Origin of the sequence: Rhodococcoides kyotonense, assembly GCF_900188125.1 — a bacterium.
Taxonomy (GTDB): domain Bacteria; phylum Actinomycetota; class Actinomycetes; order Mycobacteriales; family Mycobacteriaceae; genus Rhodococcoides; species Rhodococcoides kyotonense.
The window spans coordinates 1-56,264 of record NZ_FZOW01000022.1 but is presented as its reverse complement, the minus strand read 5'-3'; the positions used below and the strand labels follow the sequence as shown (position 1 = coordinate 56,264).

The 56,264-nt window shown below is 64.8% G+C and carries 57 protein-coding genes (1 of these 57 running past the window's edge); 26 read left to right on the top strand and 31 right to left on the bottom strand.

Annotated elements, in window-relative coordinates; translation table 11 throughout:
- The 4 genes in view from CHB96_RS25895 to sdhC are tightly spaced (at most 16 nt apart) and all read right to left on the bottom strand, a layout consistent with a single transcriptional unit that may run on beyond the window.
- A protein-coding gene (locus CHB96_RS25895) for a succinate dehydrogenase iron-sulfur subunit (protein WP_089251737.1) crosses the window boundary here: on the bottom strand, window positions 1–53 show its start. Its footprint begins 727 nt before the window's first position; the window shows 53 of its 780 coding nt (coding positions 1–53); the start codon lies at window positions 51–53; the stop codon falls past the left edge of the window.
- Between the two features lies 1 nt (window position 54).
- On the bottom strand, window positions 55–1,806 hold the full coding sequence (gene sdhA / locus CHB96_RS25890; RefSeq protein WP_089251735.1) for a succinate dehydrogenase flavoprotein subunit: 1,752 nt from the start codon (window positions 1,804–1,806) through the stop codon (window positions 55–57).
- Between the two features lie 16 nt (window positions 1,807–1,822).
- Complete coding sequence (locus CHB96_RS25885) at window positions 1,823–2,278, bottom strand: succinate dehydrogenase hydrophobic membrane anchor subunit (RefSeq protein WP_089251733.1); 456 nt, start codon at window positions 2,276–2,278, stop codon at window positions 1,823–1,825.
- Complete coding sequence (gene sdhC, locus CHB96_RS25880) at window positions 2,278–2,688, bottom strand: succinate dehydrogenase, cytochrome b556 subunit (RefSeq protein ID WP_217899992.1); 411 nt, start codon at window positions 2,686–2,688, stop codon at window positions 2,278–2,280. The genes CHB96_RS25885 and sdhC overlap by 1 nt, the downstream gene beginning before the upstream one ends.
- A 264-nt stretch (window positions 2,689–2,952) precedes the next feature.
- Here sdhC and CHB96_RS25875 point away from each other — a divergent pair, with 264 nt between their 5' ends.
- From CHB96_RS25875 to CHB96_RS25865, 3 genes are read left to right on the top strand one after another with little or no spacing between them, the layout of a single operon-like run.
- Complete coding sequence (locus CHB96_RS25875; RefSeq protein WP_089251783.1) at window positions 2,953–3,366, top strand: cytidine deaminase; 414 nt, start codon at window positions 2,953–2,955, stop codon at window positions 3,364–3,366.
- Window positions 3,359–4,645, top strand: a complete 1,287-nt coding sequence (locus CHB96_RS25870; protein ID WP_089251729.1) for a thymidine phosphorylase — start codon at window positions 3,359–3,361, stop codon at window positions 4,643–4,645. The genes CHB96_RS25875 and CHB96_RS25870 overlap by 8 nt, the downstream gene beginning before the upstream one ends.
- A gap of 38 nt (window positions 4,646–4,683) precedes the next feature.
- Window positions 4,684–5,808 carry an adenosine deaminase gene (locus CHB96_RS25865; RefSeq protein WP_089251727.1) on the top strand — a complete coding sequence of 375 codons (1,125 nt, stop codon included), beginning with the start codon at window positions 4,684–4,686 and terminating at the stop codon, window positions 5,806–5,808.
- 4 nt (window positions 5,809–5,812) lie between these two features.
- On the opposite strand, the gene CHB96_RS25860 is transcribed toward CHB96_RS25865, so the two are convergent.
- From CHB96_RS25860 to CHB96_RS25840, 5 genes are read right to left on the bottom strand one after another with little or no spacing between them, the layout of a single operon-like run.
- On the bottom strand, window positions 5,813–7,093 hold the full coding sequence (locus CHB96_RS25860; protein WP_089251725.1) for a SatS C-terminal domain-containing protein: 1,281 nt from the start codon (window positions 7,091–7,093) through the stop codon (window positions 5,813–5,815).
- Between the two features lie 15 nt (window positions 7,094–7,108).
- Entirely contained in the window at window positions 7,109–7,411 is a 303-nt protein-coding gene (locus CHB96_RS25855) for a YbaB/EbfC family nucleoid-associated protein (protein WP_245866196.1), read from the bottom strand.
- Window positions 7,408–7,737 carry a hypothetical protein gene (locus tag CHB96_RS25850; RefSeq protein ID WP_089251723.1) on the bottom strand — a complete coding sequence of 110 codons (330 nt, stop codon included), beginning with the start codon at window positions 7,735–7,737 and terminating at the stop codon, window positions 7,408–7,410. The genes CHB96_RS25855 and CHB96_RS25850 overlap by 4 nt, the downstream gene beginning before the upstream one ends.
- Window positions 7,734–8,852 (bottom strand): C40 family peptidase, encoded by a 1,119-nt coding sequence (locus CHB96_RS25845; RefSeq protein ID WP_089251721.1) that lies wholly within the window; start codon window positions 8,850–8,852, stop codon window positions 7,734–7,736. The genes CHB96_RS25850 and CHB96_RS25845 overlap by 4 nt, the downstream gene beginning before the upstream one ends.
- Window positions 8,849–9,148 (bottom strand): type VII secretion target, encoded by a 300-nt coding sequence (locus CHB96_RS25840; protein WP_245866194.1) that lies wholly within the window; start codon window positions 9,146–9,148, stop codon window positions 8,849–8,851. Before CHB96_RS25840 ends, CHB96_RS25845 begins: the two co-directional genes overlap by 4 nt.
- A gap of 87 nt (window positions 9,149–9,235) precedes the next feature.
- On the opposite strand from CHB96_RS25840, the gene upp reads away from it, so the two are divergent.
- Window positions 9,236–9,859: a uracil phosphoribosyltransferase gene (gene upp / locus CHB96_RS25835; protein WP_089251719.1), complete on the top strand. Its 624-nt coding sequence runs from the start codon at window positions 9,236–9,238 to the stop codon at window positions 9,857–9,859.
- Between the two features lie 83 nt (window positions 9,860–9,942).
- A complete protein-coding gene (locus CHB96_RS25830) occupies window positions 9,943–10,749 on the top strand; it encodes a DUF2797 domain-containing protein (RefSeq protein WP_245866192.1) in 807 nt (268 codons plus the stop codon).
- A gap of 27 nt (window positions 10,750–10,776) precedes the next feature.
- Here the strand turns inward: CHB96_RS25830 and CHB96_RS25825 are convergent, their stop codons facing one another.
- The 3 genes from CHB96_RS25825 to CHB96_RS25815 are packed head-to-tail and all read right to left on the bottom strand — an operon-like array spanning window position 10,777 to window position 13,386.
- A complete protein-coding gene (locus tag CHB96_RS25825; protein ID WP_371829055.1) occupies window positions 10,777–12,381 on the bottom strand; it encodes a phospho-sugar mutase in 1,605 nt (534 codons plus the stop codon).
- Entirely contained in the window at window positions 12,378–13,205 is an 828-nt protein-coding gene (locus CHB96_RS25820) for a purine-nucleoside phosphorylase (protein ID WP_089251717.1), read from the bottom strand. The genes CHB96_RS25825 and CHB96_RS25820 overlap by 4 nt, the downstream gene beginning before the upstream one ends.
- A 10-nt stretch (window positions 13,206–13,215) precedes the next feature.
- Window positions 13,216–13,386 (bottom strand): hypothetical protein, encoded by a 171-nt coding sequence (locus tag CHB96_RS25815; RefSeq protein ID WP_176444504.1) that lies wholly within the window; start codon window positions 13,384–13,386, stop codon window positions 13,216–13,218.
- Between the two features lie 65 nt (window positions 13,387–13,451).
- On the opposite strand from CHB96_RS25815, the gene CHB96_RS25810 reads away from it, so the two are divergent.
- From CHB96_RS25810 to CHB96_RS25795, 4 genes are read left to right on the top strand one after another with little or no spacing between them, the layout of a single operon-like run.
- Complete coding sequence (locus CHB96_RS25810) at window positions 13,452–14,405, top strand: NAD-dependent epimerase/dehydratase family protein (protein ID WP_089251715.1); 954 nt, start codon at window positions 13,452–13,454, stop codon at window positions 14,403–14,405.
- Window positions 14,406–14,419: 14 nt separating this feature from the next.
- Window positions 14,420–15,127 (top strand): enoyl-CoA hydratase-related protein, encoded by a 708-nt coding sequence (locus tag CHB96_RS25805; RefSeq protein WP_089251713.1) that lies wholly within the window; start codon window positions 14,420–14,422, stop codon window positions 15,125–15,127.
- 15 nt (window positions 15,128–15,142) lie between these two features.
- Window positions 15,143–16,315 (top strand): M20 family metallopeptidase, encoded by a 1,173-nt coding sequence (locus CHB96_RS25800; RefSeq protein WP_089251711.1) that lies wholly within the window; start codon window positions 15,143–15,145, stop codon window positions 16,313–16,315.
- Window positions 16,312–17,475, top strand: coding sequence for a M20 family metallopeptidase (locus CHB96_RS25795; RefSeq protein ID WP_089251709.1), 1,164 nt, complete (start codon window positions 16,312–16,314; stop codon window positions 17,473–17,475). The genes CHB96_RS25800 and CHB96_RS25795 overlap by 4 nt, the downstream gene beginning before the upstream one ends.
- 55 nt (window positions 17,476–17,530) lie before the next feature.
- Here CHB96_RS25795 and CHB96_RS25790 read toward each other — a convergent pair whose 3' ends face one another.
- Window positions 17,531–17,992, bottom strand: a complete 462-nt coding sequence (locus CHB96_RS25790) for a gamma-glutamylcyclotransferase family protein (RefSeq protein WP_089251707.1) — start codon at window positions 17,990–17,992, stop codon at window positions 17,531–17,533.
- Window positions 17,993–18,163: 171 nt separating this feature from the next.
- Between CHB96_RS25790 and CHB96_RS25785 the strand changes: the two genes are divergently transcribed.
- Together CHB96_RS25785 and CHB96_RS25780 are read left to right on the top strand one after the other, a co-directional pair.
- Window positions 18,164–19,567 (top strand): NAD(P)H-quinone dehydrogenase, encoded by a 1,404-nt coding sequence (locus CHB96_RS25785; RefSeq protein WP_089251705.1) that lies wholly within the window; start codon window positions 18,164–18,166, stop codon window positions 19,565–19,567.
- 151 nt (window positions 19,568–19,718) lie between these two features.
- Window positions 19,719–20,900: an aminotransferase-like domain-containing protein gene (locus CHB96_RS25780; RefSeq protein WP_089251703.1), complete on the top strand. Its 1,182-nt coding sequence runs from the start codon at window positions 19,719–19,721 to the stop codon at window positions 20,898–20,900.
- Here the strand turns inward: CHB96_RS25780 and glpK are convergent.
- Window positions 20,885–22,390, bottom strand: coding sequence for a glycerol kinase GlpK (glpK, locus tag CHB96_RS25775; protein WP_089251701.1), 1,506 nt, complete (start codon window positions 22,388–22,390; stop codon window positions 20,885–20,887). The genes CHB96_RS25780 and glpK overlap by 16 nt on opposite strands.
- Before the next feature lie 150 nt (window positions 22,391–22,540).
- Between glpK and CHB96_RS25770 the strand changes: the two genes are divergently transcribed.
- Complete coding sequence (locus CHB96_RS25770; RefSeq protein ID WP_089251699.1) at window positions 22,541–24,277, top strand: glycerol-3-phosphate dehydrogenase/oxidase; 1,737 nt, start codon at window positions 22,541–22,543, stop codon at window positions 24,275–24,277.
- 4 nt (window positions 24,278–24,281) lie between these two features.
- On the opposite strand, the gene CHB96_RS25765 is transcribed toward CHB96_RS25770, so the two are convergent.
- On the bottom strand, window positions 24,282–24,824 hold the full coding sequence (locus CHB96_RS25765; protein WP_089251697.1) for a hypothetical protein: 543 nt from the start codon (window positions 24,822–24,824) through the stop codon (window positions 24,282–24,284).
- An 85-nt stretch (window positions 24,825–24,909) separates the two neighbouring features.
- Here CHB96_RS25765 and CHB96_RS25760 point away from each other — a divergent pair, with 85 nt between their 5' ends.
- Window positions 24,910–25,899: an FUSC family protein gene (locus CHB96_RS25760; RefSeq protein WP_089251695.1), complete on the top strand. Its 990-nt coding sequence runs from the start codon at window positions 24,910–24,912 to the stop codon at window positions 25,897–25,899.
- 48 nt (window positions 25,900–25,947) lie between these two features.
- Here the strand turns inward: CHB96_RS25760 and CHB96_RS25755 are convergent, their stop codons facing one another.
- Both CHB96_RS25755 and CHB96_RS25750 read right to left on the bottom strand, forming a co-directional pair.
- Window positions 25,948–26,730, bottom strand: coding sequence for a DNA-formamidopyrimidine glycosylase family protein (locus CHB96_RS25755; protein ID WP_089251693.1), 783 nt, complete (start codon window positions 26,728–26,730; stop codon window positions 25,948–25,950).
- A 3-nt stretch (window positions 26,731–26,733) separates the two neighbouring features.
- Entirely contained in the window at window positions 26,734–31,275 is a 4,542-nt protein-coding gene (locus CHB96_RS25750) for an ATP-dependent helicase (protein ID WP_089251692.1), read from the bottom strand.
- Between the two features lie 75 nt (window positions 31,276–31,350).
- Between CHB96_RS25750 and CHB96_RS25745 the strand changes: the two genes are divergently transcribed.
- The 3 genes from CHB96_RS25745 (at window position 31,351) to CHB96_RS25735 (ending at window position 33,844) form a co-directional block, all read left to right on the top strand.
- A complete protein-coding gene (locus CHB96_RS25745) occupies window positions 31,351–31,596 on the top strand; it encodes a modification methylase HgiDII (protein WP_089251691.1) in 246 nt (81 codons plus the stop codon).
- A gap of 167 nt (window positions 31,597–31,763) precedes the next feature.
- Window positions 31,764–32,297 (top strand): NfeD family protein, encoded by a 534-nt coding sequence (locus tag CHB96_RS25740; RefSeq protein ID WP_089251690.1) that lies wholly within the window; start codon window positions 31,764–31,766, stop codon window positions 32,295–32,297.
- Window positions 32,291–33,844 carry a flotillin family protein gene (locus CHB96_RS25735; protein WP_089251688.1) on the top strand — a complete coding sequence of 518 codons (1,554 nt, stop codon included), beginning with the start codon at window positions 32,291–32,293 and terminating at the stop codon, window positions 33,842–33,844. The genes CHB96_RS25740 and CHB96_RS25735 overlap by 7 nt, the downstream gene beginning before the upstream one ends.
- Window positions 33,845–33,903: 59 nt before the next feature.
- Here the strand turns inward: CHB96_RS25735 and CHB96_RS25730 are convergent, their stop codons facing one another.
- Window positions 33,904–34,542 (bottom strand): DUF8020 domain-containing protein, encoded by a 639-nt coding sequence (locus tag CHB96_RS25730; protein ID WP_089251686.1) that lies wholly within the window; start codon window positions 34,540–34,542, stop codon window positions 33,904–33,906.
- Between the two features lie 87 nt (window positions 34,543–34,629).
- On the opposite strand from CHB96_RS25730, the gene CHB96_RS25725 reads away from it, so the two are divergent.
- The gene (locus CHB96_RS25725) at window positions 34,630–35,139 is read left to right on the top strand and encodes a DnaJ family domain-containing protein (RefSeq protein ID WP_089251684.1); all 510 of its coding nucleotides are present in this window, start codon (window positions 34,630–34,632) and stop codon (window positions 35,137–35,139) included.
- Here the strand turns inward: CHB96_RS25725 and CHB96_RS25720 are convergent.
- Complete coding sequence (locus CHB96_RS25720) at window positions 35,066–36,556, bottom strand: NAD-dependent epimerase/dehydratase family protein (protein ID WP_089251682.1); 1,491 nt, start codon at window positions 36,554–36,556, stop codon at window positions 35,066–35,068. The genes CHB96_RS25725 and CHB96_RS25720 overlap by 74 nt on opposite strands.
- Window positions 36,553–37,782 carry an aminotransferase class I/II-fold pyridoxal phosphate-dependent enzyme gene (locus tag CHB96_RS25715; protein WP_089251680.1) on the bottom strand — a complete coding sequence of 410 codons (1,230 nt, stop codon included), beginning with the start codon at window positions 37,780–37,782 and terminating at the stop codon, window positions 36,553–36,555. Before CHB96_RS25715 ends, CHB96_RS25720 begins: the two co-directional genes overlap by 4 nt.
- Window positions 37,783–38,107: 325 nt before the next feature.
- On the opposite strand from CHB96_RS25715, the gene CHB96_RS25710 reads away from it, so the two are divergent.
- Window positions 38,108–39,238 carry an acyl-CoA dehydrogenase family protein gene (locus tag CHB96_RS25710; protein WP_089251678.1) on the top strand — a complete coding sequence of 377 codons (1,131 nt, stop codon included), beginning with the start codon at window positions 38,108–38,110 and terminating at the stop codon, window positions 39,236–39,238.
- A 6-nt stretch (window positions 39,239–39,244) separates the two neighbouring features.
- Here the strand turns inward: CHB96_RS25710 and CHB96_RS25705 are convergent, their stop codons facing one another.
- Complete coding sequence (locus CHB96_RS25705) at window positions 39,245–39,862, bottom strand: ribulose-1,5-bisphosphate carboxylase/oxygenase large subunit (RefSeq protein WP_089251676.1); 618 nt, start codon at window positions 39,860–39,862, stop codon at window positions 39,245–39,247.
- 81 nt (window positions 39,863–39,943) lie between these two features.
- On the opposite strand from CHB96_RS25705, the gene CHB96_RS25700 reads away from it, so the two are divergent.
- Both CHB96_RS25700 and CHB96_RS25695 read left to right on the top strand, forming a co-directional pair.
- Complete coding sequence (locus CHB96_RS25700) at window positions 39,944–41,143, top strand: NAD(P)H-binding protein (protein WP_089251674.1); 1,200 nt, start codon at window positions 39,944–39,946, stop codon at window positions 41,141–41,143.
- Window positions 41,143–41,853: a CPBP family intramembrane glutamic endopeptidase gene (locus CHB96_RS25695; protein WP_089251672.1), complete on the top strand. Its 711-nt coding sequence runs from the start codon at window positions 41,143–41,145 to the stop codon at window positions 41,851–41,853. Before CHB96_RS25700 ends, CHB96_RS25695 begins: the two co-directional genes overlap by 1 nt.
- Here CHB96_RS25695 and CHB96_RS25690 read toward each other — a convergent pair.
- Window positions 41,833–42,867, bottom strand: coding sequence for an acyl-CoA dehydrogenase family protein (locus CHB96_RS25690; RefSeq protein ID WP_245866190.1), 1,035 nt, complete (start codon window positions 42,865–42,867; stop codon window positions 41,833–41,835). The two genes, CHB96_RS25695 and CHB96_RS25690, sit on opposite strands and share 21 nt — an antisense overlap.
- A gap of 48 nt (window positions 42,868–42,915) precedes the next feature.
- Between CHB96_RS25690 and CHB96_RS25685 the strand changes: the two genes are divergently transcribed.
- Together CHB96_RS25685 and CHB96_RS25680 are read left to right on the top strand one after the other, a co-directional pair.
- Window positions 42,916–43,353 carry an Lrp/AsnC family transcriptional regulator gene (locus CHB96_RS25685; protein WP_089251668.1) on the top strand — a complete coding sequence of 146 codons (438 nt, stop codon included), beginning with the start codon at window positions 42,916–42,918 and terminating at the stop codon, window positions 43,351–43,353.
- Window positions 43,350–44,444 (top strand): lysylphosphatidylglycerol synthase transmembrane domain-containing protein, encoded by a 1,095-nt coding sequence (locus CHB96_RS25680; RefSeq protein WP_089251666.1) that lies wholly within the window; start codon window positions 43,350–43,352, stop codon window positions 44,442–44,444. The genes CHB96_RS25685 and CHB96_RS25680 overlap by 4 nt, the downstream gene beginning before the upstream one ends.
- Here CHB96_RS25680 and CHB96_RS25675 read toward each other — a convergent pair.
- Window positions 44,393–47,089, bottom strand: a complete 2,697-nt coding sequence (locus CHB96_RS25675; protein ID WP_089251664.1) for a molybdopterin-dependent oxidoreductase — start codon at window positions 47,087–47,089, stop codon at window positions 44,393–44,395. The genes CHB96_RS25680 and CHB96_RS25675 overlap by 52 nt on opposite strands.
- Window positions 47,086–47,895 carry an FAD binding domain-containing protein gene (locus CHB96_RS25670; RefSeq protein ID WP_089251662.1) on the bottom strand — a complete coding sequence of 270 codons (810 nt, stop codon included), beginning with the start codon at window positions 47,893–47,895 and terminating at the stop codon, window positions 47,086–47,088. Before CHB96_RS25670 ends, CHB96_RS25675 begins: the two co-directional genes overlap by 4 nt.
- A 169-nt stretch (window positions 47,896–48,064) precedes the next feature.
- Between CHB96_RS25670 and CHB96_RS25665 the strand changes: the two genes are divergently transcribed.
- On the top strand, window positions 48,065–48,694 hold the full coding sequence (locus tag CHB96_RS25665) for a DUF2461 domain-containing protein (protein WP_089251660.1): 630 nt from the start codon (window positions 48,065–48,067) through the stop codon (window positions 48,692–48,694).
- Window positions 48,695–48,698: 4 nt separating this feature from the next.
- Here the strand turns inward: CHB96_RS25665 and pucL are convergent, their stop codons facing one another.
- Genes pucL through CHB96_RS25645 form a run of 4 tightly spaced genes read right to left on the bottom strand, consistent with a single transcriptional unit; the run spans window position 48,699 to window position 52,359 of the window.
- Window positions 48,699–49,619: a factor-independent urate hydroxylase gene (gene pucL, locus CHB96_RS25660; protein WP_089251658.1), complete on the bottom strand. Its 921-nt coding sequence runs from the start codon at window positions 49,617–49,619 to the stop codon at window positions 48,699–48,701.
- 2 nt (window positions 49,620–49,621) lie between these two features.
- Window positions 49,622–49,945 carry a hydroxyisourate hydrolase gene (gene uraH, locus CHB96_RS25655; protein WP_089251656.1) on the bottom strand — a complete coding sequence of 108 codons (324 nt, stop codon included), beginning with the start codon at window positions 49,943–49,945 and terminating at the stop codon, window positions 49,622–49,624.
- On the bottom strand, window positions 49,942–50,445 hold the full coding sequence (uraD, locus tag CHB96_RS25650; protein ID WP_089251654.1) for a 2-oxo-4-hydroxy-4-carboxy-5-ureidoimidazoline decarboxylase: 504 nt from the start codon (window positions 50,443–50,445) through the stop codon (window positions 49,942–49,944). Before uraD ends, uraH begins: the two co-directional genes overlap by 4 nt.
- Window positions 50,446–50,454: 9 nt before the next feature.
- The gene (locus tag CHB96_RS25645; RefSeq protein WP_089251773.1) at window positions 50,455–52,359 is read right to left on the bottom strand and encodes a solute carrier family 23 protein; all 1,905 of its coding nucleotides are present in this window, start codon (window positions 52,357–52,359) and stop codon (window positions 50,455–50,457) included.
- A 70-nt stretch (window positions 52,360–52,429) separates the two neighbouring features.
- On the opposite strand from CHB96_RS25645, the gene CHB96_RS25640 reads away from it, so the two are divergent.
- The 3 genes from CHB96_RS25640 to CHB96_RS25630 all read left to right on the top strand — a co-directional run bounded on the left by CHB96_RS25640 (window position 52,430) and on the right by CHB96_RS25630 (window position 54,181).
- Window positions 52,430–53,017, top strand: coding sequence for a nucleotidyltransferase family protein (locus CHB96_RS25640; protein ID WP_371829054.1), 588 nt, complete (start codon window positions 52,430–52,432; stop codon window positions 53,015–53,017).
- Window positions 53,018–53,129: 112 nt separating this feature from the next.
- Complete coding sequence (locus CHB96_RS25635; RefSeq protein WP_089251650.1) at window positions 53,130–53,510, top strand: VOC family protein; 381 nt, start codon at window positions 53,130–53,132, stop codon at window positions 53,508–53,510.
- A gap of 95 nt (window positions 53,511–53,605) precedes the next feature.
- Window positions 53,606–54,181 carry a P-loop NTPase family protein gene (locus CHB96_RS25630; protein ID WP_089251648.1) on the top strand — a complete coding sequence of 192 codons (576 nt, stop codon included), beginning with the start codon at window positions 53,606–53,608 and terminating at the stop codon, window positions 54,179–54,181.
- 1 nt (window position 54,182) lies between these two features.
- Here CHB96_RS25630 and CHB96_RS25625 read toward each other — a convergent pair whose 3' ends face one another.
- The 3 genes from CHB96_RS25625 to CHB96_RS25615 form a co-directional block, all read right to left on the bottom strand.
- A complete protein-coding gene (locus CHB96_RS25625) occupies window positions 54,183–54,911 on the bottom strand; it encodes a haloacid dehalogenase type II (RefSeq protein WP_371829053.1) in 729 nt (242 codons plus the stop codon).
- Window positions 54,880–55,308, bottom strand: coding sequence for a DUF1707 SHOCT-like domain-containing protein (locus tag CHB96_RS25620; RefSeq protein WP_089251646.1), 429 nt, complete (start codon window positions 55,306–55,308; stop codon window positions 54,880–54,882). Before CHB96_RS25620 ends, CHB96_RS25625 begins: the two co-directional genes overlap by 32 nt.
- 41 nt (window positions 55,309–55,349) lie before the next feature.
- The coding region (locus CHB96_RS25615; protein ID WP_141136558.1) for a biotin/lipoyl-containing protein at window positions 55,350–56,264 on the bottom strand (915 nt) is incomplete at its 5' end.

The window sequence follows — 56,264 nt, the reverse complement described above, 5'->3', positions numbered from 1 at the left end:
GGCACGGGCGGCTCGGAGGCCTGGTTCGGCTTGTCGAGAGTGGGGGCGCTCATGTCAGTACTTCCGCTCCATCGGCTCGTAACGGGTCTGGATTACCGGCTTGTAGTCCAGACGGATGTCGGTGAGCAGGCCAGTGCCTTCCTTGTAGGCCATGGTGTGCTTCATGTACTCGGCGTCGTTGCGGTTCGGGTAGTCCTCGCGTGCGTGGCCGCCGCGCGATTCCTTCCGGTTGAGTGCTCCGACGACGGTGACCTCGGCCATCTCGAGCAGGAAGCCGAGTTCGACGGCTTCGAGGAGGTCGCTGTTGTAGCGAGTTCCCTTGTCCTGCACGGTGATGTGGTTGTACCGCTCCTTGAGGGCGCGAACGTCCTTCAGTGCGGTTTCGAGGCGCTCCTCGGTGCGGAACACCGACGCGTTGTTGTCCATCGACTGCTGCAGCTCGGTGCGGATGTCGGCGACGCGCTCGTGTCCGTGATCGGACAGGACGAGTGCGAGCCACTCCTCGACCATCTTCGCCGGCTCCTCGGGGAGCGGGGTGAAGTCGACCGAGTTGGCGTACTTGGCTGCCGCGATGCCCGAGCGACGTCCGAAGACGTTGATGTCGAGCAGCGAGTTGGTGCCGAGACGGTTGGCGCCGTGCACCGAGACGCATGCGCACTCGCCTGCGGCGTACAGGCCGGGGACGATGTCGTCGTTGTTGCGCAGGACCTCACCGTTGATCTTGGTGGGGATGCCGCCCATGACGTAGTGGCACGTCGGGTAGACGGGCACCGGTTCCTTGACCGGGTCGACACCGAGGTACGTACGGGAGAACTCCATGATGTCCGGGAGCTTCTCGTCGAGAACTTCCTCGGGGATGTGCGTCACGTCGATGTAGACGTAGTCCTTGTTCGGACCGCCGCCGCGTCCCTCCAGTACCTCGAGGACCATCGAACGCGCGACGATGTCGCGAGGCGCGAGATCCTTGATGGTGGGGGCGTAGCGCTCCATGAAGCGTTCACCGGACTCGTTGCGGAGGATACCGCCCTCGCCACGGACCGCCTCGGAGATGAGGATGCCCAGGCCCGCGAGGCCTGTCGGGTGGAACTGGTGGAACTCCATGTCCTCCAAGGGAAGTCCCTTGCGGAACACGATGCCCATGCCGTCACCGGTGAGGGTGTGCGCATTGGACGTCGTCTTGTACATGCGTCCCGAGCCGCCGGTCGCGAAGACGATCGACTTGGCGTGGAAGACGTGCAGTTCGCCGGTCGCGAGCTCGTAGGCGACGATGCCGGTCGCGACGGGGCCGTTGTCGGTCTCGGTAAGGCAGAGATCGAGTGCGTAGAACTCGTTGTAGAACTCGACGTCGTGCTTGACGCAGTTCTGGTAGAGCGTCTGCAGGATCATGTGGCCGGTGCGGTCGGCGGCGTAACACGCACGGCGAACGGGCGCCTTGCCGTGATCACGCGTGTGCCCACCGAAGCGGCGCTGGTCGATCTTGCCTTCGGGCGTCCGGTTGAACGGAAGGCCCATCTTCTCGAGGTCGAGAACGGCGTCGATGGCTTCCTTGGCCATGATCTCGACCGCATCCTGGTCGGCGAGGTAGTCGCCGCCCTTGACGGTGTCGAACGTGTGCCACTCCCAGTTGTCTTCCTCCACGTTGGCGAGTGCTGCGCACATGCCGCCCTGTGCCGCACCGGTGTGCGAACGCGTCGGGTAGAGCTTGGTCAGTACCGCCGTGCGGGCCTTGGGCCCGGCTTCGATGGCGGCGCGCATGCCGGCGCCACCTGCGCCGACGATGAGCACGTCATAACGATGTTCCTGCATGAATGCTTCAGTTCCCTTAGCTCGCCGAAATGTTCGGATCGAAGGTGAAGATGACGTACGTGCCCAGGCCCATGATGAGAATCATCGACAGGACGAGCAGTGTCGTCAGCCAGAATCGGGTCGAGTCCTTGCGCGAGTAGTCCGCGATGATCGTCCGCAGGCCGTTGCCGCCGTGCAGTTGAGCCAGCCACAGCATCGTCAGATCCCAGAACTGCCAGAACGGGCTCGACCAGCGTCCGGCGACGAACGCGAAGTTGATGCGGTGCACGCCGTCGTCGAGCATCAGCATGATGAACATGTGGCCCAGGACGAGGACGACGAGAGCCAGTCCGGAGAAGCGCATGAACAGCCAGGCGTACAACTCGAAGTTGCCGCGCGACTTGCGTCGCGGCGAACGAGGGTTGTCCAGGCTGGCCGGACGGTCGTAGGTCTTGCCGAGGGACTTGGCCTCGGATCCGTGTGTCGTTGCCATCAGTGCCCGCTCGCTGTGAACATGTTGTAGAAGATTCGGCCCGCTCCCGGAATCATGACCACGATCCAGATCGCGGCGATGACCCACAGCATCAGCTTCTGGTACTTCGGTCCCTGCGACCAGAAGTCGACCAGCATGACGCGGATGCCGTTGAGTGCGTGGTACAGAACAGCTGCGACGAGGCCGATCTCCATGAGGCCGACGAGCGGCGTCTTGTAGGTGTCGATGATCGCGTCGTAGGTCTCGGGATTGACACGCACCATGGCGGTGTCCAGAACGTGGACGAACAGGAAGAAGAACGTCAACACGCCAGTGATTCGGTGAAGTACCCAGGACCACATTCCCGGATCTCCGCGGTACAACGACCGCTTACGCTCCTTGGCCGGAGCGACTTCCGTCGTGCTACTCATCGAGTGCAAAGCCTCCAACGTCATTGGTGGACGCGTCGAGCCTGGTAGCCGGGCTGTTCCTGGCTCGATTTGTCGAACTCCGGCTCCACCGGTATTCAAAGAGCCGCCGTCTTTGAACTCTAAACCCAACGGAAAGCCGGAACTAATTCGACTCGAGATTCGTACCGCGATCGAAATACGACTTAGGTTTGCCTTTCCAATTCTTCGTGATCGGTTCAGTCGAGTGTGGTGCACAGTCCTCGAAGCCGTGATTGGATGGTGCGTATGCCCGAAATCGACTGGAAAACGTTGCGAGACAATGCTCATCGCGTTATGAGGCAAGCCTATGCGCCCTACTCGAACTATCCGGTGGGTGCGGCCGCGTTGGTCGACGATGATCGAATTGTCACGGGATGCAATGTGGAAAATGTCTCATATGGTTTGGGCCTGTGCGCCGAGTGCGGTCTCGTGTCCAACCTCCATTCCACCGGCGGTGGCCGGCTCGTTGCTTTCACGTGTTGCGACAGCCGCGGACAGCGGTTGATGCCGTGTGGGCGATGCAGGCAGTTGCTGCTCGAGTTCGGCGGCGGTGATCTGCTCGTGGACACCGACTCCGGACCGACTCGACTGTCCGAGCTGCTTCCCTCGGCCTTCGGCCCCGACGACCTGGAGACGGGCCGGGTGAACAGCGATGTCTGACGCCGTATCCATCATCGCCGCAAAGCGCGACGGCCACGAGCTGACGACCGAGCAGATCGACTGGGTGATCGACGGCTTCACCACGGGCATCGTCGCCGACGAGCAGATGTCCGCGCTGGCCATGGCCATTCTGTGGCGAGGGATGTCGCGGGCCGAGCTGAGCGCATGGACGTCGGCGATGATCTTCTCGGGTACCCGCATGGACTTCTCGTCGCTGGCCAGGCCGACCGTGGACAAACATTCCACCGGTGGTGTAGGTGACAAGATCACGCTGCCTCTGGCGCCGATCGTGGCTGCGTGTGGCGCGGCCGTTCCGCAGCTGTCGGGTCGGGGTCTCGGCCACACCGGCGGCACCCTGGACAAACTCGAATCCATCCCCGGTTGGCGTGCAGATCTGAGCTCGGAGGAGATCCACTCGATTCTGGCCGATCCCGCCGTCGGTGCCGTGGTGTGTGCTGCCGGCGCGAATCTGGCACCCGCGGACAAGCGGTTGTACGCGTTGCGCGACGTCACGGGCACTGTCGAGTCGATTCCGCTGATCGCCAGTTCCATCATGAGCAAGAAGATCGCCGAGGGAACGGGCGCGCTGGTACTCGACGTCAAGCTCGGTGCAGGCGCGTTCATGAAGAACATCGACGACGCCCGTGAGCTGGCCTCGGCGATGGTCGATCTCGGAACCGACGCAGGTGTGCGGACGGTCGCGCTGCTGACGACGATGGACGCTCCGCTCGGTTTCACCGCGGGCAACGCGCTCGAGGTGGAGGAGTCGCTCGAAGTCCTCGCAGGCGGAGGGCCTGCGGACGTCGTGGAGCTGACGGTGACACTCGCGCGGACGATGCTCGTCGCGGCAGGAATCGAAGGCGTCGACCCCGCGGACACGCTCGCCGACGGTACGGCGATGGACCGGTGGCGTGCGATGGTCGAGGCTCAGGGCGGCGATCCGGGCGCTGCGTTGCCGGTGGCGAAGGAATCGCAGACGGTCACGGCCGATCGTGACGGTGTTGTGACCGAACTCGACGCGATGAAAGTCGGCGTGGCCGCGTGGCGACTCGGCGCGGGCCGCGAGCGTCAGGGTGAGGCGGTGCAGGCTGCTGCCGGTGTTCGGTTGCACGCCAAGCCCGGTGACCGTGTGACGGCCGGTCAACCGGTCGCGACGTTGTACACCGACACTCCCGAGAAATTCGCATACGCGGCCGAGGCCGTCGCAGGCGCGTGGACGATCGGTGACAGTGCGGTCGAGGTGCCGCCGATCGTGCTGGAGCGGGTCGGGGACCAGTAACCCGGCGAGGGGAGGATCGGCGCGATACCGTTCGGAACATGAGTACCGCCGATCCTGTCTCCCCATCGAACAGCGGCGCGACGCCGCTCGATCTGCCGTCCATCACCACCGCCCCGAAAGCGCTTCTGCACGATCATCTCGACGGCGGACTGCGCCCGAGAACCGTGCTGGAACTCGCGGGGGAATGCGGCTACGACGACCTCCCGGAAACCGACGCCGACGCCCTGGCTCAGTGGTTCCGTAACGCCGCCGACAGTGGTTCGCTCGAGCGCTATCTGGAGACGTTCGCGCACACGGTCGCGGTCATGCAGACCCCCGAGGGTCTGTTCCGTGTCGCCCGCGAGTGCGCCGAAGATCTGGCCGCCGACGGTGTCGTCTACGCGGAGGTGCGCTTCGCTCCGGAGCAGCACCTCGAACGTGGATTGACACTCGATCAGGTCGTCGAACATGTTCTGGAGGGCTTCCGTGCAGGCGAGTCCGCAGCACGGGTGGCAGGCAAGCGAATTCGGATCGGATGTCTGCTGACGGCGATGCGCCATGCGGCGAGATCACGGGAGATCGCCGAGCTCGCCGTGCGGTTCCGTGACCGAGGCGTCGTGGGATTCGACATCGCCGGCGCCGAAGCCGGATTCCCTCCCAGCCGGCACCTCGACGCGTTCGAATACATGCGAGCGGCCAACGCGCACTTCACCATTCACGCGGGTGAAGCATTCGGTTTGCCGTCCATTCAGGAAGCTGTCGCGTTCTGTGGCACCGACCGCCTCGGACACGGAGTCCGCATCGTCGACGACATCGCCGTCGGCTCCGACGGCGAGCCGACGCTCGGGCTACTGGCCGCGTACGTCCGAGACAAGCGGATGCCGCTCGAACTGTGCCCCAGTTCCAACGTGCAGACCGGCGCCGTCGACAGCCTCGAGAAGCACCCGTTCGACCTGCTCGCCCGGTTGCGTTTCCGCGTCACCGTCAACACCGACAACCGGCTGATGAGCGATACGACGATGAGCCGCGAAATGTACAAGCTGGTCCAGACATTCGGCTACGGCTGGAGCGACCTCGAACGGTTCACGATCAACGCGATGAAGTCCGCGTTCATCCCGTTCGACGAGCGTCTCGAACTGATCGACGACGTCGTCAAACCGGGATACGCGGTGCTGCTCGGGTAGAGATCTACTGCTTGCGGAGGCGGGCCTCGAACTCACGCTCGAGTGCTCGCCACGCTTCGGCCTCGGCGTGGAACGGGGCGCTCGGTGCGAGACGGTTCGGGTCCGGTTCGAGGGTGTACGAGACGTACCAGCCGAGCGGCGTCGACGTCGCCAACGCCGTCTCCACGGATTCGTCTCCGGCGAAGTCGGCTGCGTCGGTGAACAATTCGACGGCCAGGTCGAGTTGGTCCACGTCGACAGCCGTCGGCCCCTCGGACAGGTCGTCGGCGAGACCGGGGAGTACGTAGACGTTCTCGTCGGTGACCTCGATTTCGAGTGAACCGTCGACGGCGGCCGTCTGGACGTCGGCGTACGTGCTCACCTTGGCGAGCTCGTGATCGTGGTCGTCCGCGAGGTAGCGGGCAAGTGAACGTTCCGAACCGAAGACGGTGATGCTGCCTGCACGGCCCAGGAAGATCGGCTCGTCGTCGATGTAGCACCGCAATGTGTAGACGGTGTCGTCGGACGTGATGATCCTGATCGGGTCGATCCCGACGGTGGTCCAGAACCCGTCGTCCGCTGCTGCTTCGGCGATGGGGTCGACATCGACGTCGTCCTCGTCGCTATCTGCGTCGTCGCTGTCGTCGTCGCTGTCGTCGTCACCGTCGCTGTCGTCGGACACGTCGTCGACGTCCACGATGTTCTCGGCGGCAGCAAGCAACTCCGCCTCGGCGACCTCCACCGCGTCGGCGTCGACGTCGGGCGTCTTCACGACGGAATCGATCGCGTCGACGACGTCGTCCCAACTCTTGGCGACAGCCGATCCGATGCGATCCCACAACGCCTGGCCGTCCTTGCCGAGGAATGCCTCGACGCCGACCCCGACAGCGCCGAGGTGCGGGTTTCCTGCGAAAAAGGATGTGACAGAGGGTAGTTCGCAGACATCGCCGAGTGTCTGCACCATCTCGAAGGCGGCGTCCAGTTCGGCGAGAACATCGGAATCGGGTTCTTCCGCGACCAATTCCGGGACACCGACCAGGTCGAACCGGTGCAGATCGTCGGGCTCGAGCTCGTTGGCTGCGAGTGCCGACACGACCGTCCACGACGGATGGTCGACGAGGTCGTTGTCGGTGTCGTTTCGGATGAACGCGGCCAGCTGCGCCACCGCTTCGAACCCGTACAGATCGTCTTCGTGCCCGAGGAATGCTTCCCATTCGTCGTCGCCTTCGCGCCACTCGGGAGCCCAGAGGGTGACGAAGTCGCCGCGGGTGAGACCTAGTTCGATCGGAATGATGTCGCCAGCCATGGCCGGAAGCCTATCTCAGGTCTCTGTGAGTGAAGTCTGCATACTGCGGAGGACATCCTCGCGTGCGGCGAGGGCGTCTCGCGCCGCCGCCGTCGCTGTCTGCACGACGAGCGTCGTGAGGCGCTCTGCCGATTCACGCGTCAGGTCGTCGGCCAGTTCGAGTCCGATGACCGAGCCGTGGCTGTCCACCTCGACGGTGACGAGGCCGTCGGTCGATCTCCGCACGACACGCAACGCGGCAAGCGCCTCCGACGCGTCGTACATCGAGTCCAGCGCCCGGTGTCCGCGAGAAACCAAGGCGTTCAACGGTTCGTTCACACCGACCTCAACCAACTGGTCGGTTCGACCTCGTCGGCCATGTGGCGGTTCTCCGAGTCGGCCACTGTCTCCTCCGTGGGAAGTCCGAGGCGGTCGAGGACATCGGCTGGTACCCCGTCGTCCGCGAGGAGTGTGCGTCGGTGGGCCTTGGCTGACTCTGTAGCGCGCTGGCACAACTGCAGGATTGTCGCGGCCAATTCGGAACCGGCGAACCGCAATTCACGTGGATCGACCTGCAGGCCGACGAGGTGGCAGTGTTCGGTGGCGCGGACGCGTATCGACTCGCTTCGGGTTGCGGCGACTGCCGTCATGTCCTGCGCGGTCATGCCGTCGGCCTGTAGAATCCCTGGAAGCCCATGCCGCTGTTGGTGGTACGAATTGCACTGACCTGCACGGGATCTCCTGCCTCCACGAATTGACCGTTTCCGATGACCATCGCAACGTGACCGTCCCAGACCGCGAGGTCGCCCGGCATCAGGTCGTCCTGACTCACCTGCGTGCCGATGTCCTGCTCCTGTGCGAGACGGGGCAGTTCGACGCCCTGCTCGCCGTACGCCCACTGCGTCAGTCCGCTGCAGTCGAGGCCACGGCCAGGTTCGGTTCCGCCCCACACGTACGGGACTCCCTGCTGGGTCAGCGCGCTGCGCACCGCGCCGGCAGCCTGCTCGTTCGGGGCGACCGCGACGGAGCCGTCGGGAAGGGCTATTTCGACGCCGCGGCCCTGAGCGCCCACGGCAGCAGACTCTCGCTGCGGTGCGAACGTCGACATCTCGCGGTCCGATACGGCCGCCGCAGGCGACGTCGGTGCGTAGGTGTGCGTCTCGGGAAGCGACGGCGCCGAGACCGACTGCGCGAAGTTCCGCAGGAACTGTTGCCCGGGATCACCTGCGGGTGCAGGCTGAGTGGCCGCCGGGGCAGTGACAAGGCCTGCAGGTTCGGGAACAGACGGCGGCGACGCCAATGCCGTCATCTCGCCCGCGTGCACGGCGAGTTCGGCGCGCACACGCGCGACGACGGCCAGAGCTCTCTCGAGGTGCTCGATGGCTGCCGCGATGATCATCGTCTGGCCAGGAGGTGTCAGGAGCATCGGAGCGGCGGACAGGGCGATCGAGACGAACGACTGCACGATGGCCTGCAGTTCGACGACTCCGGCCTCCACCTTCTCGCACGCTCGGTCGATGATGGCGGCGATGTCGTCACCGTGGTCAGCGAGACGCGTCGCACTGATGTGTGCTTCACCGGCGAGTTCGACGGCGGCGGCAGCGGCGGGCCCGCTCCACGCCGACGCGAGGTCCGACACCGCGCTCTGGCCGATGCGCTGTACCGAATCGAGTGTGCGGGACGACGCACGAAGGATGTCGGCGGGGCCACCGGTGGGGATGTGGCCCGAACCGAACGCGCCGAGCAGGTCGACGATGGGCTTGGACAGCAGGTCGATCACGCGAGAGTCTCCGCAGTGGCACTGTCTGTGAGCTCGTAGCCGGCGCCTGATCGGGCCGTCGCCACTCCGATGCTGCCGAGGGCATCGGCGAGCCGAGCGATCGCGGCGGTGTGTGCGGTGTGGACTCCGACGGCGGCGCCGAGAAATTCGGTTCCGATCAGTCCGAAGACGGGGGTGAGGACAGCCGGTCCGGCGGCGGTGGCTGCGGCAGCCGCACCTGCCACTTCGGTGGCCAGAGCACCTGCAGACGCCGCATATGCCTGGATCTCGGCTGCTACCGCTGATATCTCTGCCATCGGTTCCCCCGGACTGCCTGTAGAAGTGGCTTCACGGGTTTCGACGCACGTGCGGCTCGATCGGTTCCCGCACTTACTCTTGTTCCTATGGAAACTCACGTGGTCGAACATCCACTGGCCGCCGCCCTGCTCACGACGATGCGTGACGAACGCAGTGACAACGCAACATTCCGGTCCGCTCTCCGCCAGCTCACCCACATGCTGGTGTACGAGGCCACACGCGATGCACAGATCGACACCTTCGACGTCAAGACACCCGTCGCCGTCACCCAGGGCACACGTCTGGCACGCCCACCGCTGCTCGTTCCGGTGCTGCGCGCGGGACTCGGCATGGTCGAGAAGGCCAGTGGACTGATCCCTCAGTCTCGGGTCGGGTTCGTCGGCATGGCGCGTGACGAAGAGACGCACCAGCCGGTTCCCTACATGGAATCGCTGCCCGACGACCTGTCGCAGACCCCCGTCTACGTCCTCGACCCGATGCTCGCGACGGGAGGCTCGATGGTGCACACGATCGAGCTGTTGGTGGGACGCGGCGCTGCCGAAGTGACGGCGATCTGTGTCGTCGCGGCACCCGAAGGCGTCGCGGCACTCGAGAATTCGGGGCTGCCCGTTCGGCTCGTCGCGGCGAGCATCGACGACGGGCTCAACGACGATGCGTTCATCGTCCCCGGTCTCGGTGACGCGGGTGACCGTCAGTTCGGGCCGCGCTGAACGCCTCGCTCGTTCTCGGGGTCACCTGGCCAGCCAGCGAAGGTGACCCCCGATTACGCGTCGTCGACACCCGGACGCGCGTCGTGGAGTACGTGGAATTGCGTGGTGCGCGAATCGGGTTCGCCGCGCTCGGTGCCGAACGGTGGTGCACCGGCCGAGTCGCGTTCGGCAAGAACGGTTCCGAGTACGTTCCGTGCCCGACACAGTCGCCGGCCGAGGTCGGATCGCAGTGCGAGGTGTGCGAGTCGAAGGATCCGTTCCGGTTCGTGCACACCGTGCATCGGGGTGGGTTCGTCTCTCGCGACCTCGAAGCGCATGTGATGCAACCACATTGGTTGTACATCGCGACGTTCGCGAACGGTGTGCACAAGGTGGGTACCGCGGCGAACACGCGGAAGTGGGGTCGTCTGGCCGAGCAGGGTGCTATCTGCGCGCAGTACGTCGCCTGGGCCGCCGACGGCAAGGTGATCCGTGTGCTCGAGGACCAAGTCACCGAGGTGCTGCAGGTCCGTCAGGCGGTGCGGTCGTCGGCGAAGGCGGCTGCGCTCGCAGTACCCGTCGACACGGCGCGTCTGGAGTCCGCGACGGCCGCGTTGGCCGAGAAGGTCCGCGCCGTTCTCGGGCCGGGGGACGACAGCTTCCGCGTCGTCGACGAGGCGTGGCGGGTCGCCGGATTCCGTGACCTCGCGTCGGGAAACAGGGTCGCGTACCCGAACGAACTGACCTCGGGGACACACGGATTCACTGTCGAGGCGTGTATCGGTCAGACGGCCGTCGTCGAGATCGAGGGTGAGTCGTACGTCGTGGATCTCCACGAGCTCAAAGGGCGGCGCGTGCGATTCGGTGATTACGACTCGACGCTGGAAGCCGTGCAGTCGGCACTCTTCTAACCCTCGTGAGCGAAAATGTATAGAGGGCTATACATAAACACTCACGAGGGATTGTCGCAGCTCGTCGAGCGTGGCGTCAGCTGCCGCCCGGGCGTCGGGTAATCCGGCCCGATCGGCAACGGGCACAACGACTTCGAGGTACGCCTTCACCTTCGGCTCGGTGCCCGACGGACGCACGATGACGCGTATGCCGTCCCCGGCCAGTTCGACGGCATCGGTACGCAGCGGTCCCCGCTGCTCCAGCAGGTCGGTGAAGCGGACGTCCCGGCCCGCCAGTGAATCCGGAGGCGTCGCGCGCAATGTCCTCATCATCGACGCGATGTCGTCGAGATTGCTCACTCGCTTCGACACCTGCGTGCCTGCATGCACTCCGAATTCGACGGCGAGGTCGTCGAGCAGATCGAGCAGAGTGCGTCCGTCGATCTTGCACTGAGCAGTCATATCTGCGAGCACGACGGCGGCCGAGATACCGTCCTTGTCGGTGACGTTCCGAGGATCGACACAGTGGCCGATCGCTTCCTCGTACGCATAGACGAGGCCTTCACCCGCGCGTACGAGCCACTTGAAGCCGGTGAGGGTGCGCGCGTATCGAGCGCCGCGTGCAGGTGCGAGGGCCGACAGCAACTGCGACGACACGATCGTGTTGGCGACCAACGAATTCGGAGGCGCAGTCTTCAGAATATGGTCGGCGAGCAGCGCGCCCGTCTCGTCGCCGCTGAGCATCCGCCATCCCAACGGACCGGGCACGCCGATCGCACAGCGGTCCGCGTCCGGGTCCAGTGCGATCGCGAGGTCGGCGTCGATGTCGGCGGCGAGTGTCAGCAACGCGTCGGCAGCGCCCGGTTCCTCGGGGTTGGGAAAGGCGACGGTCGGGAACTCCGGGTCGGGCTCGAACTGGCTCTCGACGACGTGCACATCGCGAAAACCCAAGCCGCGCAGCGCAGTCAGGGCCAGGTCTCCGCCGACCCCGTGCATTGGCGTCAGCGCGATCCTGATGGTGCGGCGCGGTGATCGGGCGAGCGCAGGCAGTGTGTCGAGATACCCAGCTGTGACGTCGGATCCACCCGGTGTGACGTGAGTTCGTGGTAGGTCGACGGCTGGCCCGACGGCGGCGATCTCGGCTTCGATCTCGCGGTCCGCAGGAGGAACCAGTTGGGCGCCGCCGCGCAGGTAGACTTTGTATCCGTTGTCGGCGGCGGGATTGTGCGACGCCGTGATCTGTACTCCGAGATCGGCACCCCGCGCTCGCACCGCGAAGGCGAGGACGGGAGTCGGCAGCGGTCGCGGGAGAAGCACGACCGAGAATCCTTGCGCGGCAAAGGTTTCTGCAGCGGCATTGGCAAACGCTTCGGATCCGTGCCTGGCGTCGCGACCGACGACGACGGTCGACCCGCCGAGGCATTTCTTCTGCAGCCACGACGCGATTCCGGCGGACGTTCGTATGACGACTGCAACGTTCATTCCGTTCGGTCCCGCCCGTACCTCACCGCGCAGACCTGCTGTACCGAACGACAGGGGAGCGCGGAATCGTTCTGCCAGTTCGGTATCCGTCAGGTCGGCCAATTCCTCCCGCGTCGACGGGTCGGGGTCACCCTCGATCCATGCGGCGACCTGGGCGGCCAGTTCGCTCACAGGGATGTCACCAGTCGATGCAGCAGATCACCCATGCGCGACGCGGATGCCTTTCCCGCGGCGAGAACTTCGGCGTGATTCAGGTGTTCGCCGGTCATACCCGCTGCGAGGTTGGTGACGAGGGAGATGCCGAGCACACGGGCCCCGAGCGCACGGGCGGCGATCGTCTCGTGCACGGTCGACATGCCGACCAGGTCCGCACCGAGGGTGCGCAGCATGCGAATTTCGGCCGGAGTCTCGTAGTGCGGGCCGGGCAGACCGGCGTAGACGCCGTCCTCGAGCGACGGATCGATGCCGCGGGCGAGGTCACGAAGGTCGGACGAATATGCGTCGACCAGGTCGACGAATTCTGCGCCCACCAGCGGAGATCGGGCCGTGAGATTGAGGTGGTCGGAAATCAACACCGGCTGCCCGACGCTCATGCCGTCGCGGATCCCGCCTGCCGCGTTGGTGAGGACGACGGTCTTCACGCCCGCGGCTATCGCCGTCCGCACCGGGTGGACGACGCGTCGGAGATCGTGCCCTTCGTACGCATGTGTTCTGCCCTGCAGCAGCAGGGTGTGCGTGCCGCCGACGTTCACCGACGTGATCGTTCCCGAGTGTCCCGACGCCGACGGTGCGGCGAACCCGGGGAGGTCTGCCATGCGGAGGGTGGCCGTCGGCGTACCGAAAGGCTCTGCTGCTGCTTGCCATCCGGACCCGAGGACGATGGCGACCGAATGTTCGGCGACACCTGTCGCGTCGGCGATCGCGGCTGCGGCGGCCGACGCCGCGCCTGTCGGGTCGACGGTCGGATCTGCCTGCTGCGCGTCTGTAGTTCCCACGGGCCCAACCCTAGGAGATGCGATCGTTTTCGTCAGGGCCGCATCGCGCGGCGGCCGCGAGACCTTCGACGACCCAGCCCTCGTACTTCTCGGGTGTCCATGCGCGATCGTCCACGAGCAGGGTGAACATCTCGGGGCTGAGCAGCGCGAGTCCGACGTCGACGCACGTGTCCACGTCCATCCCGGGGACCTTCGTCGCGAGAGAGTCGTGATGATCTAGTGCTTCACTCCAGGGAGGAAAGTTTCATGACAGTTCTCGTACTCGGTGGTTACGGCGCGGTCGGACGGCACATCGTCGGGCGTCTTCGCGACCAGGGGATCGACGCTGCCGCAGCCGGTCGGGATGCTCGGCGAGCAGATGTGACGCTCGATCTCGCCGAGCCCGCATCGTTCGCCGCAGCGCTCGGCGGGGTGGATGTGGTGGTGAACGCGTCGGGATCCGAGGACATCCGGCTGGCCGAGACAGCCGCTGCCACCGGAGTGCCGTTCATCGATATCTCCGCGACGAGCGAGTACACGGAAAAGCTCGAACACGTGCGCGGACCGGTGCTGATCGGCGTCGGAATCGCTCCCGGACTGTCGGGCATGCTCGCCCGAGATGTGTTCACGACGTCGTCGTCCTCGGTCGATGTCGCAATCGGCCTCGGTGCGGGGGAGAAGCACGGCGCAGCTGCGACCGAGTGGACGTACGGGCTGATGGGAAAGAAGTTCGTCGATCCGGACGGCGCGGCCGTCGCCAATTTCACTGGAGGGAAGGTCATCGACTTCCCCGTCGAGTCCGGGTACCGCCGGTTTCCGTCGTACCGAGCCGATTTCGCGGACCAGCACAGGCTGACCGACGAGTTGGGCGTCCCGGTGCGGACGTACCTGCGGTTGGACTCGCGGCTGATGACGATGGGACTCGCGACGCTGACGCATGTGCCGTGGCTCGCGCGGCTGTCCCCGTCGTCGATGCCCGGTGGTGACCGATGGGCGATCGTCGCACGCGACCAGGACGGGCGTTCGTCGTGGGCGACCGGGCGAGAGCAGTCGGTGGCGACTGCCGTCGTCGCTGCATGGGCGGCGCAGCAGGTGGCGTCCGGCGAGATCGACTTGGGCGGCCCGGCGTGGTTGCACGGCGCCGCATCGCTGTCCGACATCGCACCGACCTTGTCGGCTGCGGCGTTCGAGAGTGGCGCAGCGCATATTACTGCCGAGTAGGTAGTATCCGGAACATGCCATATCTCGAACGCGACGGCGACGTGCACGTCCTCTTTCTCGGTACGAAGGATTCCACCGAGGACACGGAGAACCGCTTTCACCCCGACTGGATCGACACCGTGCATGCGCTGCTCGACGAGGTCGAGTCGTTCACCGGGCCGTCGGCGTTGGTCACGTCGGCGACCGGCAAGTTCTTCACCAACGGTCTCGACACCGACTGGGTGTTCGCGAACCTCGACAAGATCACGTCGTACCTCGACCGCGTGCACACCCTGTACACGCGTCTGCTGACATTTCCGATGGCGACCGTCGCGGCCGTTCAGGGGCACGCGTTCGGTGCAGGTGCCATGCTCGCGACCGCACACGACTTCCGTGTCGTCCGCGGTGATCGAGGCTTCTACTGCCTGCCCGAGGTGAACCTGAACATGCCGTTCACGGTCGGTATGTCGGCGCTCGTCACGAGCAGACTGCCGAAGCAGGTCGCCATCGAGGCGATGACCACCGGTAAGCGGTACGGGGGAGTCGACGCCGTTGCCGCGGGAATCGCCGACGCCGTCGCCGACGCGGATCAGGTGCTGCCGGAGGCTGTTCGCCGTGCGGCCGCGGTCACGAGCACCCGCGGGCCGAACCTCGCGGGCATCAAGCGCGGCATCCACTCCGACGTCCTGGCTGCCCTGAACACCCCGACGGACGAGAGCAACTTCAGCTTCGGAAGCCAGTAGTGACAGACTGGATCGGTGATCGATGAGACCGATGCAGGTGTGCACAGCGCTGCAGGCGACCTGATAGAGCTCTCGCACTCGATTCATTCCGAGCCGGAGTTGGCGTTCGACGAGCATCGAAGTGCCGCCAAGGTGATCGACCTCCTGCGGTCGCGCGATTTCGAGATCGAGACCGGTGTCGCAGGCATGCCGACCGCGTTCAGCGCCACCTACGGCGCTGGTGAGCTGGTCGTCGGGATCTGCGCGGAGTACGACGCGTTGCCGGAGATCGGTCATGCCTGCGGGCACAACATCATCGCGGCGTCTGCCGCCGGTGCAGCACTTGCGCTGGCACCCGTCGCCGACGAGCTCGGTATCACGATTCGTGTACTGGGCACGCCTGCCGAGGAGACCGGCGGCGGCAAGGTCCTGATGCTCGAACGAGGAGTGTTCGACGGCATCGCCGCGGCGATCATGGTCCATCCAGGCCCGTTCGACATCGTCGGCGCGACGTCCTTGGCTCTGTCGGACATCGCAGTGTCGTACACCGGACGCGCGGCGCACGCGTCGGCTGCTCCTGAGTGGGGAATCAACGCGGCCGACGCCGTCACCGTGAGTCAGGTGGCAATCGGTCTGCTGCGCCAGCATCTGTCGCCCGGGCAGCAACTGCATGGCATCGTCAGCGACGGCGGCCTCGCGCCGAACATCGTCCCCGGTCATGCCGAGTTGCTGTACTACCTGCGTGCCACGACGTCGGAGTCGCTCGAGAAGCTCACGTCCAAGGCATATGCATGTTTCGAGGCCGGAGCGATCGCGACCGGCTGCACGCACGAGATTCGAACGGTCTCACCGACCTACTCGGAACTGACACCCGATCCGTGGCTCTCGGCCGCCTACCGCCGCGAAGCAGAGTCGATCGGCCGCACACCGCTGGCACCCGAGTTGGAAGGATTCCGCCCTCTGGGCAGTACGGACATGGGAAACGTGACGAATGTTCTACCCGGCATACACCCGATCATCGGACTCGATTCCGGTGGTGCCGTGACGCATCAACCGGAGTTCGCGGCCGCGTGCGTCACCGCGTCGGCCGACGCCGCCGTTCTCGATGGTGCTCGCTTGCTCGCACGAACGACGGTACGCGCGGCGTCGGACGCCGACGTGCGCGCGCGTTTGCTGGGTGGCGTCGACTCACGGGCGGCTCGGCGATGACCGAGAATTTCGCGCTCGTCGACAAGTGGATTCTCGAGCACGCCGACGACCTGTCGCAGTGGCGACGCCACATCCACGCGAATCCCGAACTGGCGCATCGGGAATTCGCGACGACGGCGTTCGTCGTCGAACAGCTCGAGGCCGCCGGATTGTCGCCGAAGCCGTTGCCCGGGGGTACGGGACTGATCTGCGACATCGGTCCCGACGGCCCTCGCATCGGTCTGCGCGCGGACATGGATGCACTGCCGTTGCAGGAATTCACCGGTGCCGCTTACTCGTCGACCGTTCCTGGTATCTCGCACGCCTGTGGCCACGACGCGCATACGACGGTGCTGCTCGGTACCGCACTCGCGTTGGCCGCGCTGCCCGACCTGCCGTTCGGAGTACGCCTGATCTTCCAGCCGGCCGAGGAGGTCATGCCGGGAGGCGCGTTGGACGTCGTCGCGGCGGGTGCTTTGAACGGTGTCAGCAAGATCTTCGCGCTGCACTGCGATCCGCGGCTCGAGGTCGGCAAGGTGGGAGTGCGCGTCGGCGCGATCACGTCGGCTGCGGACACCGTCGAGCTTCGGTTGGACTCGCCGGGAGGGCACACGTCACGGCCGCACCTGACGACCGACCTGGTGTACGCACTCGGCACGGTGATCACCGGATTGCCGGGCATGCTGAGTCGTCGCATCGATCCCCGGACGAGCACGGTCATGGTGTGGGGCGCGGTCGTCGCAGGTCAGGCGCCCAACGCGATCCCGCAGACCGGCATGCTCACCGGAACCGTGCGCACCGGTGACCACGACACGTGGGCATTGCTCGAACCCATGGTCCGCGAAATCGTGACGGGGTTGCTTGCGCCGACCGGGGTTCAGTTCGAATTGCATTACCGACGCGGCGTGCCACCGGTCGTCAACGACGAAGCCGTGACGCGCGTGTTCGAGAAGGCGATCCATCGCGTCGGGCCCGCAGCGTTGGCCGACACCGCGCAATCCGGTGGGGGAGAAGACTTCTCGTGGTATCTGGAGGAAGTTCCTGGCGCCATGGCACGGCTGGGAGTGTGGTCCGGAAACGGCCCGCAGCTCGATATCCACCAGCCGACGTTCGACCTCGACGAGCGAGCGCTCGCCGTCGGAGTCAAAGTGATGACGAGTATCGCGCTCGATCCGACGTAGGGGGCTTCGCCCATGTGCACGGAGATACATAGCCCGCTATGTATTTCCGTGCACATCAGGTAGTGCCGGGACCCACGTTTCGGCTGTTCCTGGTCCGCAGTCCGCGCACGTAGTCGGCGGGCGCACCGGCGATCTCGGCGGCGTCGGCCATCACACCCAGGTAGCGCGCCGACGGCAGACCGCCCTCGTAAGCGTCGAGCACGTACAGCCACGCCAGCACCGGACCGTCCTCGGTGTCGATACGCAGGCGAACCTTGCGGTGAATTCCGAGCTCGGAACCCTCCCAGCGGTCGAGGCGCTCCTCGTCCTCGACGGGAACGTCGTACAACACGACGAAGACCTTCGAATCGGCATCCTCGACGACGGTGGCCAGAGCGCCTTCCCATCCGATGTCGCCTCCGCCGAACGTCAGCCGCCACCCGTGCAGCCACCCGGTTCCCGAGATCGGCGAATGCGGGCAACGCTGCAACATCTGCTCCGGATGCATGTTGGATCCGTAAGCGGCATAGATCGGCACGTCGGCAAGCCTAAACCGTCGGGTCGTCCGTTCATGCGTCGGAAGCCCCGAACGTGGCGTTTCGGCAGGTCGAGAGCAAGTGAAGTAATCCTTACCGATGCGAAGGCATGTCGACTGGAATAGGTTTGGGGCACCAACGCTCGACATCGTCTCCCACAAGGAAGAGGCTCAATGACCCGGATCGTGATCATCGGTGGCGGACCCGCGGGGTACGAGGCCGCACTGGTGGCAGCGCAACACGGGGGAACTGTCACTCTCGTCGATTCGGAAGGGGTCGGCGGCGCCTGCGTCCTGTGGGACTGTGTGCCGTCGAAGACCTTCATCGCGTCGACCGGCATCAGGACGGAGATGCGTCGCGCGACCGATCTCGGCATCGCGCTCGATCCGTCGAAGGCAGCCATCGCGCTTCCGCAGATCCACGAGCGCGTGAAGAGCCTCGCTCAGGCTCAGTCGGCGGACATCGCCGCACGGGTGCGCTCGGTCGGAGTCGAACTGATCTCCGGACGCGCCGAAATGATCGACAGTCAGGTCGGAATGGCAGCACACCAGGTGCGCGCGACGCTCGCCGACGGCAGCGAGCGCATCCTGAACGCAGACGTCGTGCTGATCTCGACGGGTGCGAGTCCGCGCATCCTGAAGGGCGCCGAGCCCGACGGTGAGCGCATCCTGAACTGGCGTCAGCTGTACGACCTGGACGCTCTGCCCGAGCATCTGATCGTCGTCGGTTCCGGCGTCACCGGTGCCGAGTTCGTGTCGGCGTACACCGAGATGGGCGTCAAGGTGACGGCCGTGTCGAGCCGCGACCGCGTGCTTCCGCACGAGGACGAAGACGCAGCTCTCGTGCTCGAAGAGGCGTTCAACGAGCGCGGTGTGACGCTGGTCAAGCACGCGCGCGCCGAGTCCGTCCAGCGCACCGACACCGGTGTTCTGGTCACGCTGGCCGACGGCCGTACCGTCGAGGGCAGCCACGCGCTGATGACGGTCGGGTCGGTGCCGAACACGTCGGGCCTCGGTCTCGAGAAGGTCGGCATCGAACTCGATCGGGGCGGCTACCTACGCGTCGACCGCGTTTCGCGTACGTCCGTGTCCGGCATCTACGCCGCAGGTGACTGCACCGGTCTGCTGCCGCTCGCGTCGGTCGCTGCGATGCAGGGCCGTATCGCGATGTATCACGCACTGGGAGAAGGCGTCACGCCCATCAAGCTCAAGACGGTCGCGTCGGCGGTCTTCACGCGCCCCGAGATCGCGTCGGTCGGCGTCAGTCAGTCCGCGATCGACAAGGGCGAGGTTCCTGCCCGGACGGTCATGCTGCCGCTCAGCACCAACCCGCGTGCCAAGATGTCCGGCCTCAAGCGTGGTTTCGTCAAGATCTTCTGCCGTCCCGCTACCGGAGTGGTCATCGGCGGTGTCGTCGTCGCGCCGACGGCTTCGGAACTGATTCTGCCGATCGCCATGGCCGTGCAGAACAACCTGTCGGTGAACGATCTGGCCGCCACGTTCTCGGTGTACCCGTCGCTGACGGGGTCGATCACCGAGGCCGCGCGTCAGCTCATGCGTCACGACGACTTGGACTGACGTTCCACGGTTCCCACATCATGGGAACGAAGTTTCATGGAATGGATTTCTCTGTCATAGTGGAGTGAGCCGACCACCATCCGGCTCACTCCACGCCCCAGACGATCCTCGGGTAGCTCTCACATCCGTATGTCGTCGCTGGGAGATTCTCATGACTGCAACAATTCCGTCGCTGGCCCGTCGTCTCGACTCCGTGCAGAGTTCGGCGATCCGTGACCTGCTCGCTCTTACTGCGCGCGAGGACGTCATCAGTCTCGCGGGCGGGCTCCCTGCCGCGGAACTCATTCCAGCGCAACGTGTTCGGGAAGCAGCAGCCGCCGTGTTGTCCGAATCCAGTGCTGTTCAATACGGCGAGACACCGGGATGGCGAGGCCTGCGGGAAGTCATCGCCGCACGCGAATCCGCCTCTCTCCGGCGCACTGTCGATCCGGCCGAGGTCGTCGTCACGCACGGATCGCAGCAGGCCCTGACCTTGGTGGCGCAGGCCCTGGTGGACCCGGGTGCCGTTGTCGTCGTCGACGAGCCGGCGTACACCGGTGCGCTGCAAGTGTTCTCGATCGCCGGTGCAGAAATCCACGCACTTCCCATCGCCGACGACGGTATGAACACGGGCGAACTCGAACAACGATTGCGCGACGGCCTGAGGCCGGCTCTCGTCCATACCGTCTCGAACTTTCACAACCCGCGCGGTGTCACGCTGTCCGACGTCAAGCGCCGTCATCTCGCCGAATTGGCCGCCCGATACGGCTTCTGGATTCTCGAGGACGACCCGTACGGCGAAATCTGGTTCGACGCGCCGCCCCCGAAGCCGATCGCAGCGCACTCGGATCGGGTCATCAGGCTGTCGAGTGCGTCGAAGATCCTGGCACCGGCGCTGCGAGTCGGCTGGATGGTCGCGCCGAAGAGAGTGTGCGACGCCGTGGAACTGCTCAAGCAAGGTGCCGACCTGTGCGGTTCGTCGATGACGCAGCAGATGACGGCGAACTTGCTGTCCGACGACGCCTGGCTCGAAGTGCATGTGGACGGTCTGCGGGCCGAGTACGGCCTGCGTGCAGACGCGCTGCGCGGCGCCCTCGATGCCCGGTTCGGTGACAGGATTTCGGTCTCACCGGCAGACGGAGGGATGTTCGTGTGGCTGACCTTCCACGACGGCACGGATACCACCGCGATGCTTCCGAAGGCCCTGGACAACGGCGTCGCCTTCGTGCCCGGTCGGGCGTTCGCGGACACGGCCGAGCATGCGGGAGCGGCGAGGTTGTGCTTCGCCAGCTCACCACCCGCAATGCTGGAAACCGCTGTCTCTCGGCTGTATTCGGCTCACACGCTGTCGTAGGTACGTTCGACCGCTCGGTTCCACGTGGCGTACATCTCCTCGCGTACGTCGGCGTCGAGATCGGGTTCCCACGTCTTGTCGGCAGTCCAGTTCGCGCGAATGTCGTCCTCGCCGCTCCAATAGCCGACGGCCAGACCCGCGGCGTAGGCAGCGCCGAGCGCGGTGGTCTCGTTGACTTCGGGCCGCACGACAGGCACACCGAGCACGTCCGACTGGAACTGCATGAGCAGCTCGTTGACGACCATGCCGCCGTCGACCTTGAGGGTGGTCAGCTCCACGTCCGAGTCGGCGCGCATCGCGTCGATCACTTCACGCGTCTGAAAAGCTGTGGCCTCCAAAGCAGCTCGCGCGATGTGTCCCTTGTTCGCGAAGCGTGTCAGTCCGGAGACGACGCCGCGGGCGTCGGGCCGCCAGCGCGGCGCGAACAGGCCGGAGAACGCGGGAACGAAGTAGACACCTCCGTTGTCGTCGACGGTGCCCGCCAGTTCCTCGATGTCCGCCGCGTCGCGGATGATGCCGAGGTTGTCGCGGAGCCACTGCACGAGCGAGCCGGTGACCGCGACTGATCCTTCCAGTGCGTAGACGGTGTCGGCGTCGCCCAGTTTGTAGCACACGGTGGTCAGCAGTCCGTGCTCGCTGCGCACCGGTGTCGTTCCGGTGTTGAGCAGCAGGAAGTTTCCGGTTCCGTACGTGTTCTTGGCCTCGCCCGGAGACAGGCACGCCTGCCCGAACGTCGCGGCCTGCTGATCGCCCAGAATCCCCGAAATGGGCACTCCGGCAAGAACACCCCGTCGCCTCACCTCTGCATAGACCTCGGACGACGTCTTGATCTCCGGCAACATCGACGTCGGAATGCCGAAATCGGCGCAGATGTCCTCACGCCATTGCAGCGTCTCGATGTCCATCAACATCGTGCGCGACGCGTTCGTCACGTCGGTGATGTGGATGCCGCCGTCGGTACCGCCGGTCAGGTTCCACAGCACCCACGAGTCCATCGTGCCGAAGCACAGTTCACCGGCTTCGGCGCGCTCGCGTGCACCGTCGACGTTGTCGAGGATCCAGCGGACCTTGGGGCCGGAGAAGTACGTGGACAGTGGCAGGCCTGTGATGGCCTGGTAGCGGTCCGCGCCCTGGTCGCCTGCCAGTTCCTTGCACAGTTGATCGGTTCGGGTGTCCTGCCACACGATGGCGTTGTACACCGGTTTCCCGGTGCTGCGATCCCACACCAACGCGGTCTCGCGCTGGTTGGTGATGCCGACGGCGGCGATGTCCTGCGCCTTGACGTCGGCGTTGCCCAGCGCTGCGCCGACGACCTCGCGCACATTGACCCATATCTCCTCGGCATCGTGCTCCACCCAGCCTGCACGCGGAAAGATCTGCCGGTGCTCCTTCTGGGCCGATCCGACGGGCTTCCCGTCATGCCCGAAGATGATGCACCTGCTCGAAGTGGTTCCTTGGTCGATCGATGCGATGAAGGTGGTGGACGTCACCAAAGCTCCCTTGTTCGGCCGGATCTGTGACTTTTCGATCGCGCGGGTATACGTGACGAACGGTAGCCTTGCTGTGCATCTTGGAAAAGAGTGGGCGATGGTAGAAAAGCACGCCTGCTGAGAAACCGACGGCGACACGGGAGCGAGTTCTTGAGCAACAAGTCGAAGACCACATCCCTGGGGCCGCACGCACGCGAGAAGGCGTGGGAGCAGCTCGGGTCCGAGCAATTCGACGTCGTTGTCGTCGGTGGTGGTGTCGTCGGCGCGGGTGCGGCACTCGATGCGGCGACGCGTGGCCTCAAGGTCGCCCTCGTCGAGGCGCGTGACTTCGCCTCCGGCACGTCGAGTCGGTCGTCGAAGATGTTCCACGGGGGTCTGCGCTACCTCGAGCAGCTCGAATTCGGTTTGGTCCGTGAGGCTCTCCACGAACGTGAACTGTCGTTGTCGACTCTCGCGCCCCATCTGGTCAAGCCTCTGAAATTCCTGTTCCCGCTGACGCATCGTGTCTGGGAGCGTCCGTACATCGCGTCGGGAATTTTCCTGTACGACAGAATGGGCGGCGCCAAGTCCGTTCCGGCGCAGAAGCACCTGACACGATCCGGCGCGCTGCGCATGGCTCCTGGCATGAAACGCAAGTCGTTGATCGGCGGAATTCGCTACTACGACACCGTCGTCGACGACGCCAGACACACGATGACCGTCGCGCGGACCGCGGCACAGTACGGGGCCGTCGTGCGCACGTCGACGCAGGTCGTCGGCTTCCTGCGTGAAGCGGATCGGGTATCGGGCGTCCGTGTTCGTGATTCCGAGAGCGGCGCGACGACCGAGGTGCGTGGCCACGTCGTCATCAACGCGACGGGTGTGTGGACGGACGAGATCCAGGCATTGTCGTCGCAGCGGGGCAGGTTCCGTGTACGCGCGTCGAAAGGCGTTCACATCGTCGTTCCGCGCGACCGCATCGTCAGCGAGGCCGCGATCATTCTGCGCACCGAGAAGTCGGTGCTGTTCATCATTCCGTGGGGCGCTCACTGGATCATCGGCACCACCGACACCGATTGGAAGCTCGACCTCGCGCATCCGGCCGCGACCAAAGCCGACATCGACTACATCCTCGGCGAGGTCAACACCGTCCTGGTGACGCCGTTGACCCACGAGGACATCGACGGCGTCTACGCCGGATTGCGTCCGTTGCTGGCTGGGGAGAGCGACGAGACGTCGAAACTGTCCCGCGAGCACGCGGTCGCCAGAGTTGCGCCGGGGCTCGTCGCCATCGCAGGCGGCAAGTACACGACGTACCGCGTCATGGCGAAGGATGCTGTCGATCTCGCGTCCGACGACATTCCCGCGCGGGTCGCGTCGTCGATCACCGAGAAGGTGCCACTGCTGGGCGCCGACGGCTACTTCGCCCTCGTCAATCAGACCCATCATCTTGCCGAGAAGTACGGCCTGCACCCGTATCGCGTCACACACCTCCTCGATCGCTACGGCGCCCTCATCGACGAGGTGCTCACGCTGGCGGCCGACAAGCCCTACCTTCTGCAGCCCATCACCGACGCACCCAGCTATCTGCAGGTCGAGGCCGTGTACGCGGCGGCGGCGGAAGGTGCGTTGCATCTCGAGGACATCTTGTCGCGTCGTACACGCATTTCGATCGAGTACTCGCACCGCGGCGTCAACTGTGCGGGGCAGGTCGCGGCGTTGGTGGCCCCGATACTCGGATGGAGCGCCGCCGATGTCGACCGTGAGGTGGAGACGTACGCCGCGCGTGTCGAGGCCGAGGTGAAATCACAGATGCAACCCGACGACGAGTCGGCCGATGCACTGCGCGTCGTAGCGCCCGAGGCGCGGCAGGAAATCTTGGAACCGGTGCAGCCCGGTAAGGCCTGAGTGGTCAGTGCGTCAGCACGATCTTGATGAACACGATGATCGCTGCGGCGCCGGCCAGCGCGATCGAGCCGAAGAGCGTTCCACGAGTGGGCTTTTCGCCGCGTAGACGACCGATGACGAAATTGGTCGACGCGATGCGTCCGATGATGATCACCTCGGCGGCGATCTGACCGATGGCGGGATCGAGCAAGCCCCACCAGCCGATCGCGAGCAGTCCGGCGGGCAGAACTGTCGCACTGAGGATCGGTACCGAATCGCGTAGCTGTTCGAGGCGCTGACTGCGCGACAGGTGACTTCCTGTGCGCACGGACTCGCCGACACTTTCGGCGAAAGCATGTGCGACGAAGGTCGACAGACCGGTGCCGACGACGATCGCGAGGCCCTGGAAGGTGTGCTGCTCGGGTGTGGTGAGGGGGATCAGCGCCGCGAGGATCAGGATGTTGCCGTAGACATAGGCGCTGATCCGGCTCGCGGTGTTGGTGGGGTCGAGTGGCTCGTTCCGCGATAACAGTGGGCGGTGCAGCAGATCTCGCAGGTTCGGCGTCATGCTGTGGAAGCCTAACTGCCCGGCCCACGCTCTCACCCGAAAAGAATGACGACGGTTGGCCTCTCGCCGTCTTAGCGTGTTGCGGGTGACGGGTCTGCGCTGGGAGTGGAACTCCGCGGCGCTCGGGCTCGTGTACGCCCTGCCGGCATCGGTGGTGGCCTACTCCGATGTGTCCCGGGGCGCGGCGTTCGCGGTCGGGGTGATTCCGGCGGCGATCGTGGGGTTGGCGCCGACGCGGCGAGGTCGGCTTCGCATCGCAGCCCTCGGCGTGCTGACCGGTGTGCCGCTGTTGATCGGGTCGCTGGTCTCCGCGGTCCCGTGGCTCGCGGTCGCCACGGTGTTTCTGCTGTCCCTCGGTGCCGTTCTGTTGGCACGCGCCGTACCGGCCGGAGCGATCGCTCTTGTGTTGCCGCTGCCGATGGTGGCCGTCGGACTCAGTTACGGCGATCTGTCCACGAGCCTCGAACTCGCTGGACTGCTCGTGGCAGGCTCCGCGTATGCAGCGCTCGTGTCGTTGCTGTGGCCGACGCATGACGCCATCCCCGCTGTACCGAGCGAACCACCGACGATCGACTACGGCGTCCGCCTCGGCGCCGCGGCGGCGATAGCAGCCGGTGTGGGATTCGTGTTCGATCTGGAGCACGTCGGATGGGCTACAGCAGCAGTGTTGCTCGTCATGAGACCCGGTAGCGAGCAGACGACGTTGCGGACCGTCGGGCGAGTGGCATCCGTGTTCGTCGGCGCGGGCGCTGCCGTCGTTCTCGTCGGCACCGATGCGGATGCCTGGGTCTTGTCGGCGGCGATCGCGGCGTGCGTTGCAGGCGCGGCCGCGACTCACGCCAGTCGTTGGTACGTCACGTCCGCGTTCACGACGTTCCTCGCGTTGCTGTTGCTGCTCTCGCCTGCACCGGAGGACGCAGGCTTTCGATTCACCGAACGGCTGACAGAGACTGCAGTGGGAGTCGGTCTTGCGTGGTTGTTCGGAGTGGGATTGCCTGCTGTTCTCGGGTTCGGACCAGAGACCTCGGAGCCCGCGCCGCCAGCGGCCCCGAAGCGGCCATCACGACCAGAGTGAGTATCGCCAAGAAGATCATGCTTCGATCCTGACGGCCGAAGCTGTGGATCAGCTGGGACCGGGCTGGCAATACGGGCAGTAATAGATCTGGCGCTCCTCCAGGGGATTGTCACCCAGCAGACCGAATTCGACGGTAGTGCCACATCGCCTGCACGGCTTTCCCTCACGTCCGTACACCCAGAAGTGGCGCCCCGCGCGTCGGTCGCCAGTGGTGACCCTCTGGTTGCGGTCCTTGTTGGCGACGATGGTTCGGTAGGAGAGGTCGACGAATTTACCGATGTCGCCGGCCTCGCGGACCGGAGTCCTCGGGTCGACGCCTCGCAGAAAACAGATCTCGTTTCGATAGACGTTCCCGAGTCCGGCGAGGTTCCGTTGATCGAGCAACGCAAGACCGACTGCCCGATCGGGGTCCGAGGACAGATTGTTTACGGCAACGCGCGCGTCCCAGTCGGCTCCGAGCAGATCGGGTCCGAGGTATCCGACGGCATCGTCCTCGTTCTCGAGGATCTCGAGTACTCCGAGTTCGAACCCGACTGCAGCCGAATCAGCGGTCTCGAGAACCGCGCGTGCCTTGAACGCGGGCTTTCTCCACTTCTCGCCGCGAGCGTAGACCTGCCAGGTGCCTTCCATCTTCAGGTGGCTGTGAATGGAGTACCCGGCCACCCGAATGAGCAGGTGCTTGCCCCTCGATGCCACCGAGTCGACCGTCTTCCCGGTGAAATCGACTGTGGCATAACGGGGTACGCGAATATCGCAGCGCGTGAGGACTTTGCCCTCCAATGCTGCGCGTAGCCGGTTGGCAGCGCGATAGACGGTGTCGCCTTCGGGCATCGTTTATCCCCGCAGCCTGAGTCCGCGCGGCGTCGCGGAGAATCCGGCAGCGACGAGAGTTCTCGAGAACGCGGTCCCGTGAATGTCGTTGCCGTCGACGCGTTCGACGAGCAATTTCTCGACGCCACCGCGTTTCACCGTCGCAGCCAAAGCGTGTGCGGCCGTCGCAGTGACCTCGTCGTCGTCGGAGAACGTCAGCACGGTCTTGCCGCCGCGCTCGACGAACAGGACGAGCTCGCCCTCGTGCAGTACGACGAGAGCGCCCGCCTTTCGCCCGGGGCGGTGCCGAGGTGTGTCGACGTCGTCGTCGGGTTTGGGCCACGGCAGTGCGGCACCGTACGGGTTGGCCGGATCGCATGCGGCCAGGACGACGGCGCCTGTCTTTTCGCGCTCGTCGTAGGTCCGCAACCGGTCGACGACCTCCGACGTCGAGAACTGCGCGCCGCCGAGCGAGTCGACGAAGTACCCGCGTCGGCTCCTGCCCGAGTCCTCGAACGTGGTCAGCACCTTGTACATCGTCGCGAAGCCGCCCGGGACGCCCTCGTTCATGACCGAGCCTCGGGTAACGACGCCGTAGCGTTCGAGCAGTACATCGGCGGTGGCATGTGCGCGGATGGTCGGATCCGGTTCGAGTTCGGGAAGCCTCGACCACCGACCGCCTGCTGTCGGCGGCCCGCTGCGGGTGGGGAGCGTCGGACGTTCGTAACGACGGTACGACCTGAGCCGGGGTGTGCGACGCGGTGCGCGGTGACTCGGCGCGGACCGCGTCGTGGCATTGAGCAGTGCACGCAGAGGGGCGAAAGTGTCGTTGCTGAGTTGCCCGGCCCACACCAGCTCCCACAGCGCGGCGACGAGACTGTCGTCGTCGGTGCTCCCGACGGTATCGGACAGCTGGCGGAAGAAGTAGGCACCGCCTGCAGCGACCGCGTCGAGTACTCGCAGCTGTAGATCCGACAGGTCGGCCTCGGCGGGCGGGGCTAAAGTCAGGGGAGCGGTGTCCGCCATGTGCAGACACACCCAGCCGTCCTTCGATGTGATGGAGCCCTGCCCGGACCACACCACCTCTCCGGTGGACGTGAGCTCGTCGAGCATCGCAGGTGAGTAGTCGCGCACGCGCGACGACAGAACGAGCGGTTCCCACGCCGACGCCGGGATCGGAACACCGGCTAGCTGCTCGACGACCGACGCCACGCCGTCGATACCGCTGAGCTGGCGGCTGTCCACGTGTTGCCACGCAGGCAGGAATCGTCCGAGCGTGGCGGTTCCGACAGGTTCGACTTCCTGACGGGCGGCCGCCAGAGACCGTCGGCGGAGCCTGCGCAGCACCTCGGCGTCGCACCATTCGCTGCCTGTCTTCTCGGGCCGGAACTCGCCCTCGATGACACGTTTGTCGGCGCCCAGGGTCGCGAGAACTCCGCGGGCCACCGCAGGGCCGATACCGAATCTGGCTGCCAGATCGTCGACGGAGAACGGGCCGTGCGTGCGCGCGTAGCGGCTGATCAGGTCGGTCATCGGGTCGTCGACCGGTTCGATGAACGCGTTCGGTGTCCCGATGGGCAGCGGTACGCCCAATGCGTCGCGCAAGCGGCTGGCATCCTCGATCGCCGCCCACCATGTCCGGCCGGCGTAGGAGACTTCCAATGCTCTTCTGGCCGAGACCAATTCGTCGAGCCATTGCTGAGACTCGTCGCCGTGGGTCCGAGCCGCGACCTCGTCCGCCGTCAGTGGGCCGAGCATCCTCAGAAGATCGGCGACGCCTTCGATGTCCTTCGCGAAACGATCCGGAATCAACCGTTGGAGTTCGAGTTCGGTTGTGTCGATGACGGATTGATCGAGCAGCTCCCGCAGTTCGACGCGTCCGAGCAACTCGGCGAGCAACGCAGAATCCAGTGACAATGCCTGCGCGCGGCGTTCGGCGAGCGGACTGTCGCCCTCGTACATGAATGCGCCGACGTAGTTGAACAGCAGCGAGTTCGCGAACGGTGACGGAGACGGTGTCTCCACCTCGACGATGCGGATCTGGCGGCGACCGATCTGCGCGAGAATCTCCTCGAGCGCGGGCAGGTCGTAGACGTCCTGCAGGCATTCACGCACGGTCTCGAGCAGGATGGGAAACGACGGGTACTTGCGCGCGACGTCGAGGAGCTGAGACGCGCGCTGCCTCTGCTGCCACAACGGCGCACGCTTGCCCGGGTTACGCCGGGGGAGAAGCAGTGCGCGAGCGGCACATTCGCGGAAGCGAGACGCGAACAATGCCGAGCCGCCGACCTGTTCGGTGACGATGTCGGCGATCTCGTCCTTTTCGAACACGAAGAGATCCGCGCCGGGCGGGTTGTCCTCGGTGTCGGGCAGTCGGACGATGATGCCGTCGTCGGATGCAGTGGGTGCCGCGTCGATGCCGAACCGTTCGATCAGCCGCGCGCCGATCGCGAGCGCCCACGGCGCGTGTACCTGCTGGCCGTAGGGCGAGTGCAGTACGAGCCGCCAGTCGCCGAGCTCGTCGCGGAACCGTTCGACGATCATCGTTCGGTCCGTGGGCAACTGGCCCGTGGTGTCCTTCTGCTCGTCGAGCAGCGCGATGAGATTGTTCACCGCGTACGGGTCGAGCCCGTCCTGACCTAGGCGCTCCGGCAACCCTTCGCGTTCGGACGTGCTGCGGAGGAATTCGCCGAGTGCACGCCCGAGTTCGGCCGGACGGCCGAGACCGTCGCCGTGCCAGAACGGCAACCGGCCCGGTTGACCGTAGGCGGGACTGACCAGCACACGGTCGTGCGTGATCTCTTCGATTCGCCAACTGGTCGCGCCGAGGGCGAACACGTCACCGACTCGGGACTCGTAGACCATCTCCTCGTCGAGTTCGCCTACACGAGAGGCTTTCTCGCCGACCATGTAGACCGTGAACAGGCCACGATCGGGAATCGATCCGCCGGATGTCACGGCCAAACGCTGCGCGCCCGGCCGGCCGGTGAGAGTGTTCGCGTCGCGATCCCAGACGAGCCGGGGCCGAAGTTCGGCGAACTCGTCGGACGGGTAGCGGCCGGACAGCAGGTCGAGGGTCGACTCGTACGCCGACCTCGGCAGTGTCGCGAAGCTTCCGGTGCGACGAACCGCGTCGAACCAGTCATGAGCGTCGATCGGTTCGAGCGCACACGCCGCGACGGTCTGCTGGGCGAGAATGTCCAACGGATTGGCAGGAACGAACAGTGCTTCGATCTTGCCCGTCGTCATACGTTCGACCGTGACCGCACAATGGATCAGGTCGGTGCGGTGCTTGGGGAACAGCACGCCCTTCGATATCTCGCCGACCTGGTGACCGGCACGCCCGACGCGCTGAAGCCCGCTGGCGACGGACGGCGGAGCTTCGACCTGTATGACGAGATCGACTGCGCCCATGTCGATTCCGAGCTCCAGGCTACTGGTGGCGACGACGCATCGCAGACGCCCGGTCTTGAGGTCGTCCTCGATCAAGGCGCGTTGATCTTTGCTGACGCTGCCGTGGTGGGCGCGGGCGAGCAGTGCTTCGGCGCCATGGTTGACCTCACCGGAACTGCCGAGCAGCGATGCTGGACCGTGCGTGGTGTCGACGCCGTCTCCGAGACGTTCGGTGTATACCTCGTTGAGCCGGGCCGTCAGACGCTCCGACAGGCGTCGAGAATTGGCGAAGACGATGCACGACTTGTGGTCCAGGATGAGATCGACGATCTTCTCCTCGACATGCGGCCAGATGGATCCCTGCTGCGGCGGCGCCGACGCGTCCCCGTCGGCCGCCTCGGTGACCCCCAGCTCGGTCATGTCCTCGACCGGGACCTGAACCGTCAGATCGAACGTCTTGGGCGCGGGCGGTGCGACGATCTCGATGGGTGCGGATCCGGTGAGGAAGCGACCGACTTCTTCGTGTGGCCGGACCGTCGCCGACAGGCCGATCCGCTGTGCCGGCTTCGGCAACATCAGATCGAGGCGTTCCAACGACAGCGCCAGGTGAGATCCACGTTTGGTGCCTGCGACGGCATGGACCTCGTCGACGATGACGGTGTCGACGAGGGACAGCGATTCCCGCGCCGCCGACGTAAGCATCAGGAACAGCGACTCCGGGGTGGTGATCAGGATGTCCGGCGGTGTCTTGATCATGGCCCGACGGTCGGCCGGGGTGGTGTCGCCGGACCTGACACCCACCGAGATGTCCGGAGGTTCGAGGCCGAGGCGCTTGGCTGTCTGCGTGATGCCGACCAGCGGAGCGCGCAGGTTGCGCTCGACGTCCACGGCCAGCGCCTTCAGCGGCGAGATGTACAGAACCTTGGTTTTGCGTTCGGCCTCGGTGTCGCGCGTGGCCAGCTGATCGATCGACCACAGGAACGCCGACAGCGTCTTGCCCGAACCCGTCGGAGCGACGACCAGCGTGTGCTTTCCGCTGGAAATGGCATCCCATGCTCCGGCCTGCGCGGACGTGGGGCTCTCGAAGGCGCCGGCGAACCACTCCTGAGTGGGCGCAGAAAACCGCGCGAGCGCTGCGCTCGCGTCTGGTGCAGAACTCGATTTCCGGGCCACCCGACCATGATGCCCCGAGGCACCGACAAACAATCCCGGTGTGTCGATCGGTCGCCTAGCGGGTAGGCGTCATCGATGACCGACGACCAAGAGATCATGCAGAAGATCACGGCGAAACTCGACGCTCGGCTCGGCCGTCAGACCGAGGGCCTGCAGAACGAGGTTCCGCCCGGCGACAGTATCCAGCAGGACGACGGTGAACGCGGTCCGCTGGGCCGTGACTATCACTTGGCCGCGAAGTATTCGCAGGCCCTGGCCATCGGAGAGCCGCAGCTCGTCGACCGTGCTGAGTTCGACCGCCTCGTCGCCGAATACGGCTGAGTTCCGGGGCTACTCACGACGCCTCCGTTCGCTTACAACGCACGCCAGCGTTGTACGCGAGCGGAGGTGTTGTAAGACAAGCAAGATCACGAAACGAGACCGATTTCCCCGTTCCCTGCGAAAACCCTTTACTATTCGATGGGTCGAAACGGGAGCGGGGTTTTTGTGTGCTGACAGTGTTCATCGTCTGCTTCGTCGTCGGCATCGTCGGTCTACTGGGAACATTCACGGTCGGTGAAATCTCGGACTTCGGGTCCGGTCATGGTGAGGGCCTTCCGTTTCTGTCGTTGACGACTGTCGCGACGGCAGCGTTCGGCTTCGGCGCAGGTGGTTGGATCACGGCCGCGTTGTCTTCGTCCGACTTGGCCGCGTCGGCGGTCGGCGCAGCACTCGCAGTGGTCCTCGTCATCTCGACGCGAGGCCTCCTCATCCCGTACATGCTTCGCCAGCAAGACAATTCACACATTTCTCGTACGTCCTACATCGGTCTTCTCGGTACCGTCACCCTTCCTGTCGATGCGGAGGGGTGGGGTGAAGTGTCGTTCGCAGACGCGGAGGGCAACCGGGTCGGGGCACGCGCGATCAGCTCGCAGGGCACGTCGTTGGCTCGCGGCATCACGGTCTACATCGCCGATGTGGACGACACCTATCTGCACGTCGTCCCGGTGGGCGACGCGATTCGAGGACTCGATACATGCTGACTTCCATAGTGATCGGCGTCGTGGTGGCGTTGATCGTGTTCGTCGTCATACCCACGGTCTACGTGAAGAACTACATCAAGGTGCCGCCCAACGAAGTTGCGGTGTTCACCGGACGCGGCAAGCCGAAAGTGGTGCGCGGCGGAGCGCGGTTCAAGATTCCGGGCATCGAGCGTGTCGACATCATGTCGCTCGAACCGTTCAACATCAGTATCAATCTGCAGAATGCGCTGTCCAACGACGGCGTGCCCGTGAATGTCGAAGCCGTCGGATTGGTTCGCATCGGGTCGGCCGACGAGGCCGTTCAGACTGCGGTGCAACGCTTTCTGACGTCGGACCTGATCGAACTGCAGCGCCAGATCAACGACATACTCGCAGGAAGCCTTCGAGGCATCACCGCGACGATGACCGTCGAAGATCTGAACTCCAACCGAGACACGTTGGCGCGCAGTGTGATCGACGAGGCCGGTAACGATCTCGCCCGCATCGGCATGGAGGTCGATGTCATCAAGATCGCGGGAATCTCGGACAAGAACGGCTACCTGGAGTCGCTGGGTCAGCGGCGCATCGCAGAAGTGAAGCGCGATGCTGCGGTCGGCACGGCCGACGCCGAACGCGACGCTCAGATTCGATCGGCCAAGGCACGACAGGAAGGGTCCGTCGCGCAGGCGGAGGCCGACACCGCCATCGCAACGGCGAATCAGCGTCGTGACGTCGAACTGGCCCGTCTGCGTGCCCAGACGGAAGCGGAGAACGCCGAAGCGGACCAGGCCGGTCCGCTTGCTCAGGCAACCGCGGAGAAAGCGGTCGGTATCGCTCGCGAGCAGGCCGAAGCAGCGCGGGTCGAAGCGCGGACCGAGGTCGAGCGCAGGCGCTCGCAGCAAGCCGAGGCTGCTCTGCAAGCAGATGTGATCGCTCCGGCGGAGGCCGAACGGCAAGCGGCGATCGCACGTGCCGAGGGTGAGCGTCGGGCAGCAATTCTCCGCGCCGAGGCGCAGGCGGAATCGGCGCGTCAATCGGGCGCGGCACAAGCGGATTCGCGCAAGCTCGTCGCCGACGCGGTTCGTTCGGAGCAGCAGGCCGACGCCGACGGTCTGCGGGCGAAGCTCGAGGCGGAGGCAGAGGGCCGTAAGGTCGCGGCCGATGCGCTGCGCGCCGAGCAGCAGGCCGAGGCAGACGGTCTACGGGCCAAGCTGGAAGCCGAGGCCGCGGGCAAGCGTCAGATTGCCGAGGCGCTCAACTCCTACACCCCGCAGGCAGCAAGGCTGCTGACCCTGCCCGACGTCTTGGCCGCACTCGTCGAGGCCACGGAGGCGGCAGCGAAACCGGTCGGCGACATCGACCGAATCTCCATCATCGGAGGGTCCGACGGCGCACAGGGGTCGATCGGGTCGCTTCTGGGAATCAGCCCGCAGGTCATCGCCGGAGTCATCGAGACTCTGGAGAGCTCGGGCGTGAACGTCACGAGCCTGCTCAACAACCTCGACGGCAACTCCGACACCGTTCCGGCCCGTTCCAACGGTGAGGCCAAGCCCGAACCTGCACTCTGAGCCCGCCCCTCGTGAGTGTTTATGTATAGGTGGCTATACATAAACACTCACGAGGGGGTCTAAGGCTGACCCGTGAAGTAGTCGAACGCCGCCGACTGCAGCGGGTACCCGCCGGTGTTGATCAACCCGATGACCCCGCCGGCTGCTGCGCCGACGAGAACCCCCGGGATGCAGCCGACGAACACGCCGACGACACAGCCGATCACCAATCCGATTCCTGCGCCGATGGCCGCGCTGACCCCTGCACCGAACGACGCCTTGTTCAGCTCGTCGAGGAATCGTGTCTGCGAGTTCACATCGGTGACGGGCAGAGTCGAACGAGCGACTTGGGTGGCCAGCGCAGGGTCGGTCTCCGGCGTGAGCGTCAACCGCCTGTCGTCGAGACCGATGAGCGGTGCGATGGAGAATTCCTGGTCCCCGACGCGGTATGCGAGCGGGATGGTGGCGATGGAGGCTCCTGCGGCGTCGATCACCTCGACGGTGTTGCTGGTGCCGTCGAGCCGGAACGTACCTGTGTCCAGAATGGTCGTCACACCGGTTCCGTCTGCGGTGGTGGTGGTGCTGTAGCCGACGCCTTGATCCTGGCCCGACACCAGTGGTGGCGTCGGATCGGCGTGAGCGGTTCCTGCCGCTATTCCCAGGGCAGCGATGCCGATCACGGCAATCGTGCTCGTTCTGGCAAATCGAGCCAACTTCATGAGACTCCCCGTGTCCGATGTAGCGATCGAAGTAACGCGAACGCGAGCACTGTAACGGGAATCGGTCGTTTCCGGCATCATGATGCTGTGACGGAACGAAAGAAGTACGGCGTCACCTTCGAGTCCTTCGTCGACAAACAGATTCGAGAAGCGCAGGAGCAAGGTGCGTTCGAGAACCTGGAGGGCGCCGGGAAGCCGATTCCGAAGGGAACCGGCCCGAACGACGAGCTGTGGTGGATCAAGGGTTATCTGAAGCGGGAGAACCTGTCCACCGACGCGCTGCTGCCCGAGTCGTTGCAGCTCCGCAAGGAAATCGAGAAGCTACCGGCGACTCTGATCGAGATGCGGTTCGAGGAGTCCGTGCGCTTACATCTGCAGGATCTGAACGTGCGCATCGTCGCGTGGATTCGCATGCCCTCACCGCCGTTGATCCCGATCGCGGCGGTCGACGTCGAAGAGTGGGTAGCGCAGTGGCGGACCAACAGGGCCGCGGCCGACGAGCACACTCGAGCAACCCGGACAATTACTTCCGAGACCCCGCTGCCGAAGATCCACCCGAGCTGGTGGCAGCGCGTGCGTGGCCTGTTCGGGCGATGACGTCGTCCACCGTCCGAGCCTGAAGGTACGTGGTCGTCGAGACCTTTCCTCGCGTGCGTCGAGGGGTCAGCGGGTCCTCGGAATTCGAACGCAGACCCTCGATGTCGACCACCGACAACGGTGATCCGAACGTGCGACGTGCGAACGAGGTGGCTTCGGCGACGGCGGCGTCGAACTGCGTCTGGTCGACGCGTCCACGCGGGCCGGTGCTGAGACCGTGCCCCGGCGGATCGACGAGTACGACGCTGTAGCCGCGATCGTTCACCTCGCGGGCCAATGGCGTCAGATATCGAGCATGAAGCCCGGGACGCGCAGGCATGACGACTGCGCCCGCCTGCGAACCTCGGTGCACCTCGAGGTGCACGCTTCCGGTCGTGGTGCGTACCTGAACGTGCTCACCGGCGGCGACGCCGACGACTGCCGTCGCAGGTTCCAACGCGGCCTCGCAGGCATCATGGCTCGTGAGTGCGAATTCGGACTGCAGAATCGGTCGTCCCTGCAGCAGTACCATGATCGCCGCGCATTCCTGCGACGTCAGTGTCGGCGTCCATCCCGTCTTCTCGTGCAGGGCAGTCGAATCGACGACGGGTTCGCCCGCGGTCACCCATTGCCCGGAGAACGGTGTGAGGCCAAGGCGAAAGGCGACGTTCGCGGCTCGGATTGCAGGTCCCTCCGGCACGTCGAACAGCCACTGCCCCTGCATCTTCGCGAGTTCGCGCACGCGGGTCCAGTCCTGCGGTCCCACGTTGAACGGCCCGACGAGGTCCTGCTTCACGGCCCGGTGGAAGGCGTCCGCGAGATCACGCTGGTGCAAGAACTGGTACGACGCCCGATCGGCCTGCGGGAACGCACCGATCTTGCCGGTGAACTGGTCGATCCCGTCGTTGGAGAAGTCGGGCCCGATGATGTACGTCGGACGAAGCATGCTGACGGCCATCTCGCCGGGATGCCGTCGTAGCCACCACTCCGCGTAGTGCTCGACCTCGGCCTTGTCGTGGAAGTAGTACCGGTCGGGATCTCCTGCAGGATAATCGTTCTCGGTCAGCGGCTCGTCGTGAAGCTCGGCACCGTACGCGTTGATGCTCGACGCGATGACGAACCGTCGCACGCCTGCCCGATACGCCGAGTCCAACACGTTGCGTGACCCGCGCTGGTTGATGTCGTGAGTCTCACGCTTGTCCCGAAGTTCCTCGACGATGAACGCCAGATGCACGACGACGTCGCATCCTCGAAAGATGTTCTCCAACTCCGGAGATCGAATGTCCGACCGGACGGAACGCAACTTCGGGTGTGTGAGAGAGACGTCCCGACGTGCCACCCCGATCACCGATTCGACCTCGTCGTCCGCGAGCAGAGCCGGGAGGATCGCCTTGGCGAAATCGCTGGTCGCACCTGTCACCGCGACACGAAGCGTCACGACGGCAGCTCCGCAACCGTTTCTGCAATGGTCGAGATCGCGGTCCGAATCTGGTCGTCGGTGTGCGACGCCATGGTGCACAGGCGAAGCAACGCACCGTTGCGAGGGACCGCAGGGTGCAGCGCGGCACTGGTGAAGATGCCCTTGTCGAACAGCTTGCGCCACAAGTCCATCGCGACGAGATCGTCGCCGATGTGCAACGACACGATCGGCGACGCAGTGTCGCCACCGGGTATCGGTGAACGTTTGCCGACATCGAGTCCTTCGGCCACCAGCCCGCTGCGGAGTGCTTCCGCGTTCGCGAGCACTCGGCTGGCACGCTGGCGGCCTTCCTCGCTCCGGATGAGCCGGATCGACGCGAGCGATGCACCTACTGCGGCAGGTACTCCCGACGTCGTGAAGAGGAAGGCGCGGGCATGAATGCGCAACGTGTCGAGTAGGTCGTTCGATCCTGCGATGAATCCGCCGGTCGAACTCGGACTCTTCGACAGCGAGGCCATGCGGATGTCGGTGTCGTTCGCGGTCCCGAACAGTTCGACGGCACCGGTGAGCTGCTCGCCGTAGATGCCGAGACTGTGCGCCTCGTCGACCATCAGTGCGGCGCCGTATCGGGTGCATAAGGCAGTGATCTCGCCCAGAGGCGCAAGGTCGCCTTCCATCGAATACAACCCGTCGACGATGACGAGGACTGCGCCGTCCCCGTCCACGGGCTTGCGCAGCTGCTCTTCGAGATCCTGCAGATCGTTGTGTGCGAACTTACGAATCTCGGCGCCGGACAGCAGGCTTCCGTCACGGATCGACGCATGCGCTGCCGAGTCGACCACGATGACGTCCTGCTTGCCGACGACGGCACTGATCGTGCCCACGTTCGTCTGGTAGCCGGTGGTGAACACCATGGCGCCCTCGGTGCCGTGCCATTCGGCGATCTCGTTCTCGAGTTCGAGGTGCAGGTCCATCGTTCCGTTGAGCAGTCGGCTACCGGTCACTGCGGACCCGAACGTGTCCAGAGCGTCGCGGGCGGCGTTCTTGATGTCGGGGTGGTCCGCGAGGCCCAGATAGTTGTTGGAGCCCAACATGATCTTGTCGTGGCCTTCGACCTGAACCACGGGTGCTGTGGCCGATTCCATGACACGGAAGTACGGGCTGACGTCGGCTTCACGGACGGAACGCAGCAGCTCGACGCGGTCGTCCCCGTCGAGCCTCTTGATCAATCGATTTACGGTCATCTTTATCCCTGGTCTCCTAGGGCGTCGGGGGTGCACGGAAAAATTCGATTGCGGTATTCGACGGTCGTGAACTCATTGGTTTATTCGGTGCGAGGCGGTGGTTCGGATGGGTCGACCGCCGAACCGAGTTCCGTGTTTCCTGTTTTCGCTGCTCGAAACCCACGAATATTCGAAAACAAACCGAGAACCTGATTCTCGCGGGTGAAAAATAATCAAAGTTCGGATGTTTCAGCTGGTAGGGGTGCGGGTAGTCCGCGGTTCGGTCGCGAATTCGATTCACCCACAGTCCGTTCAGCCATGCCGATTCACGTGTCGAAGGAGAAACATGACTGCATTGATGGTTCGAGAACGCGAAACTCTGGAGAAGTATCTTCCCGGATTACTGGATTATCTGGACAAAACGCCTTTGGCTGATCTGGAGAGCCGAGACGGTAAAGCTATTGCCAAATTTCGTGAATTCGGCGGCACCGCACTGATCGTCCCCAAAGACCTGGGAGGTCTCGGCGCGTCGGCGGTCGATGCCGTGCGGGCGCAGCGTGCCATCGGATCTCGCTCACCGTCACTCGGCGCGGCAACGACCATGCACCACCTCTCGATCGCGTCGCTCAACGAATTCGCGCAAGGAGCATCCGACGACGACCGCGCGCTCATCGCATCGCTCGTCGAGCAGAAGGCTGTCATCGCATCCGGGTTCTCGGAAGGAAATCCCGGTGGAAGCGTCTTCATCCCGACGATGAAAGCGAAGAAGCAAGGGGACATCTTCGTCATCAACGGCAGCAAGAAGCCGTGTAGCTTGTCGGGTTCGATGGATTTGCTCACTGCCAGTGTGGAAGTCGAGGGCGTGGGTGAGAAGGACGGTGAACGTGCGGTCGCGCTGATTCCCGCCAATCTCGACGGATTGTCCGTCACGCAGTTCTGGGACACGGACATCCTGGCCGGGGCGCAGAGCGACGAGGTGAAGCTCGAGAACGTCGAGGTACCAGCCGATTTCGTACTGCTCAACAGTGACGACGACCCCGACGGCATCCACGAGATGACGGGCTATCTCTGGTTCGGCATGTTGATCACGGCCAACTATCTCGGCGCCGCCACCATTCTGCTCGAGAAGCTTCTTGCTGCGGACAAGGGTGATTACGAGGGATACACCCGCGCTGCAGCGGATATCGAGAACAGCATGGCGGCACTCGAAGGCATCGCGTGGGCGTTCGACTCGGGCGAGCGCGGCCAGGATCTGTCGGCTCGACTGTTGTTCTGCCGCATCGCAATTCGCGACGCGCTGGTTCGGGCGAGTTCGGCGGCGATGGAATCGTTGGGCGGGATGGGTTTCATCAAGTCTCCCGACGTCGGTTATCTCGCGGCCGCGATACAGGCCTACGCGTTCCATCCGCCGTCGAGGCGCTCGATTTCGGAGACGCTCGCCAAGTACCACGGCGGCGACGACTTCGCCTTCGTGTGAACGGGGCTACTTGTCCTCTTCCTCGTCCGCGAGCTTTTCCTCGCCACGGTTGCGGAAGAACTTGAAGCCCGGGATGCCGATGACGGCGCGTCGGACATCCTTTGTGACAGCGAGCAATTCGTGGATCTCGGGGGAGACGGTATCGAGGGTCGCCAGGATGGGGATGACCGCCTCCATGTGTTTCACGAGGCCAGGCAGCTGGTCGACCATCTCGATGGCGGCGTCGACCTCGTCCTCGGACAGGTGGTCGACGAATTTCTGCGCGAACGGCGCGGACTTCTGTGCGATGGGGTCGAACAATTCGACCAGTTCCAGAGCGGTCGCCGAGGTCTTCGATGCCGATCCGACGACGTCGTCGGCTGCGCGAGTGGTCGCGGCAGCGCCGTTCACGACGACATCGACTCTGTCTATGACGCCTTCGGTTCGATCGATCAGGCGCTGCGCGGCGTCGACGACCGCATCGATCCGTGCGACGAGCACGGCTGCTTCGTCGAGGAGGGCGTTGATTCGACCCGGTAGTTCGAGTGCGAATATCGCGGAATCGCGCGCCCAGCGCACGCCCGAACTGACGACACCCACAGCGAAGGAATCGGGAAGTCGCACACCTGCAAGCACCAGTGCCATTCCACGACTCTGCCACAGGGCCACTGACCGTCCACCGCCAACCGATCAGCGGCACGCCAGTGCGCCCGCTAGCCTCGAGTCATGACAGTTCTCGTCACAGGCGCGAGCGGTTACATCGGGTCCCGGCTGATCGCTGCTCTGCTGGCGGCCGGAGATTCGGTGTGTGCCGCGTCGCGGACCCCCGAGACGCTCGACGCATTCGACTGGCGAGGGCAGGTCGACGCCGTCGCGTTGGACGCGGCGGACCCAGCCTCGCTGCGCGCTGCATTCGCGGCGGCGGGCCAGGTCGACGTCGCCTACTATCTCGTCCACGCCATCGGCGAGAGCGACTACCGCGTTCAGGACACGAAGGCTGCCCGCCAGTTCGGTGAGGCGGCGTCGGAGGCCGGCGTCCGCCGCATCGTCTACCTGGGCGGGTTCGTGCCGCCCGACGAAGAACTGTCGGAACACCTCGCCGGACGTGCCGACGTCGGGGATGCATTGGCCGTCGGTGACATCGACGTGGTGTGGCTGCGGGCAGCAATCGTCATCGGTGCAGGCTCGACGTCGTACGAGATGCTTCGCTACCTCGCCGACCGACTCCCGATCCTGCCCTTACCGGATTGGCTCGACAACCCGGTTCAGCCCATTGCCGTCGACGACGTGCTGTTCTACCTGCTCGCCGCACGAAAAGCAGTGCCACCCGGCGCCTACGACATCGGTGGCCCCGACATCGTTCCGTACCGAGATCTACTGTTCGCCTACGTCGAGGCGGCCGGACTGACGCGCGTCGGAGTGCCGACACCCGGTGTCCCGACGGGTCTCGCCGGCCGAGTGATCGGCAAGATCATCCCTATTCCCGACGGGTTGGCCGAGGATCTCGTCGGCTCGCTGCACAACACGATGACGACGTCGGAAAGCCGGATTCGCGACATCGTCGGCGAGCCCGACGGCGGTCCGACGACGATCGAGAGTGCGATGAGGCGCAGTGTCCAGGGCAGCGTCGGGACACCGCCGGGGGTGTCGGCACTCAAAGACCCGTTGCGCCTCGCCGTCACCGATGCGGCGTGGAGCGGCGGCGACGCGCTCGGCATTCGTCGATACGGGGTCGCGGCGTCGTCGCGGCAGACGTGGGGGCTGGTCGAAGCGCTCGGAGCCAGGGCTCTGCTGTACTCGTGGCCCGTCGCAGCCGTCGTCCGGACCCACCTCGATGTCGCCCAGAGTGTTTCCACTCGGGCGAGATCGGTAATGCGGCGCGTGTTCCTCGACCGAGCGGGGCACGATCGAGCAGGGGAGGTCTGATGCCGGCCTGGCAGTCCAGTGTCGTCGATGTGATGCGTTCCGCGCTCGTCGACAAGGTCGACCGCAACCACGACGAATCCGACCGAGCTTTCCTGCGGCGACGCGTCGTCGTGGCTGTGACCCTCGTCGTCGGCGCGACGCTCCTCGGGGTGTCGCTGTCGGTGAGCCCGGGGGACAGTGCGTTCTATCCGCTGACTCTCGGTCTGGCGGCCGCGTGGATCGTCGGCGGTTTCGCGTCGGGACCACTGCACCTCGGCCGAATCCGGTTCAACGGATCGATGAGGCGCCCGATCATCACTCCCATCGTGATCGGGCTGCTCGCCGGTGGTGTGTTCGTCGTCGGCGCCTTGATCGTCCGGCAGATTCCTCCGCTCGCCGACTTCACCGAAAACGTGCTTGCACATGCCAGATACGGTTCGCTGGCGCTCATCGTGTTCATCACGTTGCTCAACGGCGTCGCCGAGGAGATCTTCTTCCGTGGTGCGTTGTTCGCAGCGATCGGCCGCACGAAAGCAGTTCTGATCACGACGCTCGTGTACACGGTCGTCACGTTGGCCAGCGGTAATCCGATGCTGGCGTTCGCCGCGATCACCCTCGGCTTCGTTCTGGCGCTGCAGCGGCGTGCGTCGGGCGGAATTCTGGCCCCGATCATCACGCACGTGACATGGTCGACGGTGATGGTGTTCGCGCTACCGCCGCTGTTCGCCTGACAGCCCCTCCAGCAACGCCGACTTCATCTCGGGTCTGCTCGCGGCGACGAGGGTGAACGTGGCCTCGCGCATCAGGCGCTCCGCTGTCCCGTGCCCCACCAGCGCGCTGCTGCCGGTGGCCGCGACGAGCGCAGCAGCAGTCCGCACAGCGAGCTCCGACGCCTCGGCACGGGCCCGGAACATGTCGTATCGGCCGGCCAGGGCGTCGTCGAAACGGGCCCGGGCGTCGGCGTGCAGGGACCGGTAGTCGTCGACGTCCACGCCCAGTTCCTCCATCTGCTGGATGCAGCGTCGAGCAATGCCCATCGCCATGCAGCCGTTGATCCACGACCCGTACAGCTGGCCGGCCTGGAACTGCGCGTCGCTGACGACGGAAGCCACGGATGCGTCGTCGACGACGACGCCCTCGAACCGCAGCCGCACCGTGCTCGACGCGTTGGCCGCAATCAGCGACAGCGGCTCGACGGTCAGCCCGCTTGCGGCCCGAGCAGGAACGACGGCGTGGACGATCGAGTCGTCGAACTCGTCACGGGCCGACAGCTGAACCACGTCGATGATGCCCCACCCCGTCACGAACGGAGCTGAACCGTCCAGAACGTACCCGGTGTCGTCGCGTCGCGCGTACAACTTCGGTGGTCTCGGTATTGCACCGGCGAAGGCGACGCCCGCCCTGATCGAGCCGTCGACCAGCCCGTCGAAGTACTTGTTCTTCAGCCCGTCGTTGGTCGTGTTCGCCAGCGACATCACGACCCCGGCGTGCTGCATCCAAGTGAACGCCGTGGAAAGACAGGCGCCACACAATGTTTCGACTATCTCGGAGAGTTCGCTCATGTCGGGTCCGTCGTCTCGTGCCGCGAGGCCGTAGAAGCCTTCTGCAGCAAGGGCCTCGAAGTGGCCGGGCGGTATCTCTCCTGCCGCGTCCACCGCGTCGGCTGCGGGAAACAGCACCGTGTCGGCAATGTCGCGGGCACGCTCCGGCCAGGAGGTTTCGTGTCGATCTCGAACCGACGTCACACAGCGCATCGTAAACCGATCGGCGCGTTCTGAGCTAGATTTGCGCAGGTGAGCGAAAACCTCGACCGGGTGGACCGGTTGATCATCGACGAACTCGTGTCCGACGGCCGCGCCACTCTCGCGACTCTGGCGGAGAAGGCGAGCCTGTCGGTGTCCGCGGTGCAGTCGCGAGTTCGTCGCCTCGAGTCTCGCGGTGTGATTCGCGGCTACACCGCGCAGGTGGATCCTGAAGCGGTGGGCAGGCCGTTGTCCGCCTTCGTGGCCATCACGCCGATCGACCCTGCTCAGCCGGACGATGCCCCGGCTCGGCTGAAGCATATTCCGGCGATCTACTCGTGTCATTCGGTGGCAGGCGAGGAGAGCTACGTGCTGCTGGTTCGCGTGGATTCGCCTCGGAGCCTCGAGCATCTGTTGCAGGAGATTCGAGCGACGGCGAACGTGCAGACTCGCAGCACGATCATCCTGCAGACGTTCTACGACCGATGACCGCCCTGAGCCCGAAGCGTTCCGGCGTCGGGAAGATTGTGTCGGCGGTTCTGTCCTACGGAGTCGTCGCCGTCGTCATGTGGCTGCTCTACCGCTCGGTCGGGCACTCGGGCGCCGTGTCCGACGCAGTGGGTGCGATCACGGTGACCGAGGTGGTGGTCGTCTGTGCGCTCGGACTGCTGTATCTGGCCTCGATGCTGAAGCCCATGATGTACACACTTCCCGGACTGACTACGGCGCAGGCAGGCGTCGCACGCACTGCGTCGCTGGCGTTGGCCAACACCGTTCCCGAAGGTGGCACTGTCGCAACCGGTTTGACGTTCGCCATGTACCGGTCGTGGGGGTTCGGTTCCGTCGACAGCACCACGTCGATCGTCGCGATCGGCATCTGGACCAACCTGTCTCGGTATGTACTGATGTCGGTCGCGTTGGTGATCCTCGTCGTGTTCGGTTCCGGCGCAGGGTCTCTCGTGTGGGTCGCCGTCGGCTCGTGTGTCGTCGTCGCAGCAGTGTGTCTGTTGATCGCAGCGATCATCGTCGACGACGGGTTCGCCCGTGGCGTCGGAAGAATCCTCACCCGAGTCAGGTCCGTTGTCGCCAAGCGATTCTCACGCGTCCACCCGAGGGACATGGAGCAGGTCGTCTCCGACTTCCGTCTGCACGTAAAGAATCGCGTCCGTACGTGCTGGCGGTCGTTGACAGCGACGATGCTGGTGTCTCAGCTACTCGGAGCGCTCGTGTTGGGTGTCGCGGTGCGACTGTGTGGACTCGGACAGGACGAGATCGGCTGGGATCGCATCGTCGTCGCATTCGGCGCGATGTGGCTCGCCGCCTTCGTCGCGCCGACGCCGGGCGGGCTCGGAGTAGCCGAAGCCGCGTTGATCGCCGTGCTCGGAGTCGGGCTCGCGGCGAACGATCAAGCTCACCTCGTGGCTGCCGTTCTGCTGTTTCGCCTCGCGACGTGGTTTCTGCCGATTCCGATCGGCCTGATCTCCTACCTCTACTGGCGTCTGACGAAGAATTGGCGGGTGCCCTCTTCTCAAGTCCTCGACGATCGCCAGACGCGATCCGAGGACAGGGGCAGCTCGTAGAGTCGCGATCCCACCGCATCCTTGATCGCATTCGCAAGCGCGGGTGCCACCGGGTTGTACGGTGATTCGCTCATCGACTTGGCGCCGAACGGACCCAACCGATCGTAGGTGTCGGCGAAGTAGACCTCGGTACGTGGAATATCCGCGAACTGCGGAACATGGTAGCTCCGAATGGAATCCGTGACGACGGTTCCCGCTCCGTCCGTCTTCATCTCCTCGTACATCGCCGACCCGATGCCTTGCGCGACACCACCTTCCACCTGCCCTCGACATTGCTGAGGATTCATGACCGTTCCGGCGTCCGCGGCATGAATCGACTGCAGAATACGAACCGTTCCTGTGTCCTCCTCGACCGCGACACGGAATGCGTGCACGTTGAACGCCAACGACCGAGGCACGCCGCCGCTGTTGCCGTCGGCGATCAGGGTTCCGCCTGCTGCGTCGAGAATCTCCGTCAGCGATACGAATCGCTCACCGCACTGGACGCCTTCCGGGCCTAGAGTGCACATCTGCCTGGTGCAACCCGAGACGGACGCGGCGATGTCCAGAACTCGGTCCGCCATATGTGTCGCCGCAGCGTGCAGAGCCTTTCCTGCGACGACGGTACCTGCGGAGCCGAAGGCCCCGGTATCGTATGTCGCCCAGTCCGTGTCGGATTGGCGGATGTCGATCCTGGCGGGTGAAGTGCCGAGTGCGGTCGCGGCGATCTGGGTGTGTACCGTCGTCGTTCCGTTGCCGAACTCGGCTGTGCCGACGCGTATCTCGTAGCGTCCCTCGGCCAGCAGCGCGATCGACGCCGTGGAATGGTGGCCCCTGGGCGGTATCGTGGCGATCATCGCGACGGCCATCCCTTCGCCCACCTTCCATCCCTCCGGTGCCTCGGTGTCGTTGCCGCGCTTCAGAGCGTGTTCGGCCAGATCGAGACATTGGTCGAGCCCATAGCTGCCGTACACCAGGTCGTCACCCTCGACGTGCGCGGCGACGAGCGGATCACCCGGCACGACGACGTTGCGACGCCGAAACTCGAACGGATCGATGTGCAGTTCGCGTGCGAGATCGTCCAGAGCCGACTCGATCGCGAAGATCACCTGCCCGAGACCGTAGCCGCGGAATGCGCCCGACGGAATGTTGTTGGTGTAAACACTTTTCGCGTCGACTCGTTTGTTGGCGCAGCGGTAGACGGCCACCGACTCGCCGCACCCGTGGAACATGACGCCGGGACTGTGGTTGCCGTAAGCGCCTGCATCGGTGACGACGTCGATGGCCAGAGCGGTCAGCGTGCCGTCCGCGGTTGCCGCTGCGGTGACATCGACCTGGAACGGGTGGCGGCACGGTGCGACGGTGAATTCGTCCGTGCGGCTGAACTCGAACTGGACGGGCGAGCCGGTGCGCAGTACTGCCAGCGTCACGACGTCCTCGGTCAACAATTCCTGTTTGCCACCGAATCCGCCGCCGACCCGCGCGGTGAACACTCGGACCTTGTCGCGGTCCAAGTCGAAGATCTCGCAGATCTCGTCGCGCACGAGGAACGGAACCTGTGTGCTGGTTCGGATGTTCAGTCGGCCGGCGTCGTCGAGCCATCCGATGGTGCCGTGCGTCTCGAGGTGAACGTGCTGTATGCGTTGTGTACGCCAACGGCCGGTGACCACTGCGTCTGCAGCGGCGACGGCCGCGTCGACATCGCCTGTGCCGCCGTGTAACTCGGCAACGAGATTGCGCGACGGGTCGGCGATGCGCGCGGACGCGTCCTTGTCCCCGTGTATCAGCGGGGCGCTGGGTGACGACGCGGCTTCGGTGTCGAAGACCGCAGGCAGTATCTCGTAGTCGACGACAAGGGCGCGGCATCCCGCTTCGGCGGCGGCGAGTGTCTCGGCGACCACGACTGCCACACGTTGACCGCGGAACCGCATCACGGTGTCGATGACGCGAGTGTCGTCGGGATCATCCGCCCGCTGGTCGTGGCGCGCTGTCGAGAACACCCGATCGGGGCTGTCCGCGGACGTCAGGACCAGCCGGACTCCTGGAATCGCTTCGGCTGCAGAGGTATCGATCGACACGACCCTCGCGTGGGAATGCGGACTGCCGAGCACGGACGCGTGCAACAGTCCGACAGGAGCGACATCCATCGTGTACGGCTCGGTTCCGGTGACGATGCGCGTCCCGGCAGGGGCGGGCAGTGACCGGCCGAACGACGGCCCGTCGAGAGGCTTCTCGGTATTCACGACCCCGTGCACGGCGTCGTCGATCGATCGATAGCCCGTGCAGCGGCACAGGTTTCCCTTCAGGCGCTGCGGCAGCTCGGTGACGTCGGATTCGCTCAGAGTCGACGCCGTGACGACCATTCCCGCAGTGCAGAAGCCGCATTGGAACCCACCTGCGTCGACGAATCGGCGCTGCATCGGGTGGAGGTCGTCGGGCGTTCCGAGACCCGCGACCGTCACGACCTCGCGGCCCGCGGCGCGGTAGGCGGGGAAGATGCACGAGTGCACCGGGTTACCGTCGACGAGAACCGAGCATGCGCCGCAATCGCCTGCGTCGCAGCCTTTCTTGACCTCGAAATGGTCGTTGTCGCGTAGGAATGTGCGCAGGCATTGCCCCGGGCGAGGTGTCCATTCCGCTTCGCTGCCGTTGACGGAGAATTTCATGACAGCTCCTCGAGAACTCGAAGCGCCGAGCGGACGCTGACATGGCGGCGCCAGTCGGGAGCGCCGTGCGGGTCGTCGTACCAGGCGTCGCTCGGGATCGAGTCGGCCAGAGCGCTTTTCAGGTCCGACGCCGTCGGGATCGCGGGGAATCGGAGGACGTACGGGCGCACGGTCGAAGCGCTGACCGACATCACGACCTGCCCGTCGCGGTCGCGTCGGCCGATCACGACGGACGCCGAACGTCCGAGCGGCGACAATGCCACTTTCGTGAATGCCGTCGTCGCCTCCAACGCACGGCGGGGGAGGTGGATGCTTCGCACGACATCACCTGCTCTCAAAGCGTTCTCGTGCGGCCCGGTGACGAGATCGACGACCGGAATCGAATAGTCGGACCCGTCGGACGACCACACCGACGCGACCCCGTCGAGTGAGACGGCCATCGAAATCATCGCGCCTGCAGGCAGCGACATGCAGATGTTGCCGCCCACGGTCGCGACCCGCCAGATCTTGAACGACGCCAGCAAAGCCGTCGCGCACTGGGAGAACAATGCCGTCGCCGGCCAGTCTCGGTCGAAGCGGGCTTCGGCGAGTTCACCGATCGTGCAGGTCGCGGCGATGTCCAACCCGTCGTCGACGACCAGAGCAGGCCATCCGAGTGCGGTGATGTCCACCAGACGAGTGAGGTGGTCCTGCTTCTCGGACAGCAGCCACGTGCCACCCGCGATGACGGCGGTATCGGGTGCGCCGGGAGGCAGCCCGGATCGATCGGACGGGATCACGACGTCCTCGATGGTTCCCAGGTCCATGTCGCACCTACTTCCGGCACTGTTCTCGTTGTTCGCTTGTTCGTTGTTGCCGTACCGCCTGTGCCGAACAGTAGTCAGCTCGTGTTACGAACGAAGGGTTGTCCGGCGATTCGATCGAAACTCGTGCGAAACATCGGGACTGCGGACACGTGTATCTAGACTGACTCGCATGGTTTTCACCGGTTTCCCGTTCGCCGCGCTCGACTTCTACGAGGACCTCGAAGCGGACAACAGCAAAGTGTGGTGGAACGCGCACAAGGACGTGTACGACGAGTCGGTGAAGGCGCCGATGGTTCAGCTGCTGGCCGAGCTCGAAGGTGAGTTCGGTAGTGGCAAGGTGTTTCGGCCGTACCGGGACGTGCGGTTCTCGAAGGACAAGACGCCTTACAAGACGCATCAGGGTGGCTTCGTCGCGCGAGGACAGAGCTTGGGGTTCTACGTGCAGATCGATCCGGCAGGGCTGTTCGTGGCAGGCGGCTTCTACGGTGCGACGACCGACGGGATCGCGCTGTTCCGTGACGCCGTCGACAACGAGGTTCGCGGCACCGAACTCGCCGGACTCGTGACGGCACTCGAGGACGCGGGATTCGACATCGGAGGTGACCAGCTCAAGACCAAACCTCGTGGTTACGAACTGGACCACCCACGCATCGAACTGCTTCGCCACAAGTCGCTGACGGCGAGCACACACTTCGGGTCGCCGCCCTGGTTGGAGACGCCCGATGTGGTGCAGCACGTGCGCGAGAAGTGGCGGCAGCTGACTCCGCTCGTCGAGTGGGCCGAGCAGGTCATGCGCTAGCGAGTCATCCCACGGTGGAGTAGACCCGCCACGCACTGCCTGCGTCCGGTGCGTCCTCGCGCTCGACGGTTGCCTGGATGAGCCCGTAGGGGCGGTCGTCGGCGTTGAACACTTCATTGTTGTTCTCGACCCCGAACCGGCCGATGTCGTACAGGAAGTGATGCTTGTTCGGAGCCGACATCTTGATCTCGGCGATGAACGGGTATTTCTCGAGTGCCGCCTGACCCATCGCGAACAGGGTCTGTTGCAACGCCAGCGACTGCAGGTTGGCGAATCGTTCGATCATCGCCGCTTTGACGCCCGCGTAGACGTCGTCCCAGTCGACGTCGGTACGGGTGTAACGCCATTGCGCTGTCAGCGACGTGGCCATGACGCGATCGTGTGTCGGTTCGAGGACGGTCAGGTCGTCCTCGAGGAATCCGGCGAATTCCGAGCCCGTGGATTTCAGAATGATCAGTTCCTTGAAACCGCTGACGACCCACGTCTTCTGGCTCGCGCCCTTGCCCTCGACGGTGACCGCCGATGTGCGGATCTCCTCGCCCTTGCGCGTCCACGTGTGGTCGTGTTCGACACCGTCGATCACCACTCGTTGCCACGCATACTCTTCGAGTTCGATGCGGGCGCCGTCGACGGGCTCGACGTCGTCCACGTAGTGGCGTGCGAGGTCGAGGCCGTAACTCTCCAGGTGCAGAAGACCTTTGGTCTTCGCGTAGGTGTAGGCCGTCTGCTTCTGCGTATCGGTCGGCAACACGTTCGACTGATCACCGACGAGATGCGCAGGCGCGAAGTTGCCGCGTAGTGCGCTTGAGACGTTGATGTCGTGGATCTCGTGTCGAGGGGTGTCGCGGTAGATCCTCACGACACGGTTCTCGGCTTTTCCGTACTGATTGGCGCCGAGGACGATCTTGCCGGTCAAGTCTGTCATCGTCAGCTCCCGCGGTAGGTGGAATAAGCGAAGGGGGACAACAGTAATGGAACATGATGGTGTGCAAGTGGATCGACGACGGTGAACGAGATGGACACCTCTGGGTAGAACGTCTCGGTCGCCGTCGCGGCGAAGTATGCGCCTGTGTCGAACACCAGCCGATAGGTTCCCGACTCGACCAGAGCGGGAATCATCGACAGTATTCGTCCGTCGCTGTCGGTGATGTTCGACGCGAACTCGTGGCTACCCAGCATCAGTCGAACGTGCATGCCGACGGCCGGTGTGCCGGTCGCCGCGTCGAGAACGTGTGTGCTGATCCCGCTCACTTGTCCTCTCCCAGCATGCGGTTCAGACGAATTCGATTGATCTTGGCCAGTTCCACGCGTAGCACCCGTCGTTCGGTCTCGGGATCGTTTCCGAGTCGTTCTTCGAGAATAGCGAGCAGTTCCGGTGCCGACCTGCCGGTGGCGCAGACGAGATAGACGTGACCGAACTTCTCCTCGTACGCACGGTTGGCCTCGGCGAGCGCGTCGAGCACATCCGATCCCGCGGACTGAACCGCGGCCTGCTCCCGCTGCGACGACGGGTTGTCGGCCTTCCCGCCGATTCGAGGGTGGCCGTCGAGTGCTTGGTCGATCTCGGCTTCCGGGAGTTCTGCCAGCACCCGATCGGCCCTGTCCAGGAACATGTCCCGGCGATCGAACGGTCGGCCCGACGCGACACGTCGGGCCCAAATGGACGACGAGCAGCACTCGTACAAGGCGTGCATCGCTTGTCGGTCGGTCAGCCTGTTGAAGCCTTCCAGGCCAATGTCCTCGTGTAACAAGTTCTCTCGCTATCTGCGGTCGGTCAGCCGCCCGAATCGGGCTGCGGCGATGGGGTTGGCGTCGGCGACGAGGTCGTCGAATCGGTAGTTGGCGATCTTGGCGATTTCGATCATCGCAAACGAACGCTCCGCGGCGGGCGCATTCTCGACCCGGGACCACCCGTTGGCCAGCACTCGGTCGTAGCGTTCGGTTTCTAGTGCGCAGATGATCAGCGGGAACCCGAAGTGTCGGCGGTATTCGGTGGCGAGCTCGACGATGTCGTTGTGCTCGTCCTCGTCGAGGTTGGACAGACCCGTGTGGTCGGTCGCGTTGAGCATCCCGGTGTCGTCCTCGCTGCCCAGGTCGGGGTAGCTGTTGATCAACTCGAGCTGCTCCTCCGTAGTGCCTGCGAGCAGCGCTTCCTGGAACGCCTCGCGGAGGCTGTGCGCGTCGGCGAACGGTCGGAGCTGATACGCGCGATCGACCACCCAGGGGGTGCCCTGGACGAGGCTGCCGAACGTCGAGGCGAATTCCTCGGCCGTCATCGAATTGACGCGGTCCAGCGTGATGCCCTTGCCCGGTCCGCCCGCCACGGTCTGCCCGCGGTTGCCGATGTGGAAGAACAAGATGTTCAGCACGATCGCCGTGACGGCGCCGAGGACTATGCCGCTGCCGAACAGCATCTCGAGCCAATCGGGGACTCCTTCGGCGACTGTCGGCTGGATCGTGACGAGCATCGCCAGACCGAGGCTGGTGGCGACGACGATCAAGTTGCGGTGGTCGGTGAAGTCGACGGCCGACAAGGTCTGGATACCGACGACGGCGACGGTCGCGAACAAGGCGAGGGCCGCGCCACCGAGCACAGGTGGCGGGATGGATGCGACGACGGCGGCTGTCTTGGGGAGCAGTCCGAGAAGAATCATGATGGCACCGGCAGACGCGACGACCCATCGGCTGCGAACGCCGGTGAGCCGTACGAGTCCGACGTTCTCCGAGAATGCCGTGTACGGAAACGAATTGAACGTGCCGCCGACGACCGTGGCGACGCCGTCGGCGCGCAGCGTCGCCGCGATATCGTCCTTCTTGATTCGTTTGCCGACGATCTCTCCGGTCGCGTAGACGCTGCCTGTCGTCTCGACCGCGATGATCAACATGACCACGATCATCGAGATGATCGCGACGATGCTGAATTTCGGCATTCCGAACAGGAACGGTTGTGTGAAGCCCACCCACGATGCCTCGCCTGTCCCGTCGAAGTTCATGTCTCCCAACAGGAATGCGACGGCGCTGCCCGCGACGAGGCCGAGCAGGACGGCGATCGTCGCCATGAAGCCCTTGAAGAAGCGCTGGATCAACACGATGACCAGCAGGGTCCCGATGGCGTATGCCATCCATCGTCCGTTGCTCGGATCCTGTTCGTGCGTAGCGGGATTGGTCACGGCGTCGTTTACTGCGACGGGCAGCAGCGCGACGCCGATGATCGTGATGACGGTGCCTGTCACCACCGGTGGGAAGAATCGGAGAAGTTTGCTGAAGTACGGGGCCATGAAGAACGTCACCAGGCCGGCGACGATCACCGACCCGTACACGTACAGCAGACCTTCCGTGCCGCCGCCGTTGGCCATTGCGATGGCGATGACCGGTGACACTCCGGCAAACGTCACCCCCTGTAGGAGTGGCAGTCGGACACCGATCTTCCAGAATCCCACCGACTGGATGATGGACGCGATTCCGCAGGTGAACAGGTCTGCGTTGATCAGGTGGATCAATTGTTCGTCGGTGAGGCCGATTGCGCTGCCGATGATGATGGGTACCAACACCGCGCCTGCATAGAAGGCGACGACGTGTTGGAAGCCGTACGCGGCGAGCTTCGGGACAGGCAGCACTTCGTCGACGGGGTGAACGCGGCGACGCTTAGTCTGTACAACTGACATGACGGACCTCCCGGTGGCAGCAGGGGCGTGTGATCCTGCGACACTGCAGGGAGTGGTAACAGGATCGACCATGACGGCCGTTACCGCGACTCGAACGGACTGGAGGGTGTGCCCCATGGACGGCGACGCGATCGGTGTGCTTCTCGCGGCCGGTGCCGGCTCTCGGTACGGATCCCCGAAAGTTCTCGCGCATGACGGAGCCTGGCTCGACACAGCGGTGAGTGCCTTGCGCGACGGTGGATGCGAACGGGTGCTGGTCGTGCTCGGGGCCGCCGACGCACCCATGCCGCGCGGAGCCGAGGCCGTCCACGCACCGCAGTGGCGCGACGGTCTCAGTGCGTCGTTGCGGGCGGGCCTGTCCGGTGCTGGTCGCGCGTCGTTCGCGGTCGTGCACGTCGTCGACACCCCGGATGTCGGATTCGAGGTCGTACGAGCAGTACTCGACGCGGCGCGCGCTACACCGTCGCACCTCGCGCGCGCTGTGTTCGGCGGGGTGCCGGGCCATCCCGTCGTGTTCGGGCGCGAGCACTGGGACGACGTCGCCGCCGGCGCCGAGGGGGATTCGGGTGCGCGCGAGTTCCTTCGAGGGCGGACCGACGTCGTGGCCGTCGAATGTTCTCGCTGGGCGACGGGTGTGGATCACGACGAACGGTCTTGACGTCTCTCGACGTTGTCCTGCATCATGTTGCGCAGCGTCGCGTGTCGATGGCGGACTGCGTCAGGCATGGAGGCGTCGAACTGCCCAGGAGGCAGAGCACGTGAAGCAAGGCATGTCAGTTTCGTTCGACCACACCATCATCGTCTCGAAAGATCGCGCAGAATCGGCCCGCTTCTTTCGGCGGCTATTCGATCTACCCGAATCTCATTCGTGGGGGCCATTTCTCAATGTTCAGTTGACCGACGGCACGCTGATTCAGTTCGCGGAACCGCCGTTCGACGAAATTCAATTCCAGCACTACGCCTTTCGCGTCACCGACGGCCTTTTCGATGCGGCGTATGCGCGACTCACTGCCGACGAGGTCGAGCATTGGGCTGATCCGCAGATGACTCAGCCCGGCACCATCAATCACGGCCACGGTGGCAGGGGTGTGTACTTCCGTGACCCGACCGGTCACTTCTTCGAAATGCTGACCCAGCCGTACTTGAAGTAGGGCCGTTCTTACAACAGTGCCGCTCGTTTACAACGCACGAGAGTGTTGTGAACGAGCGGCACTGTTGTAAGAAGTGCGCAGGTAAGGTACTCCCAGTGATCATCGGACCCACCGACGCGCTGGAGACTCGACCGTCGAGAGTGATCGTCGCGGGCACATCGGGGTCGGGGAAGACGACGCTCGCATCGCGCATCGCGCACATTCTCGGAACCGACCACATCGAGATCGACGGGCTGTTCCATGGACCCGATTGGACTCCGCGCGCGTCGTTCGAAGCCGACGTCGAGGAATTTTCGTCACGGCCGTCATGGGTGACCGAGTGGCAGTACGGCCCGGTCCGAGACATACTCGCGGACCGCGCAGATCTGTTCGTCTGGCTGGATCTTCCGCGTCGCACGGTGATGCGTCAGGTCACATCTCGAACTCTGCGCAGGCGATTGCGACGAGAAGTGTTGTGGAACGGCAACATCGAGCCGCCACTGGCCAACATCTTCTCCGACAAGGACCACATCGTGCGCTGGGCGTGGAAGACGCACGGCCTCGTAGCCGACCGCGTCGCCGCAGTGTCTCGACGCAGACCCGAATTGACCGTCGTACGACTACGTTCACGAACCGCCGTGGACAGCTGGGTCGACGGCGCACTCGCTGAAACAGCACGTACCGGAGACTGAATCAGCAGTTCAGCGTCGACGCCAATTCGGTGATCGACTCGACGCTGTGCGTCCAGTCCGACGATGCATCCAGGTCCGAAGTCTGCCCGGGACCGTGTTCGGACGGCCTGCGCACGAACGCCGTTCGGAAGCCGCAGTCGCGGGCGGCCTCGAGGTCGCTGTTGTGCGCCGCGACCATCATGCACTCGTCGGGACGTAACCCGAGGATGTCGGCGGTGCGCAGGTAGGCGTCGGGCATGGGTTTGTACGCACGCACGGGTTCGGCACCGAGAATCGCATCCCACGGGATGCTCGCGTTCTTCGCCATGTCGAGCAGCAGCGAGATGTTGCCGTTGGACAGCGGTGCGACGACGAATCGTGTCTTCAAGCGCGTGATGCCCTCGACCGAATCCGGCCACGCATCGAGCCGATGCCACGAGCGGTTCAGGTCGGCGACGGCGCCGTCGGACAACTGAATGTCGAATTCCGACAACACGGTTCGCAGGCTCTCCAGGTGGAGGTCGTCGAGTCGAGTGAAGTCGCGAGCGCCGGACCGAACCTCCTCCATCGACGGCTGGTACAAACTGCGCCACCGATCCGCGAAACCATACGGATCATCCAGCTCGGGTAGCGCAGACGACACCTGCGCGGCGATGCTGGTTCGCCAGTCGACGACGGTGCCGAACACGTCGAACAACAGCGCCTGCGGAGCCGTCACGTCAGTGTCGCTTCCGGTGGGAACGGTCGCCACCGTAGATCAGCGCACCGACCAGCGGTACGAGGAGGAAGAAGAGCCAACTGTTCGACACGGGGACCACGAAGAACAGGATCAGAGCGACGATCGGCGTGATCGCCATCGCGGCCTTGCGCCAATCCCACCCGTCGTCGTCGCTCGAATCCGACGCCGGAGTCGGGGTCTGGGATGTCGACAGATCCAACGGCCTGGACGCGGTGGGCATCAGGGGGGTCGACGGCAGATCGGTGAACACCGATTCGAGCTGACCGCGTGTCGTCGCAGAGGAGACGACGGAACTTCGCTCGTCGAACTCGGGGACGGTCAGGCGTCCGTCGCCCAGATGCCGACTCAGGGCTTCGAGTGCCTGCTCACGTTCGGCCGTACCGATACGAACGTCCGGGTTGTCTGCCATGAGAGACAGACTAACCCGGACGCTGTAGGCCCAGAAGGGTTCTACTTCAGTTCTGCGAGGACGGTGCCTTGGGTGATGGCGGATCCGGGTGTGACGGTCAGCCCGGTGACGACGCCTGCTTTGTGGGCGTTGACGGGGTTTTCCATCTTCATCGCTTCGAGGACGGCGATGAGGTCGCCTTCGGCGACTTCTTGTCCTTCTTCGACGGCGACCTTGACGACGGTGCCCTGCATCGGTGCGGTGACGGCGTCTCCGGATGCGGCGCCTGCGCCTGCGCCGCCGCGCTTGCGGGGCTTGGGCTTGCGACGGATCGCACCGTCAGCTGCTCCGCCGCCGCCGCCGATCGAGAACTGGCCGGGGAGGGAGACCTCGACGCGTCGCCCGCCGACCTCGACGACGACGGCCTGACGCGGCAGGACCTCGTCCTCGTCGAGGGGCTCGCCTGCGGTGAACGGGGGAACGGTGTTGTCCCATTCGGTTTCGATCCACCGAGTGTGAACGTCGAACGATTCACCGTCGCCGATGAACGCCGGATCGGACACCACGGCAGCGTGGAACGGGATGACGGTGGCGAGGCCTTCGACCTTGAATTCCTTCAACGCGCGACGGCTGCGAGCGAGTGCTTCGTCGCGGGTGGCGCCGGTGACGATGAGCTTGGCGAGCATGGAGTCGAACTGGCCACCGATCACGCTGCCGGATTCGACACCGGAGTCGACGCGGACGCCGGGGCCTTCGGGGGCGATGAACGTGGTGACCGGTCCGGGGGCGGGCAGGAACCCGCGGCCGGCGTCTTCGCCGTTGATGCGGAATTCGAAGGAGTGTCCGCGTGGTTCGGGGTCTTCGGTGATGGAGAGTTCTTCGCCGTTGGCGATGCGGAACTGCTGCAGCACGAGGTCGATGCCGGAGGTTTCCTCGGTGACGGGGTGCTCGACCTGCAGACGGGTGTTGACCTCGAG

Bases quoted from the DNA above. Each gene is read 5' to 3' on its own strand.
- sdhA (WP_089251735.1), bottom strand. From the start codon at position 1,806: ATGCAGGAACATCGTTATGACGTGCTCATCGTCGGCGCAGGTGGCGCC.
- CHB96_RS25885 (WP_089251733.1), bottom strand. From the start codon at position 2,278: ATGGCAACGACACACGGATCCGAGGCCAAGTCCCTCGGCAAGACCTAC.
- sdhC (WP_217899992.1), bottom strand. From the start codon at position 2,688: ATGAGTAGCACGACGGAAGTCGCTCCGGCCAAGGAGCGTAAGCGGTCG.
- CHB96_RS25875 (WP_089251783.1), top strand. From the start codon at position 2,953: ATGCCCGAAATCGACTGGAAAACGTTGCGAGACAATGCTCATCGCGTT.
- CHB96_RS25870 (WP_089251729.1), top strand. From the start codon at position 3,359: ATGTCTGACGCCGTATCCATCATCGCCGCAAAGCGCGACGGCCACGAG.
- CHB96_RS25865 (WP_089251727.1), top strand. From the start codon at position 4,684: ATGAGTACCGCCGATCCTGTCTCCCCATCGAACAGCGGCGCGACGCCG.
- CHB96_RS25860 (WP_089251725.1), bottom strand. From the start codon at position 7,093: ATGGCTGGCGACATCATTCCGATCGAACTAGGTCTCACCCGCGGCGAC.
- CHB96_RS25850 (WP_089251723.1), bottom strand. From the start codon at position 7,737: ATGACCGCGCAGGACATGACGGCAGTCGCCGCAACCCGAAGCGAGTCG.
- CHB96_RS25840 (WP_245866194.1), bottom strand. From the start codon at position 9,148: ATGGCAGAGATATCAGCGGTAGCAGCCGAGATCCAGGCATATGCGGCG.
- upp (WP_089251719.1), top strand. From the start codon at position 9,236: ATGGAAACTCACGTGGTCGAACATCCACTGGCCGCCGCCCTGCTCACG.
- CHB96_RS25815 (WP_176444504.1), bottom strand. From the start codon at position 13,386: ATGGACGTGGACACGTGCGTCGACGTCGGACTCGCGCTGCTCAGCCCC.
- CHB96_RS25810 (WP_089251715.1), top strand. From the start codon at position 13,452: ATGACAGTTCTCGTACTCGGTGGTTACGGCGCGGTCGGACGGCACATC.
- CHB96_RS25805 (WP_089251713.1), top strand. From the start codon at position 14,420: ATGCCATATCTCGAACGCGACGGCGACGTGCACGTCCTCTTTCTCGGT.
- CHB96_RS25795 (WP_089251709.1), top strand. From the start codon at position 16,312: ATGACCGAGAATTTCGCGCTCGTCGACAAGTGGATTCTCGAGCACGCC.
- CHB96_RS25785 (WP_089251705.1), top strand. From the start codon at position 18,164: ATGACCCGGATCGTGATCATCGGTGGCGGACCCGCGGGGTACGAGGCC.
- CHB96_RS25780 (WP_089251703.1), top strand. From the start codon at position 19,719: ATGACTGCAACAATTCCGTCGCTGGCCCGTCGTCTCGACTCCGTGCAG.
- CHB96_RS25765 (WP_089251697.1), bottom strand. From the start codon at position 24,824: ATGACGCCGAACCTGCGAGATCTGCTGCACCGCCCACTGTTATCGCGG.
- CHB96_RS25755 (WP_089251693.1), bottom strand. From the start codon at position 26,730: ATGCCCGAAGGCGACACCGTCTATCGCGCTGCCAACCGGCTACGCGCA.
- CHB96_RS25745 (WP_089251691.1), top strand. From the start codon at position 31,351: ATGACCGACGACCAAGAGATCATGCAGAAGATCACGGCGAAACTCGAC.
- CHB96_RS25735 (WP_089251688.1), top strand. From the start codon at position 32,291: ATGCTGACTTCCATAGTGATCGGCGTCGTGGTGGCGTTGATCGTGTTC.
- CHB96_RS25730 (WP_089251686.1), bottom strand. From the start codon at position 34,542: ATGAAGTTGGCTCGATTTGCCAGAACGAGCACGATTGCCGTGATCGGC.
- CHB96_RS25715 (WP_089251680.1), bottom strand. From the start codon at position 37,782: ATGACCGTAAATCGATTGATCAAGAGGCTCGACGGGGACGACCGCGTC.
- CHB96_RS25710 (WP_089251678.1), top strand. From the start codon at position 38,108: ATGACTGCATTGATGGTTCGAGAACGCGAAACTCTGGAGAAGTATCTT.
- CHB96_RS25705 (WP_089251676.1), bottom strand. From the start codon at position 39,862: ATGGCACTGGTGCTTGCAGGTGTGCGACTTCCCGATTCCTTCGCTGTG.
- CHB96_RS25700 (WP_089251674.1), top strand. From the start codon at position 39,944: ATGACAGTTCTCGTCACAGGCGCGAGCGGTTACATCGGGTCCCGGCTG.
- CHB96_RS25695 (WP_089251672.1), top strand. From the start codon at position 41,143: ATGCCGGCCTGGCAGTCCAGTGTCGTCGATGTGATGCGTTCCGCGCTC.
- CHB96_RS25680 (WP_089251666.1), top strand. From the start codon at position 43,350: ATGACCGCCCTGAGCCCGAAGCGTTCCGGCGTCGGGAAGATTGTGTCG.
- CHB96_RS25675 (WP_089251664.1), bottom strand. From the start codon at position 47,089: ATGAAATTCTCCGTCAACGGCAGCGAAGCGGAATGGACACCTCGCCCG.
- CHB96_RS25670 (WP_089251662.1), bottom strand. From the start codon at position 47,895: ATGGACCTGGGAACCATCGAGGACGTCGTGATCCCGTCCGATCGATCC.
- CHB96_RS25665 (WP_089251660.1), top strand. From the start codon at position 48,065: ATGGTTTTCACCGGTTTCCCGTTCGCCGCGCTCGACTTCTACGAGGAC.
- pucL (WP_089251658.1), bottom strand. From the start codon at position 49,619: ATGACAGACTTGACCGGCAAGATCGTCCTCGGCGCCAATCAGTACGGA.
- CHB96_RS25645 (WP_089251773.1), bottom strand. From the start codon at position 52,359: ATGTCAGTTGTACAGACTAAGCGTCGCCGCGTTCACCCCGTCGACGAA.
- CHB96_RS25640 (WP_371829054.1), top strand. From the start codon at position 52,430: ATGACGGCCGTTACCGCGACTCGAACGGACTGGAGGGTGTGCCCCATG.
- CHB96_RS25635 (WP_089251650.1), top strand. From the start codon at position 53,130: ATGTCAGTTTCGTTCGACCACACCATCATCGTCTCGAAAGATCGCGCA.
- CHB96_RS25620 (WP_089251646.1), bottom strand. From the start codon at position 55,308: ATGGCAGACAACCCGGACGTTCGTATCGGTACGGCCGAACGTGAGCAG.